The following is a 55,719-nucleotide window of genomic DNA, read 5'->3' on the forward strand; positions in this document are numbered from 1 at the left end:
AACAGCGGCCTGGACGTCGCCGACCGGATCGCGCTGCGCTGGACCTCCACGGACCCGGCGGTCGTCGCGGCCCTTGCCGAGCACGCCGGTCTGATCGCCGACGAGGTCCTCGCGACCGACTTCGCCCAGGGCGAGGCCGACGGCGGCTACGGCGAGCCGTTCACCGACGAGGGTCTGTCGCTGACGTTCCGCCTGCGCAAGGCGTAACCGCCGGACAGCCTCAAGGCCCGGTCCCCCTTGGGGGCCGGGCCTTCGGTGTCACTCGAGAACGACTTGGGTGCGCCGGGGCGGGCCGGATTCGAACCGGCGTCCTCCTAGATGCCATCGAGGCGCGACGACCATCTGCGCTACGCACCCCGGCGCACGCGCAAGGCTACCCGAAAACGATCATCGCGGCTCCCCCGGCTCGGGGAAGCCCGGCCGGTGCGGCGCGTGCGCCGTGCGCCGGTCGCCTGCTGCCGTACGCCCGCGTGCACCGAGCGGCACCGCGCTCCCGGAAGGCTCCCACGCGCCCCGCGCACGGGAGCCCGGCCCGGCGCCGACGGCGTACCCGGATCGCGGCGCGCGCGAGACGCAACGGGAAAAGGGCGCGGCCCCGGATCGTGAACCCGGGGCCGCGCCCTGACTGCTGCCGACGCTCAAGGCGTCCTACGCACCGTGTCCGGTGCTCAGTTGTCGTCCTCGTCGATCAGGAACCCGCGCATCGGCGAGGGAGCCTGGCCCATCGGGGACGGGCCCTGCGGACGGACCGGGGCCATGGGCTGCGTCATGGCCGGGGTCATCTGCTGCTGGCCGCCGTAGGACGGACCGGACGGGGCCTGCGAACCGCCCATCGACTGGTTGCCGCCGTAGGACGGGGCACCGGCGCCGGCCGGAGCCATGGAGGGCGACGGGGACGGCGGCAGCGAGGCGGCGGCCGGGGTGCGCGGCGGGGCCAGCGAGTCGTCGGCCTGGGTCTCCAGCTGACGCAGCTGCGACTCCAGGTACGACTTCAGCCGCGTGCGGTACTCGCGCTCGAAGCCGCGCAGGTCCTCGACCTTGCGCTCCAGCGTGGCGCGCGCGGACTCCAGGGAGCCCATGGCCACGCGGTGCTTCTCCTGCGCGTCCCGCTCCAGGGCGTCGGCCTTGGCACGGGCGTCACGCTCCAGACCCTCGGCGCGGCTGCGGGCCTCGCCGACGATCTTGTTGGCCTCGGAACGGGCCTCGGCGATCGCCTGGTCGGCGGTCTGCTGGGCCAGCGAGAGGACACGGGCGGCGCTGTCGCCGCCAGGGCCCTGACCGGGGCCGCCCATCGGACCGCCCATGGGGCCACCCATGGGACCGCCCATCGGGCCGCCCATCTGCTGCTGCATGGGCGGCTGACCGCCCATCGGGCCCTGGCCCATCGGACCCTGGCCCATCGGGCCGGGACCCTGCGGGCCGCCCTGACCGCCGGGGCCGGCGGGCAGCTGCGGGGCACCGCTCGGCAGCTGGGGCGGACCACCCATGGGGCCGCCCATCTGCTGCTGCGGCGGGCCCGATATCCCGGCGGGCACCGGCTGGCCGGGACCTCGCATGCCCTGCTGCTGGGGGTGTTGCTGCTGCGGGTGTTGCTGCTGCTGGTCCTGCTCCGGAGGCTTGCGCGCGTTCTGCTGGTTCTGCGCGGCGGCACGCGTCGCGGCGGCCAGCTTGGCGCGCAGGTCCTCGTTCTCCCGCAGCAGACGGGTCAGTTCGGCTTCGACCTCGTCGAGGAAGGCATCGACCTCGTCCTCGTCATAGCCTTCTCGGAGGCGGACGGTCGTGAACTGCTTGTTCCGCACGTCCTCGGGGGTCAACGGCATCTCTTCACCTCAACGTAGTCATCGGCAGTCGGCAAGACCGGATCGTCCACCCTCATCTCACGAAACCCTGCACGATGGAGATGAGAATGTAGACGATGATCATCAGTACGAAGAAGGACAGGTCGAGCGCCACGCCCCCGAGACGCAGCGGCGGGATGAACCGCCGCAGAAGCTTCAGCGGTGGATCGGTGACAGTGTAGGTGGCCTCCAGAACGACCACCATCGCCTTGCCGGGTTGCCACGAGCGGGCGAACTGGAAGACGTAGTCCATGACCAGCCGGAAGATGAGGATGACGAGGAACACCATCAGCGCGATGTAGATCACCTGCGCGAACACGCTCATGGCCTGCGGTTCCCTCTCCCCTGTCCATGCTCTTCCGTGCTTCGGTCCTGCGTTGCGTCTCAGCTCTGGTTGAAGAACCCGCCCTCTGCGATGCGGGCCTTGTCCTCCGCCGTGACATCGACGTTAGCAGGAGACAACAGGAACACCTTCTGCGTCACCCGTTCGATGCTGCCGTGAAGACCAAACACCAAACCGGCCGCAAAGTCGACAAGTCGCTTCGCGTCTGTGTCGTCCATCTCAGTCAGATTCATGATCACCGGGGTGCCCTCACGGAAGTGTTCCCCGATGGTACGGGCTTCGTTGTAGGTCCGCGGGTGAAGCGTGGTGATTCGGTAAGGCTCTCGTTCCGACACAACCTTGGGCATGATCACCGGCGCGTTCTTCTCCAGGGACTGACGTTCTTGTGTGATGGATGCCACGGGCGCGATGCGCGCCGGACGTCCGGATTCCGCGGCGAGCGAAGTCGAGCGGGCAACCGGTTCGCGGGGCGCGGGCGGCTGCACGATCCGTACCTCTTCGTCCCTTTGGGGCGAATGCGCACCATGCGGCTGATGTGACGGTTCGTGCCGCCGGTGGTCCCGCTCGGGCTCCGGGTCCAGCTCCGGCTCGAAGTCGTCGTCGGGGTCGAATCCACGGCCGTCGTACCCATCGTCCTCCACGAGGCCGAGGTAGACCGCCATCTTGCGCATCGCGCCGGCCATGCTCTGAGTCCTCCGCTCTGTGGTGGATCGGCTGACGACTGCCAAGTGCCCGCGATCCACGTGGTCGTTGTGCCCAACTTCACGGGCATTGACCATATTTTCTGCTGTGGTCCGACTTCTTGGCGACGTTACCCGAGCCTGGGTCGGACTCCGAGTACCGCGGTGCCAATGCGCACATGTGTCGCCCCGGCGGCCACGGCCTGTTCGAGGTCCGCGCTCATCCCTGCCGACACCATGGTCGCAGCCGGATGAGCCCGGCGCAGGTCGGTCGACAAATCCATGAGCCGCTCGAACGCCGCCTGTTCGCGTCCCGCGTACTCCCCGGTGAGCGGGGCGACGGTCATCAGTCCGTCGAGCCGCAGCCCGGGCGCGTCGGCGACGAGATCGGCCAACTCTTCGATTCCGCCGGGGGCCACGCCACCGCGCTCGCCCCGGCCGCTCGCCCCGGCGTCGAGCGCGACCTGGAGCAGACAGCCCACCTCGCGCTGCGCCCGGACCGCCTCCTTCGACAGCGCGGTGACGAGCCGCGCGCGGTCGACCGACTGCACGACATCGGCGTAACCGACCACGGAGCGCACCTTGTTGGTCTGCAACTGACCGACAAAGTGCCACTTCAGGGACAGATCCGCACAGGCGGCGGCCTTCGGGGCCGCCTCCTGGTCGCGGTTCTCGGCGACATGGCGCACGCCGAGCTCCGACAGGATCCGCACATCGCTCGCCGGGTGGGTCTTGGTGACCACGATCAGGGTCACCTCCTCCCGCGCGCGCCCCGCCGCCGCACACGCGGCGGTGAGGCGCTCCTCCACCTTCGCCAGATTCGCGGCGAGTTCGGTCTTACGGTCCGTCATGCCCTATCAGTCCAGCCAGACATAGCCGGCGAGCCGCCCGGTGGTGCGGTCGCGGCGGTACGAGAAGTGATCCTGTGACTCCAGCGTGCACACCGGCGTTCGCGCCCGGTCGCACACCCCGAGCCGGTCGAGCTGCGCGTGCACCCCGGCGCTCACGTCGACCGCCGGCGTGCCCCAGCCGGTCTCGGCGTGCGCCGCCGGCTCGACGGCGGCCACCTCGGCGCGCATCGCCTCCGGCACCTCGTAGCACCGGCCGCACACGGCCGGTCCGGTGCGAGCGACGATCCGGCCCGGCTCGGCGCCGAGTTCGGCCATGGCCCGTACGGCGGCGGGGACGACGCCCTTGACCATGCCGGGCCGGCCCGCGTGGGCCGCGGCGACGACCTTGGCGACGGGATCGGCCAGCAGCACCGGCACGCAGTCGGCGGTCAGGACGGCCAGGGCCAGTCCGCGCCGGGCGGTGACGACCGCGTCGGCCTCCGGCACCGGGCCCTCGCCCCACGGCTCGTCGACCACGGCGACGTCGGCGCCGTGCACCTGGTTCATCCACACCACCAGGTCCGGGTCTAGGCCGAGCGACTTCGCCGCCAGTTCGCGGTTGGCGCGCACGGCCTCGGGTGCGTCGCCGACCGCGCCGCCGAGGTTCAGCTCCTCATACGGAGCGGCGCTCACCCCGCCCCACCGGTCGGTGAAGGCGAAGTGCGCGCCGCTCACGCTCTCGCGCTGTCCTATCACTTGAGGAAGTCCGGGACGTCCAGCTCCTCGGCCGCGCTGTCCGAGTAGGTCCGGGGCGCCGGAGGCACCGGCGGGGCGACCGGGATGTCCGGCACCGGCTCGGGCTCGGGCTCCGGCTCCTCCTTGGGCTTGACGCTGCCCAGCGAGCCGAAGGACGGGCGGCTGGGCTCGCTCGGCCGGGCCGGGGCGGGCTCCTCGCGGCGGGCGGGGGCCGAACCGGAGGCCGAGCCGAGGACGTTGTCGCGGCGGGCCGGCGGCTGGCCGCCGTCGAAGCCGGCCGCGATCACGGTGACCCGCACCTCGTCGCCGAGGGCGTCGTCGATGACCGCGCCGAAGATGATGTTGGCCTCGGGGTGGGCGGCCTCGCTGACGAGCTGGGCGGCCTCGTTGATCTCGAACAGGCCGAGGTCGGAGCCGCCGGAGATGGAGAGCAGGACGCCCCGGGCGCCGTCGATGGACGCCTCCAGCAGCGGCGAGGAGATCGCCATCTCGGCCGCGGCCACCGCGCGGTCGTCGCCGCGGGCCGAGCCGATGCCCATGAGGGCCGAACCGGCCTCGGACATGACCGACTTCACGTCGGCGAAGTCCAGGTTGATCAGGCCGGGGGTGGTGATGAGGTCGGTGATGCCCTGAACACCGGAGAGCAGGACCTGGTCCGCGGACTTGAAGGCGTCCAGGACCGAGACCTGGCGGTCCGAGATGGACAGCAGCCGGTCGTTCGGGATGACGATGAGGGTGTCGACCTCTTCGCGCAGTTCGGCGATGCCGTCCTCGGCCTGGTTCGCGCGGCGCCGTCCCTCGAAGGTGAACGGGCGCGTGACCACGCCGATGGTCAGGGCGCCGAGCGAGCGCGCGATGTTGGCCACGACGGGCGCCCCGCCGGTGCCGGTGCCGCCGCCTTCACCGGCCGTCACGAAGACCATGTCGGCCCCCTTGAGGACCTCCTCGATCTCCTCGCGGTGGTCCTCGGCGGCCTTGCGGCCGACGGCCGGGTTGGCTCCGGCGCCGAGTCCGCGGGTGAGTTCGCGGCCGACGTCGAGCTTGACGTCGGCGTCGCTCATCAACAGCGCCTGTGCGTCGGTGTTGATGGCGATGAACTCGACGCCCTTGAGACCGACCTCGATCATCCGGTTGATGGCATTGACACCACCGCCGCCGACACCGATGACCTTGATGACTGCGAGGTAGTTCTGCGGTGCTGCCACGTCGAAGGCCTCTCGCCTCGAATTACGTTGTCGCCGCCGGGCGGTGCCCCGCGCCGGGACGACGGATGCCGAATGGGACGGTCCGTAGCGCCGACCCGAACCCTAACCTTGAAGTTTAGGGTTACCAGTGTGTCTGTTCCCTGGAGTCTTCCGAACAGGACACTAAGTCGACAAGTGGCGCCCGTTCAACGAACACGCCGAACCTCCCGTTTTTCTTTTCACCCTATGTGATCAGCCGTAGCGGTGCCCAACCAGGGGGTTGGCCTGCGCTGATGTGCGTCAACTCACCGATGACGCAGGGGCGGTGGGAACGGTGACGTCGAAGTGCCGTGCGCCCGGGGATGCTTTCATGAGAGCCGTGAGGGCCCGTGCCTTGGCACGGCCCTGCTCGTCGCTGCCCCACACCACCGTGCGGCCGTCGCCCAACTCGACCGAGATGGCGTCGTAGGAGCGCACCTGGACGGTCCGGGCGGCGCGCGCCACGGGGGCGGGCAGGTCGCCGGCGACCCGGACGGCCGCGCGCACCAGCCGGCCGGTGCCGAAGCGCCGCAGGCTCGCGGCTCCGGACCCCTTGCCGGAGGTGGACAATTCCAGGCTCGGAACGCCTTTCGGAGCCTGCGAAACCGTAGCGAAACGGACACCTTCGTCATCGACTTCGATGAAGTTCCCGCCTTTTCGGATCAGCAGGACCGGAGTGCGTTCGCTCACGTTCAGGGCGATGCCCCGGGGCCAGGAACGCACCACGTCCACGGTGTCGATGCGGGGCAGTTTCCGGCGGAGCCGGGCCTCGATGGCCTCCGTGCCGACGGACGCCATCGGCGCCCCGACGGGGACGTCCGCCGCCTCGCGGACCTCCTCGGGGGTCAGCACGAGCGTGCCCGACACCGAGACGTGCCGCACCCGCAGCCACTGCGAGCCGTACAACACCCAGGCGCCACCGGCCCCAAGGAGGACGACGGCCACGGCCAGGATGACGATCGTACGAAGACGCCGTCCGGCGCCGCGGGCGGGCGGCGGACCGGACGACCCCTGCTGGCGTTCCCCGCGCTCGGCGGTTGTCGGTCCGGCCACCGTCACTGCCCTTTCGTCATACGGTCCTAACGGCGCGAGGCGATCGCCTCGTACACCATGCCGACGAGCAGCTCGTCGGCGTCCCGGCGGCCGAACTCGCTTGCCGAGCGGGACATCTCGTACAGCCGGTGCGGATCGGCCAGCACGGGCAGCACGTTCTGCTGCACCCACTCCGGCGTCAGTTCCGCGTCGTCGACCAGGAGTCCGCCGCCGGCCTTGACCACCGGCTGGGCGTTCAGCCGCTGTTCGCCGTTGCCGATGGGCAGCGGGACGTACGCGGCCGGCAGGCCCACGGCGGAGAGCTCGGCGACGGTCATCGCGCCCGCGCGGCAGAGCATCATGTCGGCCGCGGCGTACGCGAGGTCCATCCGGTCCAGGTAACTTACCGGGATGTAGGGCGGCATTCCCGGCATCTGCTGCACCTGCGGCAGTTCGTTCTTCGGGCCGACCGCGTGCAGGATCTGGATGCCGGCCTGCTGGAGCCAGGGGGCGACCCGCTGCGTCACCTCGTTCAGCCGCCGGGCGCCCTGGGAGCCGCCGGAGACGAGCAGCGTGGGCAGGTTCGGGTCGAGGCCGAAGCGGTGGCGGGCCTCGGGGCGGACGGCGGCGCGGTCCAGCGTGGCGATGGAGCGGCGCAGCGGGATGCCGATGTAGCGGGCGTCACGCAGCTTGCTGTCCGGGGTGGAGACGGCGACCCGGGCCGCGTAGCGCGAGCCGATCTTGTTGGCCAGGCCGGGGCGGGCGTTGGCCTCGTGGATCACGATGGGCACCCCGAGGCGCTTGGCGGCCAGATAGCCGGGCAGCGCGACATAGCCGCCGAAGCCGACCACGACGTCCGCCTTGGTGCGCTCCAGGATCTGCTCCGCGGCCTTGATCGTGCCGCGCAGCCGGCCCGGGACGGTGATCAGCTCGGGGGTGGGCTTGCGGGGCAGCGGCACCGCGGGGATCAGCGCCAGTTCATAGCCGCGCTCCGGGACGAGCCGGGTCTCCAGGCCGCGCTCCGTGCCCAGGGCCGTGATTCCCACGGTCGGGTCCTGCCTGCGCAGGGCGTCCGCGAGGGCGAGCGCGGGCTCGATGTGGCCGGCGGTCCCCCCACCGGCGAGTACGACATGCACCGAAATTCACCGCTCTCCGGACGAACGCGCCGCCGAGGCACGCCGTCGCATCGTGTTCCATCTCCGAGGCCCCCGCTCGGCACCGGAGCCTCCCGCCCGCTTTCTACCAAAGCGGGGTTGCCGCATCGCAAGCGCTGCCCGCGCAGCGGGCTCGTCGCGCGCGAAGGCGATCAGCAGCCCGATGGCGAACATGGTCGGCAGCAGGGCGGACCCTCCGTAGGAGAACAGCGGGAGCGGGACACCGGCGATCGGCAGCAGGCCGAGCACCGCACCGATGTTGATCACCGCCTGGGCGGTGATCCAGGTGGTCACGCCTCCCGCGGCGTACCTCACGAAGGGGTCCTCCGTGCGTCCGGCCACGCGGATACCCGCATAGCCTAGAGCCGCGAACAGGGCGAGCACCGACAGCGTCCCCGCCAGGCCCAGTTCCTCACCGGTGACGGCGAAGATGAAGTCGGTGTGGGCTTCGGGGAGTTGGCCCCATTTTTCCACACTCGCACCGAGTCCGGAGCCGAAGAACCCCCCGGAGGCGAGCGCGTAGATCCCGTGCACGGCCTGCCAGCAGTCGGCGACCCCGCTCTTGGGCTCGGTGGCGCCGATGCAGGCGAGCCGGGCCATCCGGTTGTCGCTGGTCTTGATCAGGAGCACCCCGATCAGGCCGGCCACCGACAGTACCCCGGCGAACAGCCGGGTCGGGGCGCCCGCGAGCCACAGCAGGCCGAAGAGGATCGCCGTGAGAATGATCGCGGTGCCCATGTCGCCGCCCAGCATGATCAGTCCGAGCAGCAGGAAGGTGACCGGGACCAGCGGCACCAGCATGTGCTTCCACTGGGCCAGCAGCCTTCTCTCCTGCTTGCGGGCGATCAGGTCGGCGCCCCACAGCACCAGGGCGAGCTTGCCGAACTCGCTGGGCTGGATCTGGAAGGAGCCGCCGAGGGAGATCCAGTTCTGGTTGCCGTTGACCGACATCCCTATCCCCGGCACCTGCACCAGGGCCATCAGGAAGACGGCGGCGGCGAGGATCGGGTAGGCCAGCGCCCGGTGCAGTTTCACCGGCATGCGGGAGGCGGCGAACAGCAGTGCCCCGCCGATGAGCGCGGCGAGGAACTGCTTGCGGAAGAAGTACGACCCGGGCAGCGACAGTTGGAGCGCGGTGATCTGGGAGGCCGAGTAGACCATCACCAGGCCCAGCACGGTGATCAGCACGCTGCCACCGAGGATCAGGTAGTAGGCGGTCAGCGGCCGGTCCCAGGCCTTGCGCGCGCGGGTGTAGAGCCGCTGTACGGGGTTCTCGTGCGGGGTGCGGGGGACGGCCGGACGGCGCGACGCCCGCTGTACGGGCGGCCGGCCGGTGCGGCTACCGGGCATCGGTGCCTCCGCTGAACGTCGACCGTCCCACGCGTCCCTCCCAAGATCCGCCCGGCAGGCGGCCGGGTTCAGGCGCCGAGTTCGCGGACCGCCGCCGCGAACGCGTCGCCGCGCTGGTTGTAGTTGGTGAACATGTCCATGGAGGCGCAGGCCGGGGCCAGCAGCACCGTGTCGCCGGGCCGGGCCAGCCGCTTGGCCTCCGCCACCGCCTGGAGCATCGCCCCAGTGTCGGTCCGGTCGAGGTCGACCACGGGTACTTCCGGGGCGTGTCGCGCGAGGGCGTCGCGGATCAGGGCCCGATCGGCACCGATCAGCACCGCGCCCCGGAGCCGCTTCGCCGACGTGGCGACCAGTTCGTCGAAGGTGGCGCCCTTCGCCAGTCCGCCCGCAATCCATACGATCGACTCATATGCCGCCAACGAGGCTTCCGCGGCATGGGTGTTGGTGGCCTTGGAGTCGTCCACGTACGCGACCCCGTCGAGGTCGGCGACGTGCGCGATGCGGTGGGCGTCCGGGCGGAAGGCCCGCAGACCGTCGCGTACGGCGCCGGCGGGCACCCCGAAGGCGCGGGCGAGGGCCGCCGCCGCGAGGGCGTTGGCGATGTTGTGCGGGGCCGGCGGGTGGACGTCGGAGACCTCGGCCAGCTCCTGCGCGTTCTTCTGCCGGTTCTCGACGAAGGCGCGGTCGACCAGGATGCCGTCCACGACGCCGAGTTGGGACGGCCCGGGGGCGCCGAGGGTGAACCCGATCGCCCGGCAGCCCTCCTCGACGTCGGCCTCGCGCACCAGGTCCTCGGTGGCCGGGTCGGCGACGTTGTAGACGCAGGCGACCTTGTTGCCCTCGTAGATACGGCCCTTGTCGCGCGCGTACGCCTCCATGGAGCCGTGCCAGTCCAGGTGGTCCGGCGCGAGGTTGAGGACGGCGGCCGAGTGGGCGCGCAGCGAGGGCGCCCAGTGCAGCTGGTAGCTGGAGAGCTCCACGGCGAGCACGTCGTACTCCTCCTCGCCGAGGACCGCGTCCAGCAGGGAGACGCCGATGTTGCCGACGGCGGCCGTGCGCAGGCCCGCCGCCTTCAGGATGGAGGCGAGCATCTGCACGGTGGTGGTCTTGCCGTTGGTGCCCGTGACGGCCAGCCAGGGGGCCGCGTCCGGGCCGCGCAGCCGCCAGGCCAGCTCCACGTCGCCCCAGACCGGCACACCGGCCTGCTCGGCGGCGCGGAACAGCGGCTTGCCGGGCTGCCAGCCGGGCGCGGTGACGACCAGCTCGGTGCCCTCCGGCAGGGTGGAGCCGTCACCGAGGCGCACGGTGATGCCGAGCGCCTCCAGTTCCGCCGCCTGTTCCCGCGCGCGTGCGTCGTCGCCGTCGTTGACGACCGTGACGACCGCGCCGCGCGCGTGCAGCGCCTTGGCCGCCGGGACGCCGGAGACGCCGAGGCCGGCGACGGTGACGTGCTTGCCCTGGAAGTCGAAGAGCCCCGAGGTGGAGGTCACTTGTCCGCTGCCCATCCCGCGTAGAAGAGGCCCAGTCCGACGATCACACAGATGCCTTGGATGATCCAGAAGCGGACCACCACCAGGACCTCGGACCAGCCCTTGAGTTCGAAGTGGTGCTGGAGTGGCGCCATCCGGAAGACGCGCTTGCCGGTGAGCCGGAAGGAGCCGACCTGGATGACGACCGACATGGTGATGAGGACGAACAGGCCGCCCATGATGGCCACCAGCAGCTCCGTGCGGGAGAGGATGGCCAGGCCGGTGAGGACACCGCCGAGGGCGAGCGAGCCGGTGTCGCCCATGAAGATCTTCGCCGGCGAGGTGTTCCACCACAGGAAGCCGAGGCAGGCGCCCATCAGCGCCGAGGCGACCACCGCGAGGTCGAGCGGGTCGCGCACCTCGTAGCAGGCGCCGGGGTTGGTCAGGGTCTGCGCGTTGGCGCAGGACTCCTGGAACTGCCAGACGCCGATGAAGGTGTAGGCGCCGAAGACGAGCACGGAGGCGCCGGTGGCCAGACCGTCCAGACCGTCGGTGAGGTTCACGCCGTTCGACATCGCGAGGATCATGAACAGCGCCCAGACGACGAACAGCACCGGGCCGATCGACCAGCCGAAGTCGGTGATGAACGACAGCTTCGTGGAGGCCGGGGTGTTGCCGCGGGAGTCGGAGAACTGGAGCGACAGCACGGCGAAGGCGATGCCCACGATCAGCTGGCCGGCCATCTTCGCCTTGGCCCGCAGACCCAGCGAACGCCGCTTGACGATCTTGATGTAGTCGTCGAGGAAGCCGACCAGGCCCATGCCGAACATCAGGCCGAGGACCAGCAGACCGGAGTAGGTCGGCGCGTAGCCGGTGATGAGCTTGCTCAGGAAGTACGCGGCGATGGTCGCCAGGATGAAGGCGATACCGCCCATGGTCGGCGTACCGCGCTTGCTGGCGTGCTCGCGCGGGCCGTCGTCACGGATGTACTGGCCGTAGCCCTTGCGGGCCAGCAGCTTGATCAGCAGCGGGGTGCCGACCAGCGTCAGGAAGAGGCCAATGACTCCCGAGAACAGGATCTGCTTCATCATCGGGCGGCGACCTCACCCTCGGCACCGGCCTCGGTGAGCGCCTGGGCGACGCTCTCCAGCCCCACCGACCGGGACGCCTTCACGAGCACGACGTCCCCCGGGCGCAACTCGCTGCGCAACAGGTCGACCGCCGCCTGTGCGTCGGACACGTGCACCGACTCCTCACCCCACGAACCCTCGTTATATGCGCCCAATTGCAGCCAGGAGGCCTCAATCCCCCCGACGGCGACGAGCTTGCTGACGTTGAGCCGGACGGCGAGCCGTCCGACGGCGTCGTGCTCGGCGAGCGCCTCGTCCCCCAGCTCGGCCATCTTGCCGAGCACCGCCCACGTGCGCCGCCCCTTGCCCATGGCCGCGAGCGCCCTGAGGGCGGCCCGCATGGACTCGGGGTTGGCGTTGTAGGCGTCGTTGACGATGGTCACGCCGTCCGGGCGCTCGGTGACCTCCATGCGCCACCGGGAGAGGGAGCCCGCCTCGGAGAGCGCGAGGGCGATCTCTTCCGCGGACATGCCCAGCTCATGGGCGACGGCGGCCGCGGCGAGCGCGTTCGACACGTGGTGCTCACCGTACAGGCGCATCGTCACATCGCTTGCACCGGAGGGTGTGTGAAGCCTGAACGCGGGCTGTCCGCTGTCCGTGAGTCGTACGTTCTCGGCGCGTACGTCCGCTTCGGCCGACTCTCCGAAAAGGACCACCTTCGCCTGGGTACGGGAGGCCATGGCCTTCACCAGCGGGTCGTCGGCGTTGAGGATCGCCACGCCGCCCTCGCTCGCCGGGGGCAGCGCCTCCACCAGCTCGCCCTTGGCCTGGGCGATCTGCTCGCGCCCGCCGAACTCGCCGATGTGCGCGGAGCCGACGTTGAGCACCAGGCCGATCCTCGGCGGGGTGAGACCGGTGAGGTAGCGGATGTGCCCGATGCCGCGGGCGCCCATCTCCAGCACGAGGAACCTGGTCTCCTCGGTGGCGGTCAGGGCGGTCAGCGGCAGCCCGATCTCGTTGTTGAGCGAGCCGGGCGTGAACACCGTCGGCGCCTTGCGCCCGAGGACCTGGGCGATCAGGTCCTTGGTGCTGGTCTTGCCGGCCGAGCCGGTCAGCGCCACGAGGGTCGTGCCGAGCCGGCCCACGACGTGCCGGGCGAGGGCGCCGAGGGCGGTCTGGACGTCGTCCACCACGATGGCGGGGACGCCGACCGGCCGGGCGGCCAGCACGGCGACCGCGCCGGCCTCGACGACCTGCCGGGCGTAGTCGTGGCCGTCCACGCGCTCGCCGACGAAGGCGGCGAACAGGCTGCCGGGCACCACCTCCCGGGAGTCCCGGACGACCGGTCCCGTGACCTGCACGGACGGATCCGGTATGTCGTGCGTCTGCCCGCCGACGACTGCTGCGATCTCGGCGAGGGAGAGGGCGATCACAAGTTCATCCCTGGGTCTTCTGGATAGCTTCGCGAAGCACCTGGCGGTCGTCGAAGGGACGGATCACGCCGGCGATGTCCTGGCCCTGCTCGTGACCCTTGCCCGCGACCAGCACCGTGTCGCCGGCCTGGGCACGGCCCACGGCGGCGGCGACGGCGGCGGCCCGGTCCTCGAAGAGGAGCACCTCGCCGCGCTCGTGCGCGGGCACCGAGGCGGCGCCCTGGAGCATGGTCGCGAGGATCGCGAGGGGGTCCTCGGAACGGGGGTTGTCGGAGGTCAGTACGGCCGTGTCGGCGAGCCGGGCGGCGGCGGCGCCCATCGGGGCGCGCTTGGTGCGGTCGCGGTCGCCGCCGCAGCCGAGGACGACGTGCAGCCGGCCCTTGGTGACCTTGCGCAGCGCCCTGAGCACCGACTCGACCGCGTCCGTCTTGTGGGCGTAGTCGACGACCGCGAGGTAGGGCTGCCCGGCGTCGACGCGCTCCAGGCGGCCCGGCACGCCCGGTACGGCGGCGATGCCGTCGGCGGCGGCCTGCGGGTCGAGGCCGGCGGCGGCGAGGGCGACGATGGCGGCGAGGGTGTTCGCCACGTTGAAGGGACCGGCGATCGGCGACCTGGCGTGCACCCGCTCGCCGTCCGGGCCGAGCACGGTGAACGTCGAGTCCATCGGGCCGATCTGGACGTCCTGGGCGCGCCAGTCGGCGTCGGGGTGGCCCTCGGCGGAGTAGGTGACGACCGGGACGGTCGCCTCCTTGGCGAGCCGGCGGCCGTACTCGTCGTCGGCGTTGACCACGCCGAGCCTGCTGCGCTCGGGGGTGAACAGCTGCGCCTTGGCCCGGAAGTAGTCCTCCATGTCGGAGTGGAACTCCATGTGTTCCGGGCTGAGGTTGGTGAAGACGGCGATGTCGAAGACGCAGCCGTCGACCCGGCCGAGGACCAGGGCGTGGCTGGAGACCTCCATGGCGACCGCCTCGACGCCGCGTTCGCGCATGACCGCGAACAGGGCCTGGAGGTCGGTGGCCTCGGGGGTGGTGCGCTCGGACTTGATCCGCTCGTCGCCGATGCGCGTCTCGACGGTGCCGACCAGCCCGGTGGCGCGGGCGGTCCGCAGGCCGCCCTCCACCAGGTAGGCGGTGGTGGTCTTGCCGGAGGTGCCGGTGATGCCGATCTGGAGCAGATCGCGGCCGGGGTGGCCGTAGATCCGGGCCGCCAGCTCGCCCATCCGGCCGCGCGGGTCGTCCACGACCAGGACGGGCAGGCCCGTGGCGGCGGCGCGCTCGGCGCCGTCGGCGTCGGTGAGCACGGCGGCCGCGCCGAGGCCGGCGGCCTGGGTGACGAAGTCGGCGCCGTGCAGCCGGGCGCCCGGCAGGGCGGCGTACAGGTCGCCGGGGCGGACGGCGCGCGAGTCGTGGGTGATGCCCGTGACCTCGGCGGCGGCGTCGGGAGCGGCGGTACCCAGCTGATCGGCCAGTTCCGCGAGGGGGGTGGCGGAGACCTGAACCGGTCGCGGCGGTCCCGGGTATGTCACGGAAGCGCCTTTCTGGGTGGTTTGGGACTGATCAGCGTGTGGCACGGCGGTGAGCGTACCGGGCGTACCGGCTCCGGAGCTAAGTGAGGGGCTGTGGGGCCCTTGGTTCCCGGGATCGGGGGTGATCGTTGTCACGGGTTCGTTCCTGGTGTTTCCGTGCTGACCAGTGGGGGTGCTGATCAGGGCTTGTACTCGACGGGCAGGCTGGCGGGCTTCGCGCCGGTGGGGGGCACCTGGAGGGTCTTGAGGGCGAACTCCATCACCTGCTTGTAGATGGGACCGCAGATCTGGCCGCCGAAATAGCTGCCGGAGGTGGCGTTCTGGATGGCGCAGTAGACGGTGATCCTGGGGTTGTCGGCGGGGGCGAAACCGGCGAACGAGGAGGTGTAGCCGCGGTAGCGGCCGGTGGCCGGATCCACTCGGTTGGCCGTGCCGGTCTTGCCCGCCACCCGGTACCCGGGGATGCGGGCCTTGATGCCGGTGCCCTGCTCGTCGTCGACCACGGACTCCAGCATCCGGGCGAGGTCCTTGGCGGTCTTGGCGCTGACCACCCGCGTCTTCTTGGGCTGCGGGGCCGGGGTGAACCGTCCGTCGGCGCCCTTGGTGCCGCGCACCAGGGTGGGCTCGACGCGGACGCCGCCGTTGGCGATCGTCGAGTACACGGAGGCGGCCTGCATGGCGTTGATGGAGAAACCCTGGCCGAAAGGGATCGTGTACTGCTGCGAGGTGGACCACTTCTGCGGCGGCGCGAGGATGCCGGGGGTCTCGCCCGGGAAGCCGAGCCCGGTGTAGCCGCCGATGCCGAACTTGCGCAGGTAGGAGTAGAGGACCTTGTTGGCCTCGGACTGGCTCTTGGCGAGTTCGCCGGTGGCCAGGATGGTGCCGATGTTGCTGGACTTGGCGAGCACGCCGTTGAGCGTGAGGTACCAGGTGCGGTGGTCGATGTCGTCCTGGAAGAGCCGGTCGCCGCGGTGCAGCCGGTTGGGTACGACGACGTGGGTGAGCGGGGTGGCCACGTTCCGCTCCAGCACGGCCGCCATCGCCATCACCTTGGCGGTGGAGCCGGGCTCGTAGGCGTCCTGGAGGGCGGCGTTGCCCATGGCGTCGCCGTCGGCCTTCGACAGGTCGTTGGGGTCGAAGCCGGGCGAGTTGGCCATGGCCAGGATCTGGCCGGTGCGGGTGTCCTGGACGATGACGTAACCGCGGTCCGCCCTGGACTTCGCCACCTGTTCGGTGATGGCGTTCTGCGCGGCCCACTGGATGTCCCGGTCGATGGTCAGCTCGACGTCGGCGCCGGGCACGGCGGGCGTCTGCGTCGACCCGACCGTGGGCACCTCGCGGCCGCCGGCCTGGGCGTAGCGGACCTTGCCGTCCTTGCCGGTGAGCTGCTTGTCTAGCTGCTGCTCGATGCCGCCGCCGCCCTTGCCGTCGGCGTTGACCCAGCCCAGTATCCCGGCGGCCAGGTCGCCGTTGGGGTACACGCGCTGGCTGCTGGGGTCCGCGAAGACGCCGGCCAGCACGTTGACGGTGGTGCGGTCGGTGCCGGACTTGTGGGCGAGCGCGGCCTTCAGGTCCTTGATCTGCTTCCAGACCTGCGGGGTCTGCCGGGTGGCGAGACGGGTGTAGCGGGAGTTCTTGTTCGCGGGCCGCAGCTTCTTGACGAGGGTGGCCTCGTCCTGGCCGAGGATCGGGGCGAGCAGCGCGGCGGCCCGCTCCGGCCCGTCGGTGATCTTCAGCTGCTTGACGCCGAACATGGTCGGGTCGGCCGTGATGTCGTAGGCGTCCTCGCTGACGGCGAGGGCGACGCCGTTGCGGTCGGTGATCCCGCCGCGCTCGGCGGCCAGGGTGTGCACCACGTACCGGTTCTGCTCGGCCCGCGCCGCGTAGGCGCTCGCGTCGACGGCCTGCACCTGGAGCAGCCGGACGACGAAGACGAGCAGCACCAGCGTCAGGGCGAGGCCGACCAGGCGCAGCCGGGGCCGGGGGCTGCCGAGCCGGAGCGGGGCGGGCGGCATGGGCCGGGCCCCGCCGGGCCGGCGCGCGGGCCGCGCCCCGGGCCCGGGCTGCCGCCGGACGGCCCCCCTGGGCCGCGGCGGCTTGGCGGGCCCGGGCACACGGCGGCGCGGCGGTTGCCTGTCGGACACTTCCGTCACCTGCCGGGGGTCGGGATCGGGGTGGACACGGACGGGGGGACGGCGGCCGGGGCCGCGGGGCCGGCCGGCGGGGCGGTGGGGGCCGTCGTGGGGGCCGGGGCGGTGGCCGGGGGGCCGGGCGGGAGCAGGGCGCCGGGGGCGGTGCCCGGGCCGGAGAGAGTCGCGGTGCCGGGGGCGGTCGCGGTGCCGGGCGCGGCGGCCTGGCCGGGGACGGTCGCGGTGCCGGGGGCGGAGAGGGCCGCCGGTGCGGGGGCGGCGCTGGGGACGCCCTTGACGGTGCCGTCGGGGCCGAGGAAGGCGGGGTCGCCGCCGGGGACCATGCCGAGTTCGCGGGCGCGCCGCTGGAGCGCGTCGGGGGCCGAGTAGGCGTCGATGTCCCGCTGGAGGGCCTGCTCCTCGTCGGTGAGCGTCTTCGTCCGCTTCCGCAGGTCGGCGAGTTCGAACGAGCCTTCGCTGAGGGCGGAGTTCAGCACCAGCAGCCCGATGAGGCCGCCGCCGAGCAGCACGACGACGAGGAGCACGAACGGGGTGCGGGCCGCCTGGGCGCGGCCGGCCGGGAAGAGCCGGGCCAGCCGCGCGGCCCTCCCCTTCAGCTCGGGTTTCCTGCTCACCGCTCCCCCGGTACGAGGTTGCCGCTCCCCCGGTGCGCGAAGGAGAACCTCCGACCCGTCTCGCTCACTCCACGTCCTCCCTGATCCGCTCGGCACCCCGCAGCCTGGCCGGCGCCGCCCGGCGGTTCTCGGCGATCTCCTCCTCGGTGGGAAGTTCGGCACCACGGGTGAGCAGCTTGAGCCGCGGCTGGTACCGCTCGGGCACGACCGGCAGCCCGGGCGGCGCGGTGGAGGCCGCCCCGGCCGCGAACACGTGCTTGACGAGGCGGTCTTCGAGCGAGTGGTACGACAGCACGGCGATGCGCCCGCCGACGTCCAGGGCCTTCACGGCCGCCGGGATCGCCCGCTCCAGCACGGACAGCTCGCCGTTGACCTCGATGCGCAGCGCCTGGAAGGTGCGCTTGGCGGGGTTGCCGCCGGTGCGCTTGGCGGCCTGCGGCAGGGCGTCCCGGATGAGTTCCACGAGCCGCGCGCTGGTGCTGAACGGCTCCTTCTCCCGCTCCCGCACGATCGCGGCGACGATCCGCTTGGCCTGCTTCTCCTCGCCGTACGCGCGCAGGATGCGCACGAGTTCGCCCGCCGGGTAGGTGTTGAGGACCTCGGCGGCGCTGATGCCGGTCGTCTGGTCCATGCGCATGTCCAGCGGCGCGTCCTGCGCGTAGGCGAAGCCACGGCCGGCCTCGTCGAGCTGCATGGAGGAGACCCCGAGGTCGAACAGCACGCCCCGCACGCGCGGGATGCCGAGCCGGCCGAGGACGTCGGGCAGCTCGTCGTACACGGCGTGCACCAGGGTCGCGCGCTCGCCGAAGGGCGCCAGCCGCTCGCCGGACAGCCGCAGCGCCTCCTTGTCCCGGTCCAGGCCGATCAGCCGCGCGCCGGGGAACCGGGTCAGCAGCGCCTCGCTGTGCCCGCCGAGGCCGAGGGTGCAGTCGACGACCACGGCTCCGGGGCACTCCAGGGCGGGCGCCAGCAGGTCCAGGCACCGCTGGAGCATCACCGGGACGTGTCGACTCTGGCTCAAGGGGGCCTCTCAGTTCCGGCGGGCCGTACGCACCGTCGGTCCCCCGAGCCGTACGTACGCGCCGCGCGCGCGGGGAGACGGGTCCGGGCGGTGCCGGGGTCTCCGGGGGTCTCACCAGCGGGGAGAGACTCGTCTCCCGCTTTCGCGTCACTTTAGTCCACGCGGTCCCCGGGTCAATCAACCGGCCTGCGCGTCGCGCACGGCGGCCCCGCGGGAACCCGGACCGGCGCCGGTCCACCCGTTCGGGGCGGTTCCCCCGCTCTGTGGGTTCGCTCACAACAAGCCACGATGGCGTTCTTTGTCCCCTCTCACAGCAGGCCGGAACGGTACGTGACCAGTAACGTCGGGGTATGACGACTTCCGCAACAGCGCACACTGGGTCCGAAGGCGCCATAAAGCTCGGCGACAATGTGACCGACCGCCTCCTGGCGGCCAACCGGCACTACGCCGAGGCATTCAAGGATCCGGGCATGGACGCCCGCCCCGTTCTGCACGTCGCCGTGGTCGCCTGCATGGACGCCCGGCTCGACCTGCACGAGGCCCTGGGCCTGGAGCTCGGCGACTGTCACACCATCCGCAACGCGGGCGGTGTGGTCACCGACGACGTGATCCGGTCGCTGACCATCAGCCAGCGCAAGCTCGGCACCCGCAGCGTCGTCCTGATCCACCACACCAACTGCGGCCTGGAGTCCCTGACCGAGGACTTCCGTTCCGAGCTGGAGATGGAGGTCGGGCAGCGGCCGGCCTGGGCGGTGGAGTCCTTCCGGGACGTGGACCAGGACGTGCGCCAGTCCATGCAGCGGGTGCGCACCTCGCCCTTCCTGCTGCACACCGACGACGTCCGGGGCTTCGTCTTCGACGTGCGCACCGGTCTGCTGCGCGAGGTCGACCCGGCCTGACCCGGAACGGACCGGCCGGCCCCGGAACGTACCGGCCGGCCGCCCCGGGACGCGTCCCGCCCTCCGCGCCGATCACGTCGAGAACGCGGTCATACAAGTCGTATGACCGGCATCGCCGGGGGCAGTTGTCCACAGGCGGTGACACGAATCGGTAACGGCAGCGAGAATGCGGGAGTGGGACACCATGCGGAACCTTTTCCGCGTGGTGTCCGTGTTTCGGGGTGGGCCGGTCGCGCAGTGACAGCGTCGGCCCGGCAAAGTACGGGCCGAGGAGGGCCGGGTGACGACCTATGACGATCGAGCGAGCCTCACAGATGTGACCGCCGCGGTGGAACGGGTGCGCGGTTCGGTGGAGGGCGTGATCGAGGGCAAGCCCGAGGTCGTACGGCTCGCGCTGACCGTGCTGCTCGCCGAGGGGCATCTGCTGATCGAGGACGTCCCCGGAGTGGGCAAGACGATGCTCGCCAAGGCGCTGGCGCGGTCCATCGACTGCTCGGTGCGGCGCATCCAGTTCACTCCGGACCTGCTGCCCTCGGACATCACGGGCGTGTCGATCTGGGACCAGCAGCGCCGGGACTTCGAGTTCAAGCCGGGCGCCATCTTCGCGCAGATAGTGATCGGCGACGAGATCAACCGCGCCTCGCCCAAGACCCAGTCCGCGTTGCTGGAGTCCATGGAGGAGCGGCAGGTCACCATCGACGGGCAGACGTACGAACTGCCCAGCCCCTTCATGGTGGTGGCCACCCAGAACCCGGTGGAGATGGAGGGCACCTATCCGCTGCCCGAGGCCCAGCGCGACCGCTTCATGGCCCGCGTCTCCGTCGGCTACCCGAGCGTGGAGTCCGAGCTGCGGATGCTCGACGTGCACGGCGGGGTCAGCCCCCTGGAGGACCTCCAGCCGGTGGCGCACGCGCACGAGATCGTGAAGCTGGTCGAGGCGGTGCGCGGCGTGCACGTGGCCGAGCCGGTCCGGCGGTACGCGGTCGAACTGGTCGCCGCCACCCGCACCCACCCCGACCTCAGACTCGGCGCCTCCCCGCGCGCGACGCTGCACCTGCTGCGCGCGGCCAAGGCCACCGCGGCCCTGGCCGGCCGGGAGTACGCGCTGCCGGACGACGTGCAGGCCCTCGCCGTCGCCGTCCTCGCCCACCGTCTGCTGCCCACCGCGCAGGCCCAGCTCAACCGCCGCACGGCCGAACAGGTCGTGCTGGAGATCCTCCAGCGCACCCCGGTGCCCGCGGCCCCCGGCCGGCCGGGCGGACTCGGTGATCTCGGCCGGACCGTCCCGGCCTATCCGCAGCAGCCTCCGCGGAGTCTGTGATGAGCCCCGGGGGGACCGGGCCGGCCGAGCCCGGTCGCGGGCAGGCGGGCGGGGTCCGCACGGCCCTGTCGGGTCTGACCACCCGCGGCCGTTCCTTCCTCGCGGCCGGGATCGCCGCCGCGGTCTGCGCGTTCGTGCTGGGCCACAGCGATCTGCTGCGGGTCGGCCTGCTGCTCGCCGTGCTGCCCCTGATCTGCGCCACCGTGCTGTACCGCACCCGCCACCGGGTGGCCGCGAGCCGCCTGCTCGCCCCCGCGCGGGTGCCGGCCGGCGCCGAGGCCCGGGTGCACCTGCGCATGGACAACGTCTCCCGGCTGCCCACCGGCCTGCTGATGCTCCAGGACCGGGTGCCCTACGTCCTCGGGCCGCGCCCCCGGTTCGTGCTGGACCGGATGGAGCCGGGCGGCCACCGCGAGGTGTCCTACCGGGTCCGCTCCGATCTGCGCGGCCGCTATCCGCTGGGCCCGCTCCAGCTGCGGCTGACGGACCCCTTCGGGATGTGCGAACTGACCCGCTCCTTCGCGACGCAGGACATGCTGACGGTCATCCCGCGCGTGACCCCGCTGCCCCCGGTCCGCTTCGCCGGCGAGGCCAAGGGGTACGGCGACGGACGGCAGCGCTCGCCGGCCCTCGCGGGCGAGGACGACGTCATCCCGCGCGGCTACCGCTACGGCGACGACCTGCGCCGGGTGCACTGGCGCTCCACCGCGCGCTACGGCGAGCTGATGGTGCGCCGCGAGGAGCAGCCCCGGCGCTCCCGGTGCACCGTGCTGCTGGACACCCGCGGCGGTGCCTACGAGGGCGCGGGCCCGGACTCGGCCTTCGAGTGGGCCGTCTCCGCCACCGCCTCGGTGCTGGCGCACATGCTGGAGCGCGGCTTCTCGGTGCGGCTGCTGACCGACGGCGGCAGCACGGTGCCCGGCGAGGGCGGCGACGGCTTCGCGGGCACCGGCCAGGAGACGGCGGAGACGGCCGGGCTGCTGCTGGACACCCTCGCGGTGATCGACTACTCCGACGGCACCGGCCTGTCCCGCGCCTACGACGTGCTGCGCGCCGGGAACGAGGGGCTGCTGGTCGCCTTCCTCGGCGACCTGGACGAGGAGCAGGCCGGCACGGTCGCCAAGATGAGCCGGCGCAGCGGCGGCGCCGTCGCCTTCGTGCTGGACCCCGACGTCTGGACGCGGGAGGCGACCGACGTGCCCCGGGCCGGCGACCGGCACGAGGAGCGGCTGCGGGTGCTGCGCGAGGCGGGCTGGACGGTGCTGAGCGTGCCGCGCGGCGCCTCGGTGGAGGACCTGTGGCGGCAGGCGGACCGGGAGCGCTCGGGCCTGGCGTCGCTGAGCGGGGAGGCTCGGGGATGAGCGGACGGGCACGACTGGCGCTGTGTGCGGCGGCGGCCACGCTGATGGCCTCCTGCGCGCTGCTGCCGCTGGTCTCCACGCCGACCTGGCTGCTGCAGCTGGTGCCGCTGGTGGCCGTGCAGACGGGGGTGGGCGCGGCGGCCCGGCGGATCCCGCTGGGCCGGACGCTGACGCTGGTGGCCCAGCTCCTGGTCACCGTGGTGCTGCTGACCCTGGTGTGCGCCCGGCAGCACGCGATCGCCGGGCTGATCCCGGGCCCGGACACCGTCCGGTACTTCGCCGAGCTGCTGCGCCAGGGCACGGACGACATCAGCCGGTACGCGATACCGGCGCCGGTCACCGACGGCATCCGGCTGATGCTGATCGGCGGTGTGCTGCTGGTCGGGCTGCTGGTGGACACGCTCGCGGTGACCTTCCGCAGCGCGGCCCCGGCCGGGCTGCCGCTGCTCGCGCTGTACTCGGTGGCCGCGGGGCTGTCCGACGGCGGCGCCGACTGGCTGTGGTTCCTGGTGGCGGCGGCCGGTTATCTGATGCTGCTGCTCGCCGAGGGCCGGGACCGGCTCGCCCAGTGGGGCCGGGTCTTCGGCGGCGCGCCCCGGCTGCCGGGCGCCCCGGCGGCGGGGCCCCTGGCGCCGGTGCGCACCGGCCGCCGGATCGGCGCGGCCGCACTCGGCGTGGCCCTGGTCCTGCCGCTGGCGCTGCCCTCGCTGCCCGGCGGCCTGCTGGAGAGCGCCCGCACGGGCATGGGCGTGGGCGGCGGCGGGGGCCGGGTCTCGGCGGTCGACCCGCTGGTGGCGCTGCACGACAACCTGAACAGCGAGGACGCCCGCCAGGTGCTGTCCCTGCGGACCAGCACCAACGATCTCTCCGACCTGTATCTGCGGATCGTCTCGCTGGACGAGTTCGACGGCACGACCTGGACGTCGGCCCGGCGCGATTACGTCGGCGTGCCGGACCGGCTGCCCCTGCCGGCCGGTCTGGACGAGGACGTCCGGCGGGACACGATCCGGACGACGATCACCGCGGCGGACACCTACGCCCAGGAGTCGCTGCCGATGCCCTATCCGCCGAGCCGGGTGCGGGTCAGCGGCCGGTGGCGGTACGAGCCGGTCGGGATGACCCTGACCGGCGATCACGGCCAGACCACGCGGGGCGAGCGCTACGAGGTCACCAGCCTGGACGTGGAGCCGACCGCGGAGCAGCTGGCCGCCGCGCCGCCACCGCCGGCCGCCCTGTGGGACCAGTACACGAAGGTGCCGTCCTCGCTGCCGAAGGTGGTGGCCCGCACCGCCAAGGAGATCACCGCGGGTTCGGACAGCCACTACGAGGAGGCCGTCAAGCTCCAGGACTACTTCGCCGTCACGGGGGGCTTCCAGTACGACACCCAGGTGGAGGTCGGCCAGGGTCCGCGCGCCATCGCGAACTTCCTGGAGCAGAAGGAGGGCTTCTGCGTCCACTTCTCCTTCGCGATGGCGGCGATGGCCCGCACACTCGGCATCCCGGCCCGGGTCGCGGTGGGCTTCGCGCCGGGCAGTCCGCAGTCCGACGGCACGGTCGTGGTGAACCAGCGGGACGCGCACGCCTGGCCCGAGCTGTACTTCGAGGGCGTGGGCTGGACCCGTTTCGAGCCCACGCCGACCCGGGGCACCACGCCGTCGTACACCCAGTCGGACACTCCCGGCAGCTCGCTGCCGGACGAGGCGCTGCCGTCCCGGCGCGCGTCCTCGGCGCCCTCGGCGGCGGCCTCGCCGAGCGAGAGCTGCGCCGCGGGGCCGCGCCGGCTCAAGCCCTGCGACAGCCCGTCCACGGCGGTGGCCTCGCACCACGACCACGACGGCACCGACCGGTGGGTGTGGCCGCTGATCGGGGTGGGCGCGCTGCTGGTCCTGGTGGTGCCGCTGACGCCCCTGCTGTGGCGGCGGCGCAGGCGCGCGCTGCGGCTGGGCGGGCACGACCGGACCCCGCAGGGCGCGGCGGCGCACACCCTGGCCGCCTGGCAGGAGCTGACGGACAGCGCCTGGGACCACGGCATTGCCCCGGACGAGTCGCTGACCCCGCGCAAGGCCGCCGACCGGATCGTGCGGCTCGGGCGGCTGGATCCGGCGGCCGGGGCCGCGGTGCACCGGGTGGCGGACGCGGTGGAACAGGTGCTGTACGCGCCCCGGCCGCGTCCGGCGGCGGGCACGGCGCGGGACGTGCGCGAGGCGATCGAGGGCCTGCGCTCCGTGGGGGGCGCCGGGATCCGGCTGCGGGCGCTGTTCCTGCCCCGTTCGTCGGTGCGGGTGTGGTGGGCGGTGTCGGCCCGCTGGTCGGCGCTGCGGGCCCGGGCCGCGGCGGCCCGGCCGGCCCTGCGCCGGCCCTCCCGGCAGCACGGCTGAGGGACGCCTCCGAGGAACACGGCTGAGGAGCACGGCTGAGGAGCACGGCTGAGGAGCACGGCTGAGGGGCGGCCACCTTCCGGTGGCCGCCCCTCACGTGTGTCCGGCGGTCAGCGTCCCTGTTCGTCCCGGCGGCGCTGCCAGCGCTCCTCGATGCGGTCCATCATGGAGCGTCTGGGCCGCACCTGCCCACGGGCGATGCCCGGTGGCCGCTCGCCCGGCTTGGGGGCCTTGCGCCAGCCGGTGACGGCCAGCACGGCGCAGCCCAGCATGACGAGGAAACCCACCACGCTGACCCAGATGAGCTGCATGACCATTCCGGTCATGAGGAGCGCGATACCGACGAGAAAGCCCGCGACCGCCTGGTAGACCCGCCGACGGGTGTACGTCCGCAGCCCGTTTCCCTCAAGCGCCGACGCGAACTTGGGATCTTCGGCGTACAGCGCTCGCTCCATCTGCTCGAGCATGCGCTGCTCGTGCTCCGAGAGCGGCACGGAGTCCTCCTCATCGTGCAGTCGCCGGGGCGACCCGGGGGGTCCCTTCAGGATAGGCAGGGAATCGCCCCCGTGAAACCCGCCCCTCTACGCCAATTGGCCAACCGGATTCCGTCATGGCCGTCCGGCTCGCTGAGGCTTGCATTCCCCGGCGGCCGTCTCGTCATGCCGAGCGGTGTACCTCGATCATACGGCGCAAACCGCTCGATCGGGGGGCCTGTGGCGTACTCCATCCGCGGCCGAGGCGCTGATCAGCGCCTGTTCCCGATGGTGCACTCAGGGCACACCGGGCCCCCATGGCGCTCAGCCCCCGGCGGTGGCGGACGTCTCGCCGAGCACGTGGAGCTGGGTGGCGACGGAGTGGAACGCGGGCAGTTCGGCCGCCGCGGCCTCCAGCCTGAGCAGCGCGTCCACGGCACCGGGCTCGGTGTCCACCAGGACGCCGGGCACCAGGTCGGCGAAGACCCGCACGCCGTGCACCGCGCCGACCCGCAGGCCGGCGCCCTCGACCAGCGCGGTGAGCTGCTCGGCGGTGAACCGGCGGGGCATCGGGTCGCCGCTGCCCCAGCGGCCGTCGGGGTCCTGGAGCGCCTGGTGGGCCTCGGTGAAGTGGCCGGCGAGGGCGCGGGCGAGCACGGCGCCGCCGAGACCGGCGGCGAGCAGGCTGAGGACACCCTCGGGGCGCAGCGCGGCGACCGCGTTGCGGACGCCCTCGGCCGGGTCGTCCACGTACTCCAGGACGCCGTGGCACAGGACGGCGTCGTAGCCGCCGGGCTCGACCACGTCGAACAGGCCGTGCGCGTCGCCCTGTACGCCCCGGACCCGGTCGGCGACACCGGCCTCGGCGGCGCGGCGCTCCAGGGCGAACAGGGCGTTGGGACTGGGGTCGACCACGGTGACGCGGTGGCCGAGGCGGGCGACGGGCACGGCGAAGTTCCCGCTGCCGCCCCCGGTGTCGAGGACGTCCAGCGAGTCCCGGCCCGTGGCCTTGACCCGGCGGTCGAGAGCGTCCTGCAGGACGTCCCAGACCACGGCGGTACGCAGGGAGGCGCGGGGGCGCGACGGGTCCGACACGGCAGTTGACTCCTCGGCGGGGCTGAAGGACTTCAGGCGACTCCACCCTATTGCCTCCGGCGCCGCAGCAGGTCATCGCGTCGGCGCCGCCCCCGTGCGTGGCGCCCGGGTCCGCCTCGGTACGCCGGACCGGCGGGCGGTCGGCGCGTCGTGGCCGGCGCACGGCCCCTGTTCTCCCGGCCACCGGCGCCGGCGGACCGGCCGGTGCCGTGCCGGCGGGGTGTCCGGAGCTTGCGGTGCGTGGTCAGCCCGCGTCCGGGAGCGGGCCGTGCGGGTGCGGGGCGTCGGGGGCCGAGGCGTCCGGCGCTTGCGGGGCGTCGGTGTCCCGGCGGGGCTGGGGCAGGACCGGCTGGAGGGCGAGCATCCGCTCCACGAGGCGCAGGAACATCGCCACGTCGCGTATCAGGTCGTCGGCGTCCCGGCGGCCGGCCGCGCCCCGGATGCCCGCCTCGGCGCGGGCGCGGCGCGCGGCGCCGGAGGCGAACAGCGCGCTCCACTCGGTCAGCTCCGGGGCTATCTCCGGCAGCACCTCCCAGGCGCTGCGGATGCGGGCCCGGCGGCGCGCGGAGGTCTCGGGCCGGCCGCGCGCGGCGAGCACGGCGGCGGCGGTGCGCAGGGCGGCGAGGTGGGCCGTGGCGTAACGCTCGTTCGGTGTCTCGAGCAACGCGGCCTCCTCCAGTCCGGCGCGGGCCTTGGCGAGCAGGTCGAGCGCGGCGGGCGGGGCCGTGGCCCGGCGGAGCACGGGGTGTACGTCGCTCGCGGGGCCGGTCAGTGAGGGGGCAGGGCCGGTGGCGCGGCGCCGGCGGGCGGCGGCTGCGGACGAGTGGGCCATGACGAACCTCCTGTCGTCTGGGTGACGGCACGCATGCCGTATGTGCCCATCGTGAGGTATGCCACTGACAATCCGTTCTGAGCTGGGCTTTCACCAGGGCCTCGGGGACGGGCGCGGCCATCGGGACCGGGGCCACCTGTGAGAATCGGGGCCATGGAAAGCACCAGCGCCAGGGCCGGCGGGAGCACGCGCCGCGAGGCCACCCGGCAGAAGCTGTACGAGGCTGCCGTCACGCTCATCGCCGAGCAGGGCTTCTCCGCGACCACGGTGGACGAGATCGCCGAGCGGGCCGGGGTCGCCAAGGGCACCGTCTACTACAACTTCGCCAGCAAGTCCGTCCTCTTCGAGGAGCTGCTGCGGCACGGCGTCGGCCTGCTCACCGCGTCCCTGAAGGAGGCGGCCGAGGGCACGGCACGCGCCGGGGGCGGCAAGGTGGACGCGCTGGACGCGATGATCCGCGCGGGCCTGGTCTTCATCGACCGCTACCCGGCCTTCACCCAGCTGTACGTCGCCGAGCTGTGGCGCACCAACCGGGCCTGGCAGTCCACCTTGATGGTGGTGCGGCAGGAGGCCGTGGCGGTGGTGGAGGGGGTGCTGCGCGAGGGCGTGGCGGCCGGCGAGTTCAGCGACGAGATCGACGTGCAGCTGACGGCGGCGGCGCTGGTCGGCATGGTGCTGGTGGCCGCGCTCGACTGGAAGTCCTTCCAGCCGGAGCGCTCCCTGGACGACGTCCACGCGGCCCTGTCCCGGCTTCTCCAGGGGCGGGTCAGCGGCCGGATCTGAGGCGGTCGGCCGCGAGGGGATCCGCGAAGGTCCGCAGACCCGGGTACACAAGGCAGGCGCCGGTCCGTTTCCGGTCCGGCGCCTGCCCGTTTCCCCCGTGATCCCCCGTACTTCCTCCCGTACTCCCCCGTACGGGTTCCCCCTGTGCGGACCCCCGTGGCGGTCGTCCCCCGAGGCCCCCCGTCTCGCTTCCGCCGACGGATCGACGGAAGGAGCGGCCGGTGACCGGGTGCCGTTCCGCCGCCCCGTGCCGGCGGTGCGGGCCGGTCCCCCTGCCGTGGCTCCACTCTCCCGTCCAGGCGGCCGGGGCCCCATCCGCGCGGGTACTCATCTGGCGGTCTGAGTACCTGTACTCAGCCCTCCGCGCGCGTGCCCAGGCCGACCGCCCGCGGGGTGGCTACGATCGCCTCCGTGTCCGTTCTTCCCCTGGTGTTCACCAGTGGCTGGGCCAGCGGTGTCAACGCCTACGCGGTGGTGCTGCTGCTCGGCCTGTTCGGCGTGACGGGGATCGGCGACGACGTGCCGGGGACCTTGCAGCGCCCGGAGGTGCTGATCGTCGCGGGCGTGCTGTTCCTGTGCGAGGCCGTCGCCGACAAGATCCCGTACGTGGACTCGCTGTGGGACTCCGTGCACACGGTGGTCCGTCCGCTCGCCGGCGCCTGGGTGGGCGCGCTGCTCGCCGGGCAGAGCGGCTCGCTGTCGGATGTCGCGGCCGGGCTGCTCGGCGGTTCCACGGCGCTGGCCAGCCATGCCGTCAAGGCCGGGACGCGGATGGCGGTCAACGCCTCGCCCGAGCCGTTCAGCAACATCGTGCTGAGCGTGGCCGAGGACCTCGGGGCCGGGGGCGTGCTCGCGTTCGCAATGTTCCATCCCGTGGCGGCGGCGGTCGTCGCGGGCGTCCTGCTGGCCGGCGGGCTGCTGGCGCTGGTGTTCCTGTTCTCGCGCATCCGGCGCTTCCTGCGCCGCCGGGCCCGTCGGCGCGAGGCGCGGCGGCCCGCCGCACGACCCCGCTGACCTGCGCCGGGGCCGCCCGGCGACCGGATTGTCAGTGGCGGTAGATAAAGTCGCGGTCATGGCACGGATTGCGGTGATCGGCGCCGGGATGGGCGCGATGGCGGCCGCCGCCCGGCTGGCCGTCGCGGGCCACCGGGTGGTGGTGTACGAACGTACGGAGACGTACGGCGGCGCGGTGCGCCGGTTCGAGCGGGACGGCTTCGGCTTCGACACGGGCCCGGGACTGCTCACGCTGCCCGCGGTGTACCGCGATCTGTTCGTCAAGACCGGCAAGGCACCGCTGGAGGACCGCGTCGAGCTGGTCCAGGTCGACCCGTCGTCGCGGCACGTCTTCGCGGACGGCGGCGAGGTGTCGCTGCCCAACGCCACGCGCGCGGGGGTCGTGGCGGCGCTGGACGAGGCGCTGGGCGCGGGCGCGGGCGAGCGCTGGGGTGACTTCCTGGTGCGGGCCCGGGAGGCCTGGGACCGTACCCGCCGGCCGCTGCTGGAGGAGCCGCTGTGGCCGAACTGGCAGGTGCTGGCCGAGAAGGAGCCGTATCCGGCGGTGCCGCACAAGCGGCTGCTGCGCACGCGGCGGGCCGCGACCCTGGCCGAGATCGGCGCCTGGGAGCTGCGGGACGAGCGCCTGGCGGCCCTCCTGAACAGTCACGCGCTCGCCCACGGCCTGGATCCCCGGACCGCTCCGGCAAGCGCGGCGGTGCTGCCGTACATGGAGCACGCCTTCGGCACCTGGTATGTGCGCGGGGGCATCCGGGAGCTGGCGCGCGCGGTGTACGAACGGTGCCTGGAGCGGCGGGTGGAGTTCGTCTTCGGCGCCGAGGTCACCCGGATCGTGGAGAAGGACGGCCGGGCGGCGGGAGTGGAGCCGGCCGGGGGCCCGGTCGCGGAGGCGGACCATGTCGTGGCGGACGTCCATCCGGCGCGGCTGCGGGCGCTGACGGAGTATCCGCTGGACGGCGAGGAGGAGGTGCGGGCCGACCCGGGGGCCGCGGCGTCCGCCCGGTTCACCGTGCTGCTCGCCCTGCGCGGCGCCCCGGAGCCCGGTGCCGCGCACCGCACGGTCGTGCATCCGGCGGACCCGGAGCGGGAGTGGGACTTCCTGGCCGCGCCGGGCGGTGCCGAGCCGCCCATGCCGACGGTGACGGTGCTGCGCCCCGACGACCCCGCGCTGCGGCCCGACGACGGGCACGAGTCGGCGGTGCTGTCCGCCGTGGTGCCCGCGCGGGCCGCCTGGGACGACGAGCGCACGGTCGCCCGGTACACGGACCTGCTCCTTCAGGCCGCCGGGCGGGCGATACCGGGGCTGCGCGAGCGGCTGCTGTGGCATGAGGTGCGGGCGCCGGGTGCCGCCGAGGAGGAGACGGGCGCCCGCGCGGGGGCCGTGCCCGCGCCCGCGCTGGCGGCCGGCCGGGGCCGCTTCCTGCACCCGGCGAACAGCACCCGGCTGCCGGGGCTGTACCGGGTCGGCGGCTGGTCCCACCCGGGCGGCGGCCTGCCGCACGCCGGGATGTCGGGTGCGCTGGTGGCCGGGCTGATCGTGGAGGGCCCGCGGTTCCGCGGCTCGCAGTGAGCGCGGGCCGGGCGGCTCAGAAGCGGTACTGCTCGTCGTACCCGGCGCCGCCCGGCTGCCGCGGGTACGGCTGCTCCTGCGGGAGTTCGCCGCCGTGGCCGCCGTGGCTGTCGTCGGTGCGCTGCTGCGGCACCCACACCCCGCCCGGCGGGGTCTCGGGGTAACCGGCGGGGGCGTAGGGGTCCTGGGGGTAGCCCGGCTGCTGTCCGTACTGCTCGGCGGGGCCCTGGTCGTAGGCGGCGTAGGGCCGGCTGCCGATGTAGGGGTCCGAGTAGTTGGCGTACTCCTGCCGGCCGCCGGAGGGGTCGTAGCCGTAGTCCTGGGTGCCGTAGCCGGAGTAGCCGTAGGCGGGGGCCTGCGGGTCGGGGGCCGGGTAGCCCGGGGCGCCGTAGGGGTCGTAGCCGCCGGGGTCCCCGGGGGCGGGCTGCGGGGCGTGGGCGGTGGTCCCGTCGGCGGCCGGTTCGGCCGGGCGGGGCGCGGCGGGCGTGAAGACGTCGTCGCGGTCGTCGTCGAAGTCGCCGGATGTCGGCGCGGGACCGTAGCTCACCTGGTCGGGGGTGTAGCCCTCCAGGTCGGTGAGGTACGTGTCCTGGCCGCTCCCGGGGAACGTGGGGGCGGTCTCGGGGACGGCGAGGGCGGTGTCCTGCGGGGCCTTGCGGTCCGCGCGCCCCCGGCGCCGCTTGCTGCCGCCGCCACCGGCCTGGGGGCCGGGCCGCCGGACCGCCCAGCCGGAGGCGAAGCCGCGGCGGAACGACAGCGTGACGCACGTCTGGCCGACCGCGAAGGCGATCGCGCCGAGCGCGATGACGATCACGGAGGGCAACAGCACACCGATCACGACGCCGACGAAACCGGCGAAGGCCAGCAGCCGCCAGCGCAGCCGCGCCTTGTATTGCAGCAGCACCTCGCCCAGCAACCACAGCGCGACGCCGCCGAACGCGATGTAGAGGACCGTCCAGCCCATGTACGCCCCTCTCCCAATGACCGCTACTGCCAGTGACCGCTACGCAGTGTGTCCTATCGCGGTGCGGCCGGTCTAGGCCCGCGGGGGGTGGTGCAGGCCCAGGTTCTCGTAGATCTCCAGGGTCGCCGTGGAGTTGTTCAGCGTGATGAAGTGCAGTCCGGGCACTCCCTCGGCCAGCAGCCGGGCGCAGAACTCCGTGGCGAACTCGATACCGATGGAGCGTACCGCCGCCGGATCGTCCTTCGCCGCCAGGATCCGCTCTTTGAGGGCGTCCGGGAAGCTGGCGTTGCTGAGCTTCGGCAACCGTTCCAGCATCTTCACGCTCGTGACCGGCAGGATCTCCGGGATCACCGGGGTGTCACAGCCCGCGGCCACCACGCGGTCGCGCAGCCGCAGATACGACTCGGGCTGGAAGAACATCTGTGTGATGGCGTAGTCGGCGCCCGCACGGCACTTGTCCACGAAGTGCGCGACGTCGGTGTCCCAGTCCACGGAGCGCGGGTGCATCTCGGGGAACGCGGCGACGCCCACGCAGAAGTCGCCCGACTCCTTGATGAGCCGGACGAGTTCGGCGGCGTAGGTCAGGCCCCGGGGGTGCGGGACCCAGTCGCCCATGGGGTCGCCGGGCGGGTCGCCGCGCACGGCGAGCATGTTGCGGATCCCGGCGTCGGCGTACTGGCCGATGATGTTGCGCAGTTCGGCGATGGAGTGGTCGACCGCGGTGAGGTGGGCGACCGGGGTCAGCGTCGTGTCGGCGACGATCTGCTGGGTCTCCTTGACCGTGCCCGCGCGGGTGGAGCCGCCGGCGCCATAGGTCACGGAGACGAAGTCGGGGGCGACCGCCTCGACCCGCCGGAGCGCGCTCCACAAGTTCCGCTCGCCCTTGGGAGTCTTCGGCGCGGAGAACTCGAACGAGTACGTCGTCTTGCCGCTGGCGAGCATATCGCGCACGGTGCGTGCGCGATCAGTCCTGGTGGACGGGGTTCCGAGGGCCATACGGGCAGGTTAGCCAGGGGCGGACGGTCCCCCAACCACGCCTCGGAAATTTGCCCGAATTGTCGGGCCGTTGTCCACCCCTTGGACAATTTGCGGAGACGACGGGCCGGCCGGCGGGGTGCCGGCTAGACCTGCCGCAGCCGCTTGGCGAACTCCGCCGCCGCCGCGCCGGGGTCGTCCGCCTCGGTGATCGCGCGCACCACGACCACCCGGCGGGCCCCCGCGTCCAGCACCTCGTCCAGGTTGCCCAGATCGATGCCGCCGATGGCGAACCAGGGGCGGTCGGTGCCGAGGGCCGCGGTGTGGCGGACCAGGCCGAGGCCGGGGGCGTGGCGGCCGGGCTTGGTGGGGGTGGGCCAGCAGGGGCCGGTGCAGAAGTAGTCCACGCCGGCCTGGACGGCCGCGGCGGCGGCCTCCTCCTCGGCGTGCGTGGAGCGGCCGATCAGCACCTCGTCGCCGAGGATCGCGCGGGCGGCGGGCACCGGCAGGTCGCCCTGGCCGAGGTGCAGCACACCGGCGCGGGCGGCGTGGGCGACGTCGGCCCGGTCGTTGACCGCGAGCAGCTTGCCGTGCCGGGCGCAGGCGTCGGCGAAGACCTCGAGGTGCTCGAGTTCCTCGGCGGCCTCCATGCCCTTGTCGCGCAGCTGCACGATGTCGACGCCGCCGGCCAGCACCGCGTCGAGGAACTCGGGCAGGTCGCCCTGGCGCTTGCGGGCGTCCGTGCAGAGGTACAGGCGGGCGCCGGCGAGCGCGGCGCGGGCGGTGTCGGACATGCGTGGGTCCCCCCGTGGTCGGTGTCCCTGGTGGTGACGGCGGTGGTGTGCCGGCGCGGCTCCCGGCGGCGGGTGTGCGGGCGGACGGCCCGCACACCCTCTCGTACCGCGGGTCGGCTCGGACGCGAGCCTCGTACCGCGGGTCGGCTCAGACGGCGAGCGCCTGGGCGCGGCGCTTCACCTCCGTGCCGCGGTTCTCGCGCAGGGCCTGCGCGGGGGTGCCGGGCAGGGTGTCGTCGGGGGTGAAGAGCCACTCGATCATCTCTTCGACCGTGAAGTGGTCGTCCCGCAGCAGCGTCAGGGTCCCGGACAGGCCCTTGACCACCTTGTCCCCGTCGATGAAGGCGGCGGGCACGTGCAGCGCCCTGTTCTCCCCCCGGCGTACGGCGATGAGCTGGCCCTCCTTGACCAGCTGCCGGACGCGCGTCACCTCGACGCCGAGCATCTCGGCGATGTCGGGAAGGGTGAGCCAGTCGGGGACGAGAGCATCGATCTTTGCGTCAATCTCGGTCACGGCACCTAGGGTAGGCGCTCCGCCGGTCCCGCCGCGATGTGTCGTCGGCCGTCCGCGGGTGCGTTGTGGCTGGTGGGGCCCCCGGACCCGGGCGCCCCGGGGGCGCGGTCAGGCCGCCGTGGCGCTCTTCAGCGGCCGGGCGGGGTCCGCCAGGGCCTCGGCGTCCATGGTCCGGCCCGCCTCGATCAGACGGCGGCCCTGGGCCAGGTCGCGGGGGCGGCCGACGGCCAGCAGGGCCACCAGGCGGTCCTCGCACAGCCAGCACACCGTCCAGGAGGGGCCCGCCGGGTCGCCGCGCCACACGATGCGGTCGCCGGCCGCGTGGTGGCCGGCGTACTGCACGAACCGGCCGAACTGCTCCGACCAGAAGTAGGGCACCGGGTCGTAGACCGCCGGGGCCTCGCCGAGGATGTCCGCGGCGACCGTGCGCGGGCCCTGCAGGGCGTTGTCCCAGTGGTGGACGAGGAGCCGTTCGCCGTAGCGGGCCGAGGGGAAGGACGCGCAGTCGCCGACGGCGTACACGTCCGGTACCGAGGTGCGCAGCCGGTCGTCGGCGAGGACCTCGCCGTGCGCGCCCAGCTCGACGCCGGAGCCGGCCAGCCAGGCGGTGGCGGGGCGGGCGCCGATGCCGACGACGACGGCGCCCGCGGGCAGCCGGGTGCCGTCGGCGAGCAGTACCGCGCCGGGCTCGACGCGGTCCACGCGCGCGTGGGTGCGCAGCGTGACGCCCGCGTCGGCGTACCAGCCGGCCATCGGGGCGGCGACCTCGGCGGGCAGGGCCCCGGCCAGCGGCCGGCCGGCGGCCTCCACGACGGTGACCGCGCAGCCGGCCTCGCGGGCGGCGGTGGCGAACTCGGCGCCGATCCAGCCGGCGCCGACCACCACGATGTCGTGCTGCCGGGCGAGGACGGGGCGCAGCCGGGCGGCGTCGTCCAGGGTGCGCAGCAGATGCGTGCCGGGCACGCCCTCGGCGCCGGGCAGGGTGACCGGTTCGGCGCCGGTGGCCAGGACGAGGACGTCGTAGGGCACGACGCCGTGCTCGGTGTCCAGCTCGCGCGCGTCGGGCCTGAGGCCGTGCACCTCGCAGCCGAGCCGCAGTTCGACGCCGAGGGACTCGAAGTCCACGTCGAAGGCGGAGCCCTCGGCCGTGCCCAGCAGCACCGCCTTGGACAGCGGCGGCCGGTCGTACGGCTGGTGCGGTTCGGCGCCGATGACGGTCACCGGGCCCTTGAAGCCCTGTTCCCGCAGGGCGACCGCGGTCTGTACCCCGGCCATGCCCGCGCCGACGACGACCACGCGCCGTCGCTGTGCCGTGCCCTCGTGCGGTGTCTGCTCGCTCACGCGATCACCATAGACACATGACGGAACGTCAGTCAGCGCGTGTGCTCGGTGACCTGCTCCACAACACTGGTGCCGGAGCCCGGCGCGGACTCCCACTCCCAGGTCTCCGCCAGCCGCAGCCGCCCGTCCGCGAGCTCCTCGACGGTGGACACGCAGTGCCCCGAGGCGGTCGTCCCGTCGGTCCTCAGCTGCACGTACCGGAAGTCCAGCCGGTCCCCCTCGCGGGTGCCGACCAGATGGCCGCGTACCACGTCGCCGCCCGCGTACTCGGCCCACACCGCGCCGCCTTGCTCGTGGTAGGCGAACCGGGTGCGGGTGCCCACCTGCCCCGGGGCCTGGTCCGACACGGGGGCGAAGAAGAGTCCGTCGAGCGAACGGGCCATGGAACGGGGCTCCCTTACGGGTGAGGAGGGCGGCGGGCTAGGGTGGCCACCGTACAAGCACTCGCGGGAGCCCGGACGACCGGGCTGAGAGGGAGGCTCGCGGCCTCCGACCGTACGAACCTGATCCGGGTCATGCCGGCGAAGGGAGGGGCTCACCGTCCATGTCCTCACGTACGTCCGACGTCCTCGTCATCGGGGGCGGAATCATCGGCCTGGTCACGGCCTGGCGCGCGGCGCAGCGCGGGCTCGCCACGGCCGTCGTGGACCCCGCGCCCGGCGGCGGGGCCGCGCAGGTGGCGGCCGGGATGCTGGCCGCGGTCACCGAGCTGCACTACGGCGAGGAGACCCTGCTCGGCCTGAACCTGGCGTCCGCCCGCCGTTATCCGGATTTCGCGGCCGAGCTGACCGGGCTGACCGGTCACGACCTCGGCTACCGCCGCTGCGGCACCCTCGCCGTCGCGCTGGACTCCGACGACCGCGCCCACCTGCGCGAACTGCACGCCCTCCAGCAGCGCCACGGCCTGGAGTCGGAGTGGCTGTCCGGGCGGGAGTGCCGGCGCCTGGAGCCGATGCTGGCGCCGGGGGTGCGCGGCGGGCTGCGGGTCGACGGCGACCACCAGATCGATCCGCGCCGGCTGGCGGCGGCCCTGGTCGTCGCCTGCGAGCGGTCCGGTGTGGTGTTCCACCGCGTCCAAGCCGAGCGCCTGGACGTGGCCGGGGACCGGGCCGTCGGCGTCACCACGGCCGACGGCACCGGGCTGCGCGCGGAGCGCGTGGTGCTCGCCGCGGGCAGCCTGAGCGGGCGCCTCGCGGGCGTGCCGCCGAACGTGCTGCCCCCGGTGCGGCCGGTCAAGGGGCAGGTGCTGCGGCTGACCGTGCCGCCCCGGTACGCGCCGTTCCTGAGCCGGACCGTACGGGCCGTGGTGCGCGGCGGCCCGCTGTACCTGGTGCCCCGGGAGAACGGGGAACTGGTCGTCGGCGCCACCAGCGAGGAGCTGGGCTGGGACACCACGGTCACCGCCGGGGGCGTGTACGAGCTGCTGCGCGACGCCCACGAGCTGGTGCCCGGCATCACCGAGCTGCCGCTCACCGAGACCCGGGCCGGACTGCGCCCCGGCTCCCCCGACAACGCGCCGCTGCTCGGCCCGTCCGCCCTGGCCGGGCTGCTGCTGGCGACCGGGCACTACCGCAACGGGGTGCTGCTGACACCGGTCACCGGGGACGTGCTGGCGCACGCGCTGGTCACCGGTGAGCTTCCCGAAGAGGCACGTCCGTTCACTCCCCGGCGCTTCGGTGCCGCCCGCACGGAACAGCTGGAGCAGCCCGTATGAGCATCTCCGTCACCATCTCCGTCAACGGCGAACCCCGCCGGGTCGCCCCGGGCACCGCGCTGGACGCGCTGGTGCGCACCCTCACCGCGGCGCCGCGCGGGGTGGCCGCCGCCGTCAACGAGACCGTCGTCCCGCGCGCGCAGTGGGCGACGACCGCGCTCGCCGAGGGCGACCGCGTCGAAGTCCTCACCGCCGTACAGGGAGGCTGAGCCATGGCCGACGATCCTCTGGTCCTCGGAGACCTCACCTTCTCCTCCCGGCTGATCATGGGCACGGGCGGGGCGCCCAGCCTGGAGGTACTGGAGCGGGCGCTGACCGCCTCCGGCACGGAGCTGACGACGGTGGCGATGCGCCGGGTGGACCCCTCGGTGCACGGCTCGGTGCTGTCGGTGCTGGAGAAGCTCGGCATCCGGGTGCTGCCGAACACGGCGGGCTGCTACACCGCGGGCGAGGCCGTGCTGACCGCCCGGCTGGCCCGGGAGGCGCTGGGCACGGACCTGGTCAAGCTGGAGGTCATCGCCGACGAGCGGACGCTGCTGCCGGACCCGGTGGAGACGCTGGAGGCGGCGGAGACGCTGGTCGACGAGGGGTTCACGGTCCTGCCGTACTGCAACGACGACCCGGTGCTGGCGCGCCGCCTGGAGGAGGCCGGGTGCGCCGCCGTCATGCCGCTGGGCTCACCGATCGGGTCGGGGCTCGGGATCCGCAACCCGCACAACTTCCAGCTGATCGTGGAGCAGGCGCGCGTGCCGGTGATCCTGGACGCGGGGGCCGGTACGGCGTCCGACGCGGCGCTGGCGATGGAGCTGGGGTGCGCGGGGGTGATGCTGGCCTCCGCGGTGACGCGGGCGCAGGACCCGGAGCGGATGGCGTCCGCCATGAGGCTCGCGGTGGAGGGCGGCCGGCTGGCCCGGCTGGCGGGGCGGATCCCGCGCAGGTACCTCGCCGAGGCGTCGTCCCCGGCCCAGGGACTGGCCCGGCTGGATCCCGAGCGGCCGGCGTTCTAGGTCCCGGGGCCCGGCTCGCGCGTGCGTCGCGTCACAGGTCGGCTTCAGTACCGGTGCCGTGCCCGGCGGGCGGCGGGCCCGCCGGGTGTGTCCTCGTAGACTCGCCTGCGTGGATACGACCCTTCAGGACCCCCTCGTCGGGCAGGTGCTCGACGGCCGGTACCGCGTCGACGCGCGGATCGCGGCGGGCGGGATGGCCACGGTCTACCGGGCCCTGGACACCCGTCTGGACCGCGTGCTCGCGTTGAAGGTGATGCACCCGGCGCTCGCCGCCGACGGGTCCTTCGTCGAGCGGTTCATCCGGGAGGCCAAGTCGGTCGCCCGGCTCGACCACCCCAACGTGGTGCAGGTCTTCGACCAGGGCACCGACGGGTCGTACGTCTATCTGGCGATGGAGTACATCGCGGGCTGCACCCTGCGGGACGTGCTGCGCGAGCGCGGGGCCGTGCAGCCGCGGGCCGCGCTGGACATCCTGGAGCCGGTGCTCGCCGCACTGGGCGCCGCGCACCGGGCCGGGTTCGTGCACCGGGACATGAAGCCCGAGAACGTGCTGATCGGCGACGACGGCCGGGTCAAGGTGGCCGACTTCGGGCTGGTGCGCTCGGTGGACACGGTGACCAGCACGACGGGCGCCGTGCTCGGCACCGTCTCCTACCTCGCGCCCGAGCAGATCGAGAACGGCACCACGGACCCGCGCGTCGACGTGTACGCGTGCGGGGTGGTGCTGTACGAGATGCTGACGGGCGCCAAGCCGTACGCCGGGGAATCCCCGGCCCAGGTGCTCTACCAGCACCTGCACGCCGACGTGCCGCCGCCCTCGGCGCTGGTGCCGGGGCTGGCGGGCGCGCTGGACGAGCTGGTGGCGTCGGCCACCGCGCGCGCCCCCGAGGACCGGCCCGAGGACGCGGTGGCGCTGCTCGCCGAGGCGCGCCGGGCCCGGCTGACGCTGACCGAGGAGCAGCTGGACGCGCTGCCGCCGCAGGCGCTGACCGCCGAGCACGACAGCGCCGAGGACCGGACGAGCGTGATCCCGCGCGCGCTGACCGTACCCCGGCCCCGGCCGGTCGGCGAGGACGCCCTCGACGAGTCCGCCGTCGACCGCACCGCCCGGCTCCAGACGCCGCCCGTGCCGCCGCGCCGGCGCCCGGTCCGGCCTCCGCGCTCGGTGCTGGCGCTGGTCGTGGCCGTGCTGGTGGTGCTCGGGGTGGGCGCCGGGGTCTGGTACATCAACTCCGGCCAGTTCACCAAGGTGCCGCCGCTGCTGGCGAAGACCGAGGCGCAGGCGCGGGACCGGCTGGAGTCGGCCGGGCTGGACGTCGGCCGGGTCGAGCGGGCCTACAGCGACACGGTCGAACGGGGCACGGTGATCGGCTCCGACCCGGCGCCCGGGGCGCGGATACGGGACCACGGCAAGGTCACGCTGACCGTGTCGCTGGGCCCGGAGACGGTGAACGTGCCGAACGTGGAGGGGCAGACCCTGGCGAAGGCGCGGGCGCGGCTGAAGGCGGACGGCCTGGAGCCGGGCATGGTCACCCGCGAGTTCAGCGAGGACGTGCCGCGGGGCTCGGTGATCCGTACGGCGCCGGACGCGGGCACGAAGCGGCACGCGGGCTCGGCGATCGCGCTGACCGTCAGCAAGGGCAGCCCCGTCGACGTGCCGGACGTCACCGGCGAGGACCTGGACAGCGCCCGGGACGAGCTGACCGAGGCCGGGCTGAAGGTGAAGGTGTCCGCCGAGCGGATCCACTCCTCCGACTACGACAAGGGGACCGTCGCCGCGCAGAGCCCGGACGAGGGAGGCGAGGCCGAGGAGGGCGACACGGTGACGCTGACGCTGTCCGAGGGTCCGGAGATGGTCGAGGTCCCGGACGTGGTCGGCGACAGCGTGGACGACGCCCACGAGGCGCTGGAGGCGGAGGGCTTCGAGGTGGAGGAGGACCGCGGGCTGCTCGGGCTGTTCGGCGACACCGTCAAGAAGCAGTCGGTGGAGGGCGGCGACGAGGCGCCCAAGGGCTCCACGATCAAGATCACCATCCGGTGACCGGTCCCACCGCCGGACACCACCCTTGACCGGTCCCACCGCCGGGCACCACCCGGTGACCGGTCTCACCGCCGGGCCCGGTCCGGGTGCGGGGGCGGACGTGACACCCTGAACGGGTGAGTCCCGTTCAGTCCCCCCTCCCCCGCAACCCCGTCGGCAGCCATGTCCCGGTGGCCGGCGGTCTGCACTCCGTCGGGCTGTCCTACGCCCGCGATCTGAAGGCGGAGACCGTCCAGGTCTTCGTCGCCAACCCGCGCGGCTGGGCCACGCCCGCCGGGAACCCGCGGCAGGACGAGGCGTTCCGCGCGGCCTGCGCCGAGGAGTCGATCCCGGCGTATGTGCACGCCCCCTACCTGATCAACTTCGGCTCGCACACCGAGGCGACGGTGGAGCGGTCGGTGGAGTCGCTGCGGCACTCGCTGCGGCGCGGGCGGGAGATCGGCGCGCTGGGTGTGGTGGTGCACACCGGGAGCGCGACCGGCGGCCGGGCCCGGGAGACGGCGCTGAAGCAGGTGCGCGAGCACCTGCTGCCGCTGCTGGACGAGCTGACCCATGACGACGACCCGTTCCTGCTGCTGGAGTCGACGGCCGGGCAGGGTGCCTCGCTGTGCTCGCGGACCTGGGACCTCGGGCCGTACTTCGAGGCGCTGGACGCCCACCCGAAGCTGGGCGTGTGCCTGGACACCTGCCATGTCTTCGCCGCCGGGCACGACCTGACCGGGCCGAGCGGCATGCACCAGACGCTGGACCTGCTGGTGGAGACCGTCGGCCCGGGCCGGCTGAAGCTGATCCACGCCAACGACTCCCAGGACGTGGTGGGCGCCCACAAGGACCGGCACGCGAACATCGGCGCCGGCCACATCGGCGAGGAACCCTTCCGGGCCCTCATGACCCACCCCGCGACCGAGGGCGTGCCGCTGGTGATCGAGACGCCCGGCGGCAAGGAGGGGCACGCGGCGGACGTGGAGCGGCTGAAAAAACTTCGCGACGCCTGACTGGGAATACCCCTGGGGGGTATATGGTTCCTGCTCGGTGCGGGAACCACTATCTGACCATGGGGGCAGTCATGCGGCACGAAGCGCACACGGGACACGGACACCACCACACCCACCAGCACGCGGACCACGGGCACCAGGAGCACCACCACACCCCTGCCGCCAGTTGGTCCATGGCCGCCCAGGCCACCCTGCACTGCCTGACCGGCTGCGCCATCGGCGAGGTGCTGGGCATGATCCTCGGTACCGCGTTCGGCTGGGGCAACCTGCCGACCATGCTGCTCGCGATCGCGCTGGCCTTCTTCTTCGGCTACTCGCTCACCCTGCGCGGGGTGCTGCGGGCCGGCGTCGACTTCCGTACGGCCTTCCGGGTGGCGCTGGCGGCGGACACCCTGTCCATCGCGGTGATGGAGCTGATCGACAACGGCGTGATCCTGATCTGGCCGTCGGCGATGGACGCCATGCTGAGCGACGCGCTGTTCTGGATCTCGCTCGCCGTCTCGCTGGTGATCGCCTTCCTGGTGACCACCCCGGTCAACAAGTGGACGATCGGCCGGGGCAAGGGCCACGCGGTGGTGCACCAGTACCACCACTGAGCCCAGACCCCGCACTGCCGAAAAAAGGACGCGGGAGTCAGAGCTCGGGGCCGTCCCCGGGCTCCTCCTGGTAGGAGTAGCGCTGTTCCTTCCAGGGGTCGCCGATGTTGTGGTAGCCGCGTTCCTCCCAGAAGCCGCGGCGGTCGGCGGTCATGTACTCCACACCCCGGACCCACTTCGGGCCCTTCCAGGCGTACAGGTGGGGCACGATCAGGCGGACCGGGAAGCCGTGCTCGGCGGTGAGCAGCTCGCCGTCCTTGTGGGTGGCGAAGAGGGTCCGCTCGGAGCAGAAGTCCGACAGGCGCAGATTCGAGCTGAAGCCGTACTCCGCCCAGACCATCACATGGGTGACGTCCGGGGCCGGCGGCGCGAGGTCCAGCACGGCGCTCGCCGGGACGCCGCCCCACTCCGCGCCGAGCATGCTGTACTTCGTCACGCAGTGCAGATCGGCCACCACCGTGGTGTACGGCAGGGCCGTGAACTCCTCGTGGGTCCAGGTGCGCTTGCCGCCGTCGGCGGTGGCGCCGAAGACCCGGAACTCCCAGCGCTCGGGCCGGAACTTCGGCACGGGTCCGTAGTGCGTGACCGGCCAGCCCCGCTGGAGCCGCTGACCCGGCGGAAGCTCGGCTCCTGCCGCCGCCCCAGACTCGCGCTCCTCCGGATGACCCATGTATCCATCCTGACAGACCCCGGGCAATGCCCCTGACCACCCACCCCTGAATGGGACAATTACCTACAACTCGGTGCGTACTTACTAAGCGCGTACTTACTGGACGATCTTCCCCGCCGGTGCAATCATGCGGCGCTAGCGGCCGGTCCACCTGGAAGGAGTCCACAGCCATGCAAGGCGACCCCGAGGTCATCGAACTGCTGAACGAACAGCTGACCGCCGAGCTGACCGCGATCAACCAGTACTTCCTGCACGCCAAGCTCCAGGACCACAAGGGATGGACCAAGCTCGCCCGGTACACCCGGGCGGAGTCCTTCGACGAGATGCGGCACGCCGAGGTTCTCACCGACCGCATCCTGCTCCTGGACGGCCTGCCCAACTACCAGCGGCTGTTCCATGTGCGGGTCGGGCAGACGGTGACCGAGATGTTCCAGGCGGACCGGCAGATCGAGGTCGAGGCCATCGACCGGCTGCGCCGGGGCGTACAGGTCATGCGGGAGAAGGACGACATCACGTCGGCGAACGTCTTCGAGGCGATCCTGGCCGACGAGGAACACCACATCGACTATCTGGACACCCAGCTGGAGCTGATCGACAAGCTGGGCGAGGCGCTCTATCTGTCGACCGTGATCGAGCAGAGCCAGCCGGACTCCTCCGGCTAGGCCGCGTCGTCCAGTCGCAGCAGGGCCGGGGCCCGCTGGTCGATCAGTTCCCGGCGCGGGCAGGCGCCGCGGCCGAGCAGGGCCTGGATGCGCCGGACACAGCCGCCGCAGTCGGTGCCGGCCTTGCAGGCGGAGGCGATCTGGCGCGGGGTGCAGGCGCCGTTCTCCGCGTGCTGCTTCACCTGGTCCTCGGTGATGCCGAAGCAACTGCAGACGTACACGCGGGTTCACCTCCCCGAGGGGTTCGCTGGTCCATGCCCTCCCCGTTCCGGTGAGGCAAACCTAACCTTACCCACGCCGGGGCACCCGCGAAAGCGACCGGGGCGCGGATCCGGTGTGATCCGCGCCCCAGGGTGGCTCATCGGCCGCCGGTCACTGGTCCCGGTACATCTCGGCCACGAGGAACGCCAGGTCCAGCGACTGGCTGCGGTTCAGCCGGGGGTCGCAGGCCGTCTCGTAGCGCTGGTGCAGGTCGTCCACGAAGATCTCGTCGCCGCCGCCCACGCACTCGGTGACGTCGTCGCCGGTCAGCTCCACGTGGATGCCGCCCGGGTGGGTGCCGAGCGCCTTGTGGACCTCGAAGAAGCCCTTGACCTCGTCGAGCACGTCGTCGAAGCGGCGGGTCTTGTGCCCGGAGGCCGCCTCGAAGGTGTTGCCGTGCATCGGGTCGGTCACCCAGGCCACCGTCGCCCCGGACGCCGTGACCTTCTCGACCAGCTCGGGGAGCTTGTCGCGGATCTTGTCGGCGCCCATCCGGACGATGAAGGTCAGCCGGCCCGGCTCGCGCTCGGGGTCGAGGCGCTCGATGTACCGCAGCGCCTCCTCGGCCGTGGTGGTCGGGCCGAGCTTGATGCCGATCGGGTTGCGGATCCGCGAGGCGAACTCGATGTGCGCGTGGTCCAGCTGCCGGGTGCGCTCACCGATCCACACCATGTGCGCCGAGACGTCGTACAGCTGCCCGGTGCGCGAGTCGACCCGGGTGAGGGCGGTCTCGTAGTCCAGCAGCAGCGCCTCGTGCGAGGAGTAGAACTCGACGGTCTTGAACTCCTCCGGGTCCGCCCCGCAGGCGTGCATGAAGTTCAGCGCGTTGTCGATCTCCCGCGCGAGCTGCTCGTAGCGCTGCCCGGACGGCGAGGTGCGCACGAAGTCCTGGTTCCAGGCGTGCACCTGGCGCAGGTCGGCGTAACCGCCGGTGGTGAAGGCGCGCACCAGGTTCAGCGTGGACGCCGACGCGTGGTACATGCGCTTCAGCCGCTCCGGGTCCGGGATGCGGCTGGCCTCGGTGAAGTCGAAGCCGTTGACGGAGTCGCCCCGGTACACCGGCAGCGTCACGCCGTCGCGGGTCTCGGTCGGCTTGGAGCGCGGCTTGGAGTACTGCCCCGCGATGCGGCCGACCTTCACCACGGGCACGGAGGCCGCGTAGGTCAGGACGGCACCCATCTGGAGCAGCGTCTTCAGCTTGTTGCGGATCTGGTCGGCGGACACGCCGTCGAAGGCCTCCGCGCAGTCGCCGCCCTGGAGGAGGAACGCCTCTCCCTTGGCGACGGCCGCCATCCGGGCGCGCAGCTGGTCGCACTCGCCCGCGAAGACGAGCGGCGGATACGACTCGAGGTCCGCGATCACTGCGCGCAGAGCCTCGGGGTCGGGGTACTCGGGCTGCTGCGCCGCGGGCAGGTCTCGCCAGGTGTTGCCAGCGCTCTGGCTGGTCTTAGCGTTCACGGTCACCCCGTAAACATTACGGGGTCGCGCCAAGCAATTTTCGCCCTGGCTCGAAGGGTGAGACGGGCGGTCCACCGCGCGGGAGGCGCGCGGCGGACCGCCCGGACCGTCGCATCCGGCCGTCAGCGCCGGCCCTGCACCGCCGGGTCGTCGAAGCCGACGGCGAAGACCGCGCGCAGGGAGAGGTTGTCCACGCCCTGGTAGCCCGTGCAGGCGTTGTCCTTCTCGGTGATGACCGGGAAGTCCGTCTCGTGCGCGGCCCGCAGGGCGCTGCCCGCGCAGATGCCCTCGGTCTGCCCCCACAGCTCCTCCACCTGGGTGGTGCCGAGCCGGGGCCAGTAGCTCAGGGCCTGCGGCGGGCCCACCGCCCAGTTGCCGCCGGCCGCGCAGCTCGTCGTGGCGCCGGTGTCGCCCGCCCAGGTGTGCGAGAACACACCGGGCTTGGTGCCGCACCCCTTGTGGAAGGCGAAGTTCAGCACGCCCTGGCCGTCGGTCCAGGTCATGCCGCCCTGCAGGCCCCGGTAGCGGGAGGCCGCGTAGGCGTCCTGGATCACGGTCTTGCCGCCGGACATGTTCAGCAGCCCCGGATAGGAGGCCGACCCGGACGGGTTCAGCTGGTAGCGCACCACGCGTCCGCCGTCGGTGCCGCCGTACCACTCACCGGTGACGAGCTTGTACGGGCCGCCCCCGGTCTTGTCCAGCGAGAGCCACGAGAAGCACAGGTACTGGGGATCGATGACCTCGCCCTTGCAGGAGGAGGGCACGCCCGCCTGCTTGTAGTAGTGCACCTGCGGCACGACGTAGGGGTAGCCGCAGGCGCTGGAGCGGCCACCGCTGTCGACGCCGTAGGTGTGCACGTCGGAGCCGTAGCGGTCGACCTTCGCCATGCGGTCGATGTCGAAGACCCGGATGCCGTTCGTGGTGTCCGTCACATAGATGTAGTTGCCGTACCAGACGATGCCGCCGCCGTGGCCGGTCACCAGCTTGAAGTCCGTGCCCGAGCCGGTGGGCTCGGCGAGGAAGACGTGGCGGTACTTGGCGGTGTCCCGGTCCAGGAAGGTCAGCTTCAGCATGTTCTGCGTCGTGCAGCCCTCCGACTTCTCCTCGGAGAGGACCTCGTAGTGCCAGGAGACCGCTGTGACGTGCCGGCCCTGGATCGCGCCGTCCCCGCCGTCGGCGGCGCCGGTGGTGCTCAGTCCCTGCGGCCACCAGTGCGGGGTGGTGTCGTCGGTGTGCGCGTGCGACCAGCACCAGGCCGTCTTGGTGGCGACGGGCGGCAGCGCCTTGGTCACGTCACCGGTGCAGGCGCGCATCGAGCGCAGGTTCAGCCAGGGGTCGGTCGCACCCGCGGAGTTCTTCGTGTAGTCGGTGGTGACGACGTCGGTGAGCGTGGCGTGGTCGGTGAGGACGTTGTTGTAGAGGTTGTTCGCGGCGGAGACGGTGCTGGTGTCGGTCAGCTTGAACTGGTCGGCGCCGAGCGAGAGTTTCGTCATCGTCGGCGCGTCCACCGCCGACGCGGGCTGGGCCGTGAGGCCGGTCGTCAGGAGTGCCGCGGTGGCCGCCAGCGTGGCCAGCAGCCTGGATCTGAATCCCATGCGAACTTCCGTGCAGAAGGAGTGGTACATGACAAACGAAGCCAAGATCGTAACGCGGTGCGGTAGGGTTCCCGGCATGTTCGCGCCTTCGATCCAGAACTGGTGGTGGACCGCTTCTCCGGCGGCCCACTGATCGCGCGTACGACGACTTCGCGAAGGCCGCCCGAGGGGCGGCCTTCGGCGTGTCCGGGGCCGTTCCTCACCCACACCGACGGAACGAGGAACCCATGGACCTGGCACGGCTCGCGCACGACGACCGCCCCTTCGCCCTGCTCCGCCGCCGCACCCCGGGCCGCGACGAGCAGCTGGTGGAGGTGCTGATCGGCCCGGTGACCCGGCGGGAGAGGCTGGCTGCCCTGCCCGACGAGGGGCTCGCCCTGGTGCCGTTCCGGCAGCTGGGCGAGCGCGGCTTCGACGTCCGCGACGACGGCACCCCGCTGCTGGTGCTCACCCCCGAGGAGACGTACGAGCTCCCGCTCGCCGAAGCGCTGGACGGGCTGCCCGCGCACGCGGTGCGGGTCGAGGACGGCGGCTTCGACGTGGACGACGAGGAGTACGGCGAGATCGTCGGCCGGGTGCTGCGCGAGGAGATCGGCCGGGGCGAGGGCGCGAACTTCGTGATCCGGCGCACGTACGAGGGCCGGATCCCCGGTTTCGGCCGCGCGGACGCGCTCGCGCTGTTCCGGCGGCTGCTCCAGGCCGAGCGGGGCGCGTACTGGACGTTCGTGGTGCACACCGGGGACCGGACGCTGGTGGGCGCCAGCCCCGAGGTGCACGTGCGGATGAACGGCGGCACGGTCGTCATGAACCCGATCAGCGGCACGTACCGCTATCCGGCCGGCGGCCCCACCCCGGAGGACCTGCTGACGTTCCTCTCCGACGCCAAGGAGACCGAGGAGCTGTCGATGGTCGTCGACGAGGAACTGAAGATGATGTGCACCGTCGGCGACATGGGCGGGGTGGTCGTCGGCCCCCGGCTGAAGGAGATGGCGCACCTCGCGCACACCGAGTACGAGCTGCGCGGGAAGTCCTCGCTGGACGCGCGGGAGGTGCTGCGGGAGACCATGTTCGCGGCGACGGTGACGGGATCGCCGGTGCAGAACGCCTGCCGGGTCATCCAGCGGTACGAGACCACCGGGCGCGGGTACTACGCCGGGGCGCTGGCCCTGCTCGGGCGGGACGCCGGGGGCGCGCAGACCCTCGACTCGCCCATCCTGATCCGCACCGCCGACATCGGCGGTGACGGCCGGCTGCGGGTGCCGGTCGGGGCGACGCTGGTGCGCGGCTCCGACCCGGCCGGCGAGGTCGCCGAGACCCACGCCAAGGCGGCGGGCGTGCTGGCCGCCCTCGGGGTGCGGCCCGCCCGGCCGCGGGCGGAGCGGGAGCTGCCCCGGCTGGCCGACGACCCCCGGGTGCGGGCCGCGCTGGACGGCCGGCGGGCCGGGCTCGCGCCGTTCTGGCTGCGGATGCGGGAGCGGCCCGCCGGTCTGGCGGGGCACGCCCTGGTGGTGGACGGCGAGGACACCTTCACCGCGATGCTGGCGCACGTCCTGCGCGCGGGCGGCCTGGAGGTGACCGTCCGGCGCTATGACGAGCCCGGGCTGCGCGCGGCGGTGCTCGGCCACGAGGGGCCGGTCGTCCTCGGGCCCGGCCCCGGGGACCCCCGCGACCTCGCCGACCCGAAGATGCGGATCCTGCGGGAGCTGGCCGCCGAGGTGGTCGGGACGCACCCGCACGGGGTGCTCGGCGTCTGCCTCGGGCACGAGCTGATCGCGGCGGGGCTGGGTCTGGACATCGTGCGCAAGCGGGTGCCGTACCAGGGGGCGCAGACCGTGATCGACCTGTTCGGGCGCAGCGAGACCGTCGGCTTCTACAACAGCTTCGTCGCACGCTGCGACGAGGCGGCGGCCCGGGAGCTGGCCGCGCAGGGCGTGGAGCTGAGCCGCTCGGCCGACGGCGAGCTGCACGCCCTGCGCGGCCCCGGCTTCGCCGGCGTCCAGTTCCACCCGGAGTCGGTACTGACACTGAACGGCGCGACGATCGTGCGCGAGCTGGTGTCCGGGCTGCACCGCACGGCGGTGTAGCCGCGGACGGCCGGAGCGCCGAGGGGGGCGCTCCGGCCGACGGCCAAGTCGCCCCGGGCGGTCCGGCCGGCCGCCAAGTCGCCCCGGGCGGCCGGTCGACGGTCGAGTCGCCCCGGGCGGCCGGTCGGCGGTCGAGTCGGCCGGGGACGGCCGGGGCCCGGAGGGCCGGGTAGGGGTCAGCCGAAGAAGACGCCGGCCTCCTGGTACAGCTTCGGGTCGACCGTCTTCAGGCGGGCCGTGGCCTCGGTGAGGGGGACGCGGACGATGTCGGTGCCGCGCAGGGCGACCATCCGGCCGAAGTCGCCCTCGTGCACGCAGTCGATGGCGTGCAGGCCGAAGCGGGTGGCGAGCCAGCGGTCGAAGGCGCTGGGGGTGCCGCCGCGCTGGACGTGCCCGAGGACCGTGGTGCGCGCCTCCTTGCCGGTGCGCCTCTCGATCTCCTTGGCCAGCCACTCGCCCACCCCGGACAGCCGGACGTGTCCGAAGGAGTCCCGCGAGTCGTCCTTGAGCACCATCTCGCCGTCCTTCGGCATGGCGCCCTCGGCGACGACCACGATCGGCGCGTAGGAGTCCCGGAACCGGGAGGTCACCCAGTCGCAGACCTGGCCGACGTCGAAGCGCTGCTCGGGGATGAGGATGACGTTGGCGCCGCCGGCCAGTCCGGAGTGCAGGGCGATCCAGCCGGCGTGCCGGCCCATCACCTCCACCACCAGCACCCGCATGTGGGACTCGGCGGTGGTGTGCAGCCGGTCGATGGCCTCGGTGGCGATGTTGACGGCGGTGTCGAAGCCGAAGGTGTAGTCGGTGGCGGACAGGTCGTTGTCGATGGTCTTCGGCACACCGACGCAGGGCATGCCGTACTCGCCGGACAGCCGTGCCGCGACCCCGAGGGTGTCCTCGCCGCCGATCGCGATGAGCGCCTGGATCTCCTGCTTGGCCAGGTTGTCCTTGATCCGGCGGATGCCGTCGGACACCTTGAGCGGATTGGTCCGGGAGGAGCCGAGGATGGTGCCGCCCCGGGGCAGGATGCCGCGCACGGCGGGGATGTCGAGACGGACGGTGTCGTTCTCCAGGGGACCGCGCCAGCCGTCCCGGAAGCCGACGAAGTCATGGCCGTACTCCTGCACGCCCTTGCGCACGACGCCCCGGATGACGGCGTTGAGCCCGGGGCAGTCGCCGCCTCCGGTCAGTACTCCGACCCGCATGGAAATGTCCCTTCACCGCGGTTACCTGACGCCTGGTCACGCTAATGGTGATTCAGGTCACACCGGGATAGGCGAGAAGGGTGATTCCGGGGCGTACGCCGGATGCGCCCCGTGCGCCCTACTCCTCGTCGAGTCCGCGCTCTATGGCGTACCGGACCAGCTCCACCCGGTTGTGCAGCTGGAGCTTGCCGAGGGTGTTCTGGACGTGGTTCTGCACGGTGCGGTGGGAGATGACGAGGCGTTCGGCGATCTGCTTGTAGCTCAGCCCCTTCGCCACCAGCCGCAGCACCTCCGTCTCCCGGTCGGTCAGCCGGGGGGCGCCCGGCTCGTCGGCGTCCGCGGCGGGCGCGGGTTCGGCGGCCAGCCGCCGGTACTCGCCGAGGACCAGCCCGGCCAGGCCCGGGGTGAACACCGGGTCGCCGACGGCGGTGCGGCGCACCGCGTCCAGCAGTTCCTCGGTGGAGGCCGACTTCAGCAGATAGCCGGTCGCGCCGGACTTCACGGCCTCCAGCACGTCCGCGTGCTCGCCGCTCGCCGACAGCACCAGGACCCGCAACGCCGGGTTGTGGCCGACCAGTTCCTTGCACACCTGGACGCCCGGCTTGGCCGGCAGGTTCAGGTCCAGCACCAGGACGTCGGGCGCGGCGGCCCTGGCCCGGCGGACCGCCTGCTCCCCGTCGCCGGCGGTGGCCACCACCTCGAAGCCGGACTCGGCCAGGTCCCGGGCGACCGCGTCCCGCCACATGGGATGGTCGTCGACCACCATGACCTTGATCGGGTCCTGCCGCTGCGTCATCACCGTTCCGCCTTCTTGCCCCGCGCCCGCACGGCGCCCTTGGGTACCTTCAGTTCGACCTCCGTGCCCTGTCCGGGCACGGAGAGGATCTCGGCGCTGCCGCCGAGGTCGCGCAGTCTGCCCCGGATGGACAGGGCCACCCCGAGCCGGCCCTCGCCCTCGGCCTGCGCGAGCCGGCCCTCGGGGATGCCGGGGCCGTCGTCCCGTACGGTGACGACGATCTCGTCCGGCTCGTCCTCCACCAGGATCCAGGCCCGGGCCCCCGCCCCGGCGTGCGCCCGTACGTTGTCCAGCGCGGCCCCGACCGCGGCGGCCACCTCCCGGGCCGCGTCCGGCGGCAGCGGCACCGGGGCGCCGGGCTCGGCCAGGCTCACCCGGGCGCCCGCGTACGGCGCGAGCAGGGCGCGCAGATCGAGCGGACCGTCGTCGTCCGGCTCCTCCACCGCGCGGACGACGGCACCCTCCGCCAGGTCCTCCGAGACCCGGGAGACCGGGACCAGGCCGCCCGAGACCAGCGTGCGCAGGGCCACCTCCTGCTCCCCGGCCAGCCGGCCCAGCTCGGCCGCCTCGCCGCCCAGGGCCGCGCCCCGGCGCTTCACCATCGCCAACACCTGGAGCACGCTGTCGTGGATGTCCCGGGCCAGCCGCTCCCGCTCCCGGGTCGCGGCCTCGATCTCCAGCGCGCGGGCGAGGGTGCGCTCGGAGGCGCGGGCCACCTCCACCACGTAGCCGATGGCGATGGAGGCCACCCAGACCAGGATCACGTTGTGCACGGTGTCCCGGGCGGGGTGACCGCGCTCCACCAGGTTGACGGCGGCCACGGCCGTGGAGGCGATGGCCGCCCAGCGCCAGCCGCCCTTGACGGCGAAGGCCAGCACCGCGCCGGCGGTCCAGATCGACGGCAGGGTGGGGCCGCCGCCCGCGATCCGCTGGTGGCTGTCGGCGAACGGGGTGAGCAGGATGCCGGCGAGGGCGACGGCCAGGTCGGCGGCGAGGAAGCGCGGGGTGCAGCTCGCCGCGCCGGACACCTTGGGCAGGGTGGCCAGGGTCCACACGGCCAGGACGGCGTAGTAGGCGACGGCGACCCAGGGCCGGGTGAACTGGTCGTACGCGGTGGCGCACAGGCCGATGGCGTACAGCATGGTCAGGACGCGGTAGCCGGCGAGCGCGCGCCACAGCGGCAGCTCGACCGACATCCGCAGGACGCGTTCGCGCTTGGGCATGCCCCGCTTCCCCCGATTCCCCCGGTTTCCCCCCGGCTACTGCCCGGCCTGCTTCTTCCCCGCCTTCTCCGCCTTCTCCGCGTCCTTCGCCGCCTTCGCCGCCTTGGCGGCCTCGGCTATCTGCCGTTTGGCGGCGGTGGCGTACATGTCGACGTACTCCTGGCCGGACAGCTTCATGATCTCGTACATGACCTCGTCGGTCAGCGCGCGCAGCACGAACCGGTCGTGCTCCATGCCCTGGTAGCGGCTGAAGTCCAGGGGCCTGCCGATCCGGATGCCGGGCCGCATCAGCTTCGGCACGACCTGGCCGGGCGGCTGGATCTTCTCCGTGTCGATCATGGCGACCGGGATGACCGGCGCCCCGGTGGCGAGCGCCACCCGGGCCAGGCCCCCGGGCTTGCCCCGGTACAGCCGGCCGTCGGGCGAGCGGGTGCCCTCCGGGTAGATGCCGAACAGCTCGCCGCGCTCCAGCACCTCGATGCCGCTGCGGACGGCCGCCTCACCGGCGCCGCGCGCCCCGGAGCGGTCCACCGGGAGCTGGCCGACGCCCTTGAAGAAGGCCGCGGTGAGCCGGCCCTTGACGCCCGGGGTGGTGAAGTACTCGGCCTTGGCGATGAACGTGACCTTGCGGTCCAGCACGGCCGGCAGGAAGAACGAGTCCGAGAAGGACAGATGGTTGCTGGCCAGGATGGCCGGGCCGGTGGCCGGGATGTTCTCCAGGCCCTCCACCCAGGGCCGGAAGGCGACCTTCAGCGGCCCGCCGATGGCGACCTTCATCGTGCCGTACAACACCCGTGTGCCTCCTGTTTCCGTCGGCAAGACCTTAACCCCAAGGACCGGCAATGGTCCCGACGACCCTGGTCGGTGTCCGTGCGGTCGCGTACGGTGAAGCACATGCCAGTTCTCCCCGGAGCCGAGCCGTACCGCCACGAGGGCGGCGAGGTGGGCGTCCTCCTCTGCCATGGCTTCACCGGCTCACCCCAGTCGCTGCGCCCCTGGGCGGAGCACCACGCGGCCCACGGGCTGACCGTGTCCCTGCCGCTGCTGCCCGGTCACGGCACCCGCTGGACCGACATGCAGCTCACCACCTGGCAGGACTGGTACGCGGAGGTGGACCGCGAACTGCGCGCGCTCACCGAGCGCTGCTCCCGGGTGTTCGTGGCGGGCCTGTCGATGGGCGGGGCGCTGGCCCTGCGGCTCGCGGCCCGGCACGGCGGCCGGGTGGCGGGCGCGGTGGTGGTCAACCCGGCGAACAAGGTGCACGGTCTGTCGGCGTACGCCCTGCCGGTGGCCCGGCACCTGGTGCGTTCCACGAAGGGCATCGCCAGCGACATCGCCAAGCAGGGCGCGGCGGAGCTGGGCTACGACCGGGTGCCGCTGCACGCGGCGCACTCGCTCAGGCGGTTCCTGCGCCGGGTGGACGGCGAGCTGCCCCAGGTCACCCAGCCGTTGCTGCTGCTGCGCAGCGCCGAGGACCACGTCGTCCCGGCGGCCGACTCGGCGCGGGTGCTGAGCCGGGTGTCCTCCCGGGACGTCACGGAGATCGTGCTGGAACACAGCTACCACGTGGCGACGTTGGACGTGGACGCGGACCGGATCTTCGAGGAGAGCCTCGCTTTCGTCGGCCGGCTCGCCCCCGGTGTCGGCAAGGAAGGGACGGCCGCAGTTGGCTGAGCACGACTCCGACCGTGAAGGCCGTGAAGGCCGTGAGGACCGCGAGGGCCGTGAGGAGCGCGACGGCCGGGCCCACGACGGCCCCGAGGCCCGTGAACCGGACCGGCAGGAGGTGCCCTTCGACGAGGACGCCGCCTGGCGGGCCATCGTGGCCGGGTTCGGCGAGGAGCCGCCCGACCCGCCGGGCGCCCGGCCGTTCAAGGCCGTGGAGGACCTGGCGCTGCTGGAGAAGAACGTGGCGCCGGACACCGGCAAGGACGCCGGGGGCGAGGAGCCGCCCCCGCGTCCGCTGGGCGGCTCGGTGTCCTTCGCGCCCGGTGTCGGCCCGCGCGACTTCGCGTTGGCCGAGCCCTCCGAGGACGACTTCGGCGAGGACGACGAGGGTCATTTCGTACCGCCGGAGCCGCCGCCGCTGCCGACCGCGGACACCACCGCCCGGTTCGCCTGGCTCGGTGTGGTCGGCGGGCCCGTCCTGCTGCTGCTGGCGGTGCTGCTGCGCTGGGACATGACCTGGTGGCTGGCGACCCTCGGGATCGGCGGCTTCCTCGGCGGCTTCGTGACGCTGGTGGCCCGGATGCGGACCGACGACGAGCAGGACGACGACCCCGGGCGCGGGGCGGTCGTCTGAGGCGGCCGGCCGAAGCGCTACGACGGCTCCGGGCCGCCGGGAAGCTCTGCGACGCCGGGAAGCTCTAGGACGCCGGGACGCGGAGGGCGGCCAGCACCGGGAGGTGGTCCGAGGCCGCCCGCAGGTCCGCCTCGCGCACGCCCGGCTGGTCCAGGGGCACCCCGCAGCCGAGCACCTCGATGCCCTTGGTCGCGAAGATCGCGTCGATGCGCTGGTGCGGTTCGGCGGGGGTGGAGGTGAACTCGCCGCCCCACGGCGCGGCCGTACGGCAGTCCGTCAGACCGGCGGCCAGGCGGCGGAAGGTCGGGCCGTCGGGGCGTTCGTTGAGGTCGCCGCCCGCGATCGCGTGCTCCGTCCCGAGTCCGGCGAGCCGGTCGAGGAGCATCCCGCCCTGCTCGTAGCGCTCCTGTCGCTGGAGGGACAGATGGCAGCTGAGCACGCCGAGGCGGGCGCCGCCGAAGCGGACCACCGCCGTGGCGAAGCCGCGCCGGTGCAGGCCCGGGGTGAGGGGCAGCAGGATGTCCTCGGTGCGCTCGACGGTGGCGCGCAGGCCGCACAGGATGGCCGGGCCCGCCGCCGTGCCGCCCCCGGTGAGGATGACCTGGCCGGAAGCCGCCGCGAGCCGGGCCAGCTTCTTGCGCCAGCGGAAGAAGCGGGGGGCCTCCTGGAGCAGGACCAGGTCGGGGGCGCAGGCGGTGATCACGCGGGCGAGGGCGGCGGTGTCGTCGCGCATCGAGCGGATGTTGTAGCTCAGGACGCGGATGGTGGCCGAACCGTCGGGCTCTGTCGCGGAGTCGGGGAGCAACGCCATGTGGATCAATGTACGCCCCGCGGTTCGGGGCGCGAGGCCGGGGGCGACCGCCGGTCACGCCCCTTCCCCGCGCCCCGCGCGTGCTACATGACCGGGTCGGGCTCCCGGGCCAGGTCCGCGGCGCCGACCATGCCCGCCTTGTTGCCGAGCTGGGCGGCGATCACGTCGGCCACCGGGCGCCAGTTGCCGCCCACCAGCCAGCGCTTGTACGACTTGCGGATCGGGTCGAGGACCAGGTCCCCCTCGTCGGAGAGGCCGCCGCCGACGATGAACGCGGACGGGTCGAAGAGGGAGGCCAGGTCGGCGAGGCCGGCGCCGGCCCAGCGGGCCAGCTCGCGGTAGGAGTCGACGGCCACCGGGTCGCCCTGGCGGGCGGCCATGGAGATGTGCTTGCCCTCGATGCCGTCGGGGGTGCCGTCGCCGAGCGCGAGGAGGACCTCGGCGCGCTCGGGGGTGGCGTTGGCGCGCTGCTTGGCGTAGCGGACCAGGGCGCGGCCGGAGGCGTACTGCTCCCAGCAACCCTGCGAGCCGCAGCCGCACAGCAGGCCGTCCGGGACCATCCGGATGTGGCCGAATTCGGCCGCCACGCCGAAGTGCCCGCGGCGCAGCTTGTTGCCGATGATGATGCCGCCGCCGAGGCCGGTGCCGAGCGTGATGCAGATGACGTTGCGGTGGCCCTTGCCCGCGCCGAACCGGTACTCGCCCCAGGCGGCGGCGTTGGCGTCGTTCTCGACCACGACCGGCAGGCCCGTGCGCGCCTCGACCTTCTCCTTGAGCGGCTCGTTGCGCCAGTCGATGTTGGGCGCGAAGTACACCGTGGAGCGCTGGCGGTTGACGTAACCGGCCGCGCCGATGCCCACGCCGACGATCTCGTGCCCGGCCCGCGCACCCTCCACCGCCGAGGCGATGGCGTCCACGATGGCCTCGGGCGTGGTGGGGGTCGGCACCTTGAAGGTCGAGAGGATGTTGCCTTCCTCGTCGACCACGCCGGCCGCGATCTTCGTGCCGCCGATGTCGACGCCGATGGTGAGTCCCATGAATCCCTCAGTTTCGGTCGAGCCCCGCTACGGCCAACCGTACCCGAGGCCCCGCCCCGGCAGAGCGTCAGTCCAGGTCGATACGCTCCCCGGGACCGGCGCCCGCGCCCCCGTCGCCCCGGTCCGGCCGGTCGCCCGCCGGGTCGGCGGTGCGCTCGGTCCAGCGCCGCTCCTGGCCCTGGACGGCCGAGCGGTAGGCGGCGAGCAGTTCGCCACCCGCCGCGGCGAGATGGTCGAAGACGTCCGGGTTGCGCTCTATGACGGGTTCCACGGCGGCCCTGGCCTGCTGGACGACTTGGCGCACCATCTGCTGGGCGGCCGGTCCGGCGAGGCCGCCGAGCAGGGGGGAGCGCAGGTCGGACAGCTTGTCGGCGACCGCGTCCACCAGCTTCCTCAGCTCCTCGGCGGCCGAGCCCGGCGGCGGTCCGTGCTCGGTGCGGCGGCGGGCCTGCTCGGCGGC

General features: G+C 73.0%; 55 protein-coding genes and 1 riboswitch (2 of these 56 cut by a window edge). Of the genes, 19 read left to right on the forward strand and 36 right to left on the reverse strand.

The window, feature by feature from the left end:
• Positions 1–207 carry the end of an isoleucine--tRNA ligase gene (gene ileS / locus IH25_RS0108345; protein ID WP_030605470.1) on the forward strand. The gene continues 2,937 nt to the left of window position 1, outside the view, so only the last 207 of its 3,144 coding nucleotides appear in the window; its start codon lies beyond the left edge, outside the window; the stop codon is at positions 205–207.
• Between the two features lie 461 nt (positions 208–668).
• On the opposite strand, the gene IH25_RS0108355 is transcribed toward ileS, so the two are convergent.
• From IH25_RS0108355 to rsmH, 16 genes are all read right to left on the reverse strand, one after another.
• Positions 669–1,820 (reverse strand): DivIVA domain-containing protein, encoded by a 1,152-nt coding sequence (locus tag IH25_RS0108355; RefSeq protein ID WP_030605473.1) that lies wholly within the window; start codon positions 1,818–1,820, stop codon positions 669–671.
• A gap of 52 nt (positions 1,821–1,872) precedes the next feature.
• Positions 1,873–2,163: a YggT family protein gene (locus IH25_RS0108360; protein ID WP_030605475.1), complete on the reverse strand. Its 291-nt coding sequence runs from the start codon at positions 2,161–2,163 to the stop codon at positions 1,873–1,875.
• Between the two features lie 59 nt (positions 2,164–2,222).
• The gene (locus tag IH25_RS0108365) at positions 2,223–2,864 is read right to left on the reverse strand and encodes a cell division protein SepF (protein WP_030605477.1); all 642 of its coding nucleotides are present in this window, start codon (positions 2,862–2,864) and stop codon (positions 2,223–2,225) included.
• Positions 2,865–2,992: 128 nt separating this feature from the next.
• The gene (locus IH25_RS0108370; protein WP_030605479.1) at positions 2,993–3,712 is read right to left on the reverse strand and encodes a YggS family pyridoxal phosphate-dependent enzyme; all 720 of its coding nucleotides are present in this window, start codon (positions 3,710–3,712) and stop codon (positions 2,993–2,995) included.
• A gap of 6 nt (positions 3,713–3,718) precedes the next feature.
• Positions 3,719–4,447: a peptidoglycan editing factor PgeF gene (pgeF, locus tag IH25_RS0108375; protein ID WP_030605482.1), complete on the reverse strand. Its 729-nt coding sequence runs from the start codon at positions 4,445–4,447 to the stop codon at positions 3,719–3,721.
• A complete protein-coding gene (ftsZ, locus tag IH25_RS0108380) occupies positions 4,444–5,652 on the reverse strand; it encodes a cell division protein FtsZ (protein WP_030605485.1) in 1,209 nt (402 codons plus the stop codon). The genes pgeF and ftsZ overlap by 4 nt, the downstream gene beginning before the upstream one ends.
• Positions 5,653–5,931: 279 nt before the next feature.
• The gene (locus IH25_RS0108385; RefSeq protein ID WP_030605486.1) at positions 5,932–6,723 is read right to left on the reverse strand and encodes a cell division protein FtsQ/DivIB; all 792 of its coding nucleotides are present in this window, start codon (positions 6,721–6,723) and stop codon (positions 5,932–5,934) included.
• A 26-nt stretch (positions 6,724–6,749) separates the two neighbouring features.
• Positions 6,750–7,838, reverse strand: a complete 1,089-nt coding sequence (gene murG, locus IH25_RS0108390; protein WP_030605489.1) for an undecaprenyldiphospho-muramoylpentapeptide beta-N-acetylglucosaminyltransferase — start codon at positions 7,836–7,838, stop codon at positions 6,750–6,752.
• A 6-nt stretch (positions 7,839–7,844) separates the two neighbouring features.
• The gene (ftsW, locus tag IH25_RS0108395) at positions 7,845–9,206 is read right to left on the reverse strand and encodes a putative lipid II flippase FtsW (protein WP_030605491.1); all 1,362 of its coding nucleotides are present in this window, start codon (positions 9,204–9,206) and stop codon (positions 7,845–7,847) included.
• A 68-nt stretch (positions 9,207–9,274) separates the two neighbouring features.
• On the reverse strand, positions 9,275–10,711 hold the full coding sequence (gene murD / locus IH25_RS0108400) for a UDP-N-acetylmuramoyl-L-alanine--D-glutamate ligase (RefSeq protein ID WP_030605494.1): 1,437 nt from the start codon (positions 10,709–10,711) through the stop codon (positions 9,275–9,277).
• On the reverse strand, positions 10,693–11,763 hold the full coding sequence (gene mraY / locus IH25_RS0108405; RefSeq protein WP_030605496.1) for a phospho-N-acetylmuramoyl-pentapeptide-transferase: 1,071 nt from the start codon (positions 11,761–11,763) through the stop codon (positions 10,693–10,695). The genes murD and mraY overlap by 19 nt, the downstream gene beginning before the upstream one ends.
• Complete coding sequence (locus IH25_RS0108410; protein WP_030605499.1) at positions 11,763–13,178, reverse strand: UDP-N-acetylmuramoyl-tripeptide--D-alanyl-D-alanine ligase; 1,416 nt, start codon at positions 13,176–13,178, stop codon at positions 11,763–11,765. Before IH25_RS0108410 ends, mraY begins: the two co-directional genes overlap by 1 nt.
• Positions 13,179–13,182: 4 nt before the next feature.
• Positions 13,183–14,703, reverse strand: a complete 1,521-nt coding sequence (locus tag IH25_RS0108415) for a UDP-N-acetylmuramoyl-L-alanyl-D-glutamate--2,6-diaminopimelate ligase (RefSeq protein ID WP_030605503.1) — start codon at positions 14,701–14,703, stop codon at positions 13,183–13,185.
• 179 nt (positions 14,704–14,882) lie between these two features.
• A complete protein-coding gene (locus IH25_RS0108420) occupies positions 14,883–16,847 on the reverse strand; it encodes a peptidoglycan D,D-transpeptidase FtsI family protein (protein WP_030605504.1) in 1,965 nt (654 codons plus the stop codon).
• A 5-nt stretch (positions 16,848–16,852) separates the two neighbouring features.
• Positions 16,853–17,467: a membrane protein gene (locus IH25_RS0108425; RefSeq protein WP_030605507.1), complete on the reverse strand. Its 615-nt coding sequence runs from the start codon at positions 17,465–17,467 to the stop codon at positions 16,853–16,855.
• A gap of 64 nt (positions 17,468–17,531) precedes the next feature.
• Positions 17,532–18,488, reverse strand: coding sequence for a 16S rRNA (cytosine(1402)-N(4))-methyltransferase RsmH (rsmH, locus tag IH25_RS0108430; RefSeq protein ID WP_078844179.1), 957 nt, complete (start codon positions 18,486–18,488; stop codon positions 17,532–17,534).
• Positions 18,489–18,838: 350 nt separating this feature from the next.
• Between rsmH and IH25_RS0108435 the strand changes: the two genes are divergently transcribed.
• The 4 genes from IH25_RS0108435 (at position 18,839) to IH25_RS0108450 (ending at position 24,447) form a co-directional block, all read left to right on the forward strand.
• Positions 18,839–19,387: a beta-class carbonic anhydrase gene (locus IH25_RS0108435; protein WP_030605512.1), complete on the forward strand. Its 549-nt coding sequence runs from the start codon at positions 18,839–18,841 to the stop codon at positions 19,385–19,387.
• Positions 19,388–19,667: 280 nt separating this feature from the next.
• Positions 19,668–20,708 (forward strand): AAA family ATPase, encoded by a 1,041-nt coding sequence (locus IH25_RS0108440; protein WP_030605514.1) that lies wholly within the window; start codon positions 19,668–19,670, stop codon positions 20,706–20,708.
• Positions 20,708–22,069, forward strand: a complete 1,362-nt coding sequence (locus tag IH25_RS0108445; protein ID WP_030605518.1) for a DUF58 domain-containing protein — start codon at positions 20,708–20,710, stop codon at positions 22,067–22,069. Before IH25_RS0108440 ends, IH25_RS0108445 begins: the two co-directional genes overlap by 1 nt.
• Complete coding sequence (locus tag IH25_RS0108450; RefSeq protein ID WP_030605520.1) at positions 22,066–24,447, forward strand: transglutaminase TgpA family protein; 2,382 nt, start codon at positions 22,066–22,068, stop codon at positions 24,445–24,447. Before IH25_RS0108445 ends, IH25_RS0108450 begins: the two co-directional genes overlap by 4 nt.
• A gap of 110 nt (positions 24,448–24,557) precedes the next feature.
• On the opposite strand, the gene IH25_RS0108455 is transcribed toward IH25_RS0108450, so the two are convergent.
• The 3 genes from IH25_RS0108455 to IH25_RS0108465 all read right to left on the reverse strand — a co-directional run bounded on the left by IH25_RS0108455 (position 24,558) and on the right by IH25_RS0108465 (position 26,847).
• Entirely contained in the window at positions 24,558–24,941 is a 384-nt protein-coding gene (locus tag IH25_RS0108455) for a DUF3040 domain-containing protein (protein WP_030605522.1), read from the reverse strand.
• A 303-nt stretch (positions 24,942–25,244) separates the two neighbouring features.
• A complete protein-coding gene (locus IH25_RS0108460; RefSeq protein WP_030605524.1) occupies positions 25,245–26,015 on the reverse strand; it encodes a methyltransferase in 771 nt (256 codons plus the stop codon).
• 244 nt (positions 26,016–26,259) lie between these two features.
• Positions 26,260–26,847, reverse strand: a complete 588-nt coding sequence (locus tag IH25_RS0108465) for an SAV_6107 family HEPN domain-containing protein (RefSeq protein WP_030605527.1) — start codon at positions 26,845–26,847, stop codon at positions 26,260–26,262.
• A gap of 153 nt (positions 26,848–27,000) precedes the next feature.
• On the opposite strand from IH25_RS0108465, the gene IH25_RS0108470 reads away from it, so the two are divergent.
• The 3 genes from IH25_RS0108470 (at position 27,001) to IH25_RS0108480 (ending at position 30,214) form a co-directional block, all read left to right on the forward strand.
• Positions 27,001–27,630: a TetR/AcrR family transcriptional regulator gene (locus IH25_RS0108470; RefSeq protein ID WP_030605529.1), complete on the forward strand. Its 630-nt coding sequence runs from the start codon at positions 27,001–27,003 to the stop codon at positions 27,628–27,630.
• Positions 27,631–28,041: 411 nt separating this feature from the next.
• Positions 28,042–28,644, forward strand: coding sequence for a DUF4126 domain-containing protein (locus IH25_RS0108475; protein ID WP_030605531.1), 603 nt, complete (start codon positions 28,042–28,044; stop codon positions 28,642–28,644).
• A gap of 58 nt (positions 28,645–28,702) precedes the next feature.
• Entirely contained in the window at positions 28,703–30,214 is a 1,512-nt protein-coding gene (locus IH25_RS0108480; protein ID WP_030605533.1) for a phytoene desaturase family protein, read from the forward strand.
• Between the two features lie 16 nt (positions 30,215–30,230).
• Here the strand turns inward: IH25_RS0108480 and IH25_RS0108485 are convergent, their stop codons facing one another.
• From IH25_RS0108485 to IH25_RS0108510, 6 genes are all read right to left on the reverse strand, one after another.
• Positions 30,231–31,178 carry a membrane protein gene (locus tag IH25_RS0108485; protein ID WP_030605535.1) on the reverse strand — a complete coding sequence of 316 codons (948 nt, stop codon included), beginning with the start codon at positions 31,176–31,178 and terminating at the stop codon, positions 30,231–30,233.
• A 72-nt stretch (positions 31,179–31,250) separates the two neighbouring features.
• Complete coding sequence (gene metF, locus IH25_RS0108490; RefSeq protein WP_030605538.1) at positions 31,251–32,174, reverse strand: methylenetetrahydrofolate reductase [NAD(P)H]; 924 nt, start codon at positions 32,172–32,174, stop codon at positions 31,251–31,253.
• Positions 32,175–32,299: 125 nt separating this feature from the next.
• The gene (gene thiE / locus IH25_RS0108495) at positions 32,300–32,947 is read right to left on the reverse strand and encodes a thiamine phosphate synthase (RefSeq protein ID WP_030605540.1); all 648 of its coding nucleotides are present in this window, start codon (positions 32,945–32,947) and stop codon (positions 32,300–32,302) included.
• Between the two features lie 148 nt (positions 32,948–33,095).
• Entirely contained in the window at positions 33,096–33,461 is a 366-nt protein-coding gene (locus IH25_RS0108500; protein ID WP_030605544.1) for an Rv2175c family DNA-binding protein, read from the reverse strand.
• A 108-nt stretch (positions 33,462–33,569) separates the two neighbouring features.
• On the reverse strand, positions 33,570–34,802 hold the full coding sequence (locus IH25_RS0108505; protein WP_030605545.1) for an NAD(P)/FAD-dependent oxidoreductase: 1,233 nt from the start codon (positions 34,800–34,802) through the stop codon (positions 33,570–33,572).
• Between the two features lie 32 nt (positions 34,803–34,834).
• Positions 34,835–35,185, reverse strand: a complete 351-nt coding sequence (locus tag IH25_RS0108510) for a hypothetical protein (protein ID WP_030605548.1) — start codon at positions 35,183–35,185, stop codon at positions 34,835–34,837.
• 53 nt (positions 35,186–35,238) lie between these two features.
• A riboswitch (TPP riboswitch) is annotated at positions 35,239–35,349 on the forward strand.
• Between IH25_RS0108510 and thiO the strand changes: the two genes are divergently transcribed.
• From thiO to IH25_RS0108540, 6 genes are all read left to right on the forward strand, one after another.
• Complete coding sequence (gene thiO / locus IH25_RS0108515) at positions 35,347–36,516, forward strand: glycine oxidase ThiO (protein WP_030605550.1); 1,170 nt, start codon at positions 35,347–35,349, stop codon at positions 36,514–36,516. (Overlaps the previous riboswitch by 3 nt.)
• The gene (gene thiS / locus IH25_RS0108520) at positions 36,513–36,725 is read left to right on the forward strand and encodes a sulfur carrier protein ThiS (RefSeq protein WP_030605552.1); all 213 of its coding nucleotides are present in this window, start codon (positions 36,513–36,515) and stop codon (positions 36,723–36,725) included. The genes thiO and thiS overlap by 4 nt, the downstream gene beginning before the upstream one ends.
• 3 nt (positions 36,726–36,728) lie before the next feature.
• A complete protein-coding gene (locus tag IH25_RS0108525; RefSeq protein ID WP_030605555.1) occupies positions 36,729–37,523 on the forward strand; it encodes a thiazole synthase in 795 nt (264 codons plus the stop codon).
• Between the two features lie 109 nt (positions 37,524–37,632).
• On the forward strand, positions 37,633–39,564 hold the full coding sequence (gene pknB, locus IH25_RS0108530) for a Stk1 family PASTA domain-containing Ser/Thr kinase (RefSeq protein ID WP_030605558.1): 1,932 nt from the start codon (positions 37,633–37,635) through the stop codon (positions 39,562–39,564).
• Between the two features lie 116 nt (positions 39,565–39,680).
• Positions 39,681–40,559, forward strand: a complete 879-nt coding sequence (locus tag IH25_RS0108535; RefSeq protein ID WP_051753825.1) for a deoxyribonuclease IV — start codon at positions 39,681–39,683, stop codon at positions 40,557–40,559.
• 59 nt (positions 40,560–40,618) lie between these two features.
• Complete coding sequence (locus IH25_RS0108540; protein WP_394298420.1) at positions 40,619–41,155, forward strand: DUF4396 domain-containing protein; 537 nt, start codon at positions 40,619–40,621, stop codon at positions 41,153–41,155.
• Between the two features lie 37 nt (positions 41,156–41,192).
• Here IH25_RS0108540 and IH25_RS0108545 read toward each other — a convergent pair whose 3' ends face one another.
• Entirely contained in the window at positions 41,193–41,825 is a 633-nt protein-coding gene (locus IH25_RS0108545; RefSeq protein ID WP_030605564.1) for a sulfite oxidase-like oxidoreductase, read from the reverse strand.
• 170 nt (positions 41,826–41,995) lie between these two features.
• Here IH25_RS0108545 and bfr point away from each other — a divergent pair, with 170 nt between their 5' ends.
• Entirely contained in the window at positions 41,996–42,487 is a 492-nt protein-coding gene (gene bfr / locus IH25_RS0108550; RefSeq protein WP_030605566.1) for a bacterioferritin, read from the forward strand.
• Here bfr and IH25_RS0108555 read toward each other — a convergent pair.
• The 3 genes from IH25_RS0108555 to IH25_RS42185 all read right to left on the reverse strand — a co-directional run bounded on the left by IH25_RS0108555 (position 42,484) and on the right by IH25_RS42185 (position 45,801).
• Positions 42,484–42,708 (reverse strand): (2Fe-2S)-binding protein, encoded by a 225-nt coding sequence (locus IH25_RS0108555; RefSeq protein WP_030605570.1) that lies wholly within the window; start codon positions 42,706–42,708, stop codon positions 42,484–42,486. The two genes, bfr and IH25_RS0108555, sit on opposite strands and share 4 nt — an antisense overlap.
• 151 nt (positions 42,709–42,859) lie before the next feature.
• Positions 42,860–44,212 (reverse strand): class II 3-deoxy-7-phosphoheptulonate synthase, encoded by a 1,353-nt coding sequence (locus tag IH25_RS0108560; protein WP_030605572.1) that lies wholly within the window; start codon positions 44,210–44,212, stop codon positions 42,860–42,862.
• A gap of 116 nt (positions 44,213–44,328) precedes the next feature.
• The gene (locus IH25_RS42185; RefSeq protein ID WP_245172731.1) at positions 44,329–45,801 is read right to left on the reverse strand and encodes a hypothetical protein; all 1,473 of its coding nucleotides are present in this window, start codon (positions 45,799–45,801) and stop codon (positions 44,329–44,331) included.
• A 76-nt stretch (positions 45,802–45,877) separates the two neighbouring features.
• Between IH25_RS42185 and IH25_RS43075 the strand changes: the two genes are divergently transcribed.
• Together IH25_RS43075 and IH25_RS0108570 are read left to right on the forward strand one after the other, a co-directional pair.
• The gene (locus tag IH25_RS43075) at positions 45,878–45,934 is read left to right on the forward strand and encodes a trp operon leader peptide (protein WP_079060191.1); all 57 of its coding nucleotides are present in this window, start codon (positions 45,878–45,880) and stop codon (positions 45,932–45,934) included.
• 94 nt (positions 45,935–46,028) lie between these two features.
• The gene (locus tag IH25_RS0108570) at positions 46,029–47,885 is read left to right on the forward strand and encodes an anthranilate synthase family protein (RefSeq protein WP_030605578.1); all 1,857 of its coding nucleotides are present in this window, start codon (positions 46,029–46,031) and stop codon (positions 47,883–47,885) included.
• A 176-nt stretch (positions 47,886–48,061) separates the two neighbouring features.
• Here the strand turns inward: IH25_RS0108570 and IH25_RS0108575 are convergent, their stop codons facing one another.
• From IH25_RS0108575 to IH25_RS0108590, 4 genes are all read right to left on the reverse strand, one after another.
• Entirely contained in the window at positions 48,062–49,090 is a 1,029-nt protein-coding gene (locus IH25_RS0108575; RefSeq protein ID WP_030605580.1) for a 6-phosphofructokinase, read from the reverse strand.
• Positions 49,091–49,208: 118 nt separating this feature from the next.
• On the reverse strand, positions 49,209–49,886 hold the full coding sequence (locus IH25_RS0108580) for a response regulator (protein WP_030605582.1): 678 nt from the start codon (positions 49,884–49,886) through the stop codon (positions 49,209–49,211).
• Positions 49,886–51,109 carry a MacS family sensor histidine kinase gene (macS, locus tag IH25_RS0108585; protein WP_030605585.1) on the reverse strand — a complete coding sequence of 408 codons (1,224 nt, stop codon included), beginning with the start codon at positions 51,107–51,109 and terminating at the stop codon, positions 49,886–49,888. Before macS ends, IH25_RS0108580 begins: the two co-directional genes overlap by 1 nt.
• Before the next feature lie 36 nt (positions 51,110–51,145).
• Complete coding sequence (locus IH25_RS0108590) at positions 51,146–51,898, reverse strand: lysophospholipid acyltransferase family protein (protein WP_037654599.1); 753 nt, start codon at positions 51,896–51,898, stop codon at positions 51,146–51,148.
• Positions 51,899–52,003: 105 nt separating this feature from the next.
• Between IH25_RS0108590 and IH25_RS0108595 the strand changes: the two genes are divergently transcribed.
• Together IH25_RS0108595 and IH25_RS0108600 are read left to right on the forward strand one after the other, a co-directional pair.
• A complete protein-coding gene (locus IH25_RS0108595) occupies positions 52,004–52,783 on the forward strand; it encodes an alpha/beta hydrolase (protein WP_030605590.1) in 780 nt (259 codons plus the stop codon).
• Positions 52,776–53,411, forward strand: coding sequence for a hypothetical protein (locus IH25_RS0108600; protein WP_030605592.1), 636 nt, complete (start codon positions 52,776–52,778; stop codon positions 53,409–53,411). The genes IH25_RS0108595 and IH25_RS0108600 overlap by 8 nt, the downstream gene beginning before the upstream one ends.
• A gap of 64 nt (positions 53,412–53,475) precedes the next feature.
• On the opposite strand, the gene IH25_RS0108605 is transcribed toward IH25_RS0108600, so the two are convergent.
• The 3 genes from IH25_RS0108605 to IH25_RS0108615 all read right to left on the reverse strand — a co-directional run.
• Complete coding sequence (locus tag IH25_RS0108605) at positions 53,476–54,222, reverse strand: endonuclease/exonuclease/phosphatase family protein (RefSeq protein ID WP_030605594.1); 747 nt, start codon at positions 54,220–54,222, stop codon at positions 53,476–53,478.
• Positions 54,223–54,305: 83 nt separating this feature from the next.
• Positions 54,306–55,259 (reverse strand): ROK family glucokinase, encoded by a 954-nt coding sequence (locus IH25_RS0108610; RefSeq protein WP_030605596.1) that lies wholly within the window; start codon positions 55,257–55,259, stop codon positions 54,306–54,308.
• A gap of 67 nt (positions 55,260–55,326) precedes the next feature.
• On the reverse strand, positions 55,327–55,719 hold the 3' portion of the coding sequence (locus IH25_RS0108615; RefSeq protein WP_030605599.1) for a DUF5304 domain-containing protein. 87 nt of this gene lie beyond the right edge of the window; only the last 393 of its 480 coding nucleotides appear in the window; the start codon falls outside the window, past its right edge; the stop codon is at positions 55,327–55,329.

The organism is Streptomyces achromogenes subsp. achromogenes, from assembly GCF_000720835.1.
Taxonomy (GTDB): Bacteria; Actinomycetota; Actinomycetes; order Streptomycetales; family Streptomycetaceae; genus Streptomyces; species Streptomyces achromogenes.

Excerpts from the sequence above, each read along its gene's own strand:
- macS (WP_030605585.1), bottom strand. The coding sequence starts at position 51,109 with ATGCCCAAGCGCGAACGCGTCCTGCGGATGTCGGTCGAGCTGCCGCTG.
- IH25_RS0108365 (WP_030605477.1), bottom strand. The coding sequence starts at position 2,864 with ATGGCCGGCGCGATGCGCAAGATGGCGGTCTACCTCGGCCTCGTGGAG.
- IH25_RS0108510 (WP_030605548.1), bottom strand. The coding sequence starts at position 35,185 with ATGGCCCGTTCGCTCGACGGACTCTTCTTCGCCCCCGTGTCGGACCAG.
- IH25_RS0108595 (WP_030605590.1), top strand. The coding sequence starts at position 52,004 with ATGCCAGTTCTCCCCGGAGCCGAGCCGTACCGCCACGAGGGCGGCGAG.
- IH25_RS0108605 (WP_030605594.1), bottom strand. The coding sequence starts at position 54,222 with ATGGCGTTGCTCCCCGACTCCGCGACAGAGCCCGACGGTTCGGCCACC.
- thiO (WP_030605550.1), top strand. The coding sequence starts at position 35,347 with ATGTCCTCACGTACGTCCGACGTCCTCGTCATCGGGGGCGGAATCATC.
- IH25_RS42185 (WP_245172731.1), bottom strand. The coding sequence starts at position 45,801 with ATGGGATTCAGATCCAGGCTGCTGGCCACGCTGGCGGCCACCGCGGCA.
- IH25_RS0108470 (WP_030605529.1), top strand. The coding sequence starts at position 27,001 with ATGGAAAGCACCAGCGCCAGGGCCGGCGGGAGCACGCGCCGCGAGGCC.
- IH25_RS0108360 (WP_030605475.1), bottom strand. The coding sequence starts at position 2,163 with ATGAGCGTGTTCGCGCAGGTGATCTACATCGCGCTGATGGTGTTCCTC.
- IH25_RS0108480 (WP_030605533.1), top strand. The coding sequence starts at position 28,703 with ATGGCACGGATTGCGGTGATCGGCGCCGGGATGGGCGCGATGGCGGCC.
- IH25_RS0108610 (WP_030605596.1), bottom strand. The coding sequence starts at position 55,259 with ATGGGACTCACCATCGGCGTCGACATCGGCGGCACGAAGATCGCGGCC.
- thiS (WP_030605552.1), top strand. The coding sequence starts at position 36,513 with ATGAGCATCTCCGTCACCATCTCCGTCAACGGCGAACCCCGCCGGGTC.
- metF (WP_030605538.1), bottom strand. The coding sequence starts at position 32,174 with ATGGCCCTCGGAACCCCGTCCACCAGGACTGATCGCGCACGCACCGTG.
- IH25_RS0108580 (WP_030605582.1), bottom strand. The coding sequence starts at position 49,886 with ATGACGCAGCGGCAGGACCCGATCAAGGTCATGGTGGTCGACGACCAT.
- IH25_RS0108485 (WP_030605535.1), bottom strand. The coding sequence starts at position 31,178 with ATGGGCTGGACGGTCCTCTACATCGCGTTCGGCGGCGTCGCGCTGTGG.
- mraY (WP_030605496.1), bottom strand. The coding sequence starts at position 11,763 with ATGAAGCAGATCCTGTTCTCGGGAGTCATTGGCCTCTTCCTGACGCTG.
- IH25_RS0108450 (WP_030605520.1), top strand. The coding sequence starts at position 22,066 with ATGAGCGGACGGGCACGACTGGCGCTGTGTGCGGCGGCGGCCACGCTG.
- thiE (WP_030605540.1), bottom strand. The coding sequence starts at position 32,947 with ATGTCCGACACCGCCCGCGCCGCGCTCGCCGGCGCCCGCCTGTACCTC.
- IH25_RS0108370 (WP_030605479.1), bottom strand. The coding sequence starts at position 3,712 with ATGACGGACCGTAAGACCGAACTCGCCGCGAATCTGGCGAAGGTGGAG.
- murD (WP_030605494.1), bottom strand. The coding sequence starts at position 10,711 with ATGGGCAGCGGACAAGTGACCTCCACCTCGGGGCTCTTCGACTTCCAG.
- ftsW (WP_030605491.1), bottom strand. The coding sequence starts at position 9,206 with ATGCCCGGTAGCCGCACCGGCCGGCCGCCCGTACAGCGGGCGTCGCGC.
- IH25_RS0108445 (WP_030605518.1), top strand. The coding sequence starts at position 20,708 with ATGAGCCCCGGGGGGACCGGGCCGGCCGAGCCCGGTCGCGGGCAGGCG.
- IH25_RS0108355 (WP_030605473.1), bottom strand. The coding sequence starts at position 1,820 with ATGCCGTTGACCCCCGAGGACGTGCGGAACAAGCAGTTCACGACCGTC.
- IH25_RS0108465 (WP_030605527.1), bottom strand. The coding sequence starts at position 26,847 with ATGGCCCACTCGTCCGCAGCCGCCGCCCGCCGGCGCCGCGCCACCGGC.
- IH25_RS0108575 (WP_030605580.1), bottom strand. The coding sequence starts at position 49,090 with ATGCGGGTCGGAGTACTGACCGGAGGCGGCGACTGCCCCGGGCTCAAC.
- IH25_RS0108540 (WP_394298420.1), top strand. The coding sequence starts at position 40,619 with ATGGGGGCAGTCATGCGGCACGAAGCGCACACGGGACACGGACACCAC.
- IH25_RS0108545 (WP_030605564.1), bottom strand. The coding sequence starts at position 41,825 with ATGGGTCATCCGGAGGAGCGCGAGTCTGGGGCGGCGGCAGGAGCCGAG.
- IH25_RS0108525 (WP_030605555.1), top strand. The coding sequence starts at position 36,729 with ATGGCCGACGATCCTCTGGTCCTCGGAGACCTCACCTTCTCCTCCCGG.
- IH25_RS0108435 (WP_030605512.1), top strand. The coding sequence starts at position 18,839 with ATGACGACTTCCGCAACAGCGCACACTGGGTCCGAAGGCGCCATAAAG.
- IH25_RS0108570 (WP_030605578.1), top strand. The coding sequence starts at position 46,029 with ATGGACCTGGCACGGCTCGCGCACGACGACCGCCCCTTCGCCCTGCTC.
- bfr (WP_030605566.1), top strand. The coding sequence starts at position 41,996 with ATGCAAGGCGACCCCGAGGTCATCGAACTGCTGAACGAACAGCTGACC.